Below are 57,671 nucleotides of genomic sequence, written 5' to 3' on the forward strand. Positions count from 1 at the left end.
AAGGCAACAAATATCGTTATATTCTTGTTACTTCGAGAGCGAGCGCAAGCTACGGTGATTTCGCGAGTGTGAACATTAACCTCAATGTTATGGCGAATGACACCATTAATGACAGCAACAACAATTATGAAGCATTGCAGGGGCGTGTTAATGCAGCGAAAGCACTCGATGAGGGATATAAACACGATGGAAGCTATAAGTATTCCTATTATTCGAGACTGAATCTTACGCAGCAGATTTCCAAAGCGAATTATATCATTAGCCAGAAAGTTGTGAATAACACAATTTACAATCAGGCAGATATTGATAAAGCTGCGAAAAACTTGGAAGACGCAATGAGCATGATGGTCGAAACACAGGGTCTGCATGGGCTGATCCAAGATGCTTGGGAAAAGATACACAGTGCTGGGTATGTGTACGGCGGGGGCGTTTACGCGAATTACGGAATAAACGGAACCGCGCTTACCGGCGGAGCGACAAATGTTTATTTGGCTAATTTGAAGAATGGTCCATTCAACAGAACTAAGTTTGTTAAGCTATACCGCGATTTACAGTACATTATGTGGTCGTATCGTGCACCCACTAGCGTGTGGTCGACTATCGTGCCTGGCAATCTAAGTTCGAACTTAAGATTGGATAATTCGGGCGATCTGAATTTCGGCAAAAACGAAAGCTGGACGACGGCAAGCGTAACTGCTAAGCGGTTAGAAATAGACCAGATGAGCCAGCTTTTGCAGGCGGACATCAACAATTTGCTTATGGTAGACACGCTGAGCTCCATCACGGCGCCTGGCGCTATTACGGGACGGCCCCTTGGCTCAGCCAAAACGGCGGCGGCACTAGGATTACCTGCCCAAGTCGTCATGGTAACGAATACGGGGAATGTGAATGCCGATGTAACATGGAAGGTAGATGCTTCAAACTATGATCCCACTGTTAATACAGCACAGACCTTCACTGTTAATGGAACTGTAGCTTTGCCAGCTGGGGTGGCAAATCCTAATAGTGTGCCTTTGACAACAAGTATTAGCGTAATTGTTAATAAGATCCCTTCATCCCAAATGACGGCAACGGCGACAAGTGAAGAAGCTGGTAAAGATATTGCCTCCAATGCGATTGACGGAAACCAAGGAACGATCTGGCATACAAAATGGAATAAATCCGATGTTCTCCCCCAGTCCATTACCCTAAACTTGGGAGGAACTTATAACATCAATTCTATATTGTACTTGCCAAGGCAATCAGGAGGCAGCAACGGAATTATTACAGGCTATAACGTATATGTAAGTATGGATGGGGTATCCTTCACTAAGGTTTCAAGTGGAAATTGGGCAACCAACAGTGCGGAGAAATATGCAACATTTACTTCGACAAATGCATCCTATGTCAAGTTCGAGGCAACAGCGGGCGTCGAGGGGTGGGCAAGCGCCGCTGAGATCGGTGTAACCGTGGAACCAGCGCCAGCGCCGAAACTTGTAAGCATCACAGCACCAGCAGCAATCACAGGAGTGGTGAGCGGTACGGCGAAGACAGCAATTGCCCTTGGATTACCTGCAACCGTTGAGTTGGTAACCGATAAAGGAAGCGTGAATGCCAATGTGGAATGGAATGTTGACGGTTCAAGCTATGATCCAGCTGTACGGACGCAGCAGACTTTCACTGTAGATGGAACCGTAACCCTGCCCGCAGGAGTGGCAAATCCGAGCAGCGTAGCATTGACATCAAGCGTCAGCGTAACCGTATTGCCAGCGTCAGCACCAAAGTCTACATTGACAGGTGTACAGCAGGTGGACTCTGGCCTGGCGTTTGATGTAAAGGTAGGATTAAGCAACGTTACACAAAGCGTGTACCAGTCGGTGTATGGTCAAGATTTGACGGTTCATTATGATCCGCAGAAATTGCAGTTTGAATCGGCGACATCGCTGGTAGATGGGTTCCAAGTCATTGATAAAGACGTTTCGGTGCCAGGAACTGTTCGGATTGTGGCTGCCAGCGTGGGCGCGAACATACCTGCCCAAGGCGATTTGCTCGCAATCCAATTTAAGGCCAAATCTGTAACCCAGGCAACCAATACGACTATTTCTGTTGATGATGTTGTGATTGCCAATGCACCGGGGAATGAGCTGCAGGTCGGCGGAGCTTCCCGTGAGATCCAGATCACTATACCTGCTATACCTGTAGATAAGTCGCAATTGAACACAGCGATCGCAAACGCTCAAACGAAGAACGATGCAGCAGTGGAAGGCGGCGGAGATGGACAGTATGTAAGTGGCTCCAAAGCGGCATTGCAGTCGGCTATCAATGCGGCTAGTGCAATAGCGAATAATTCGAGTGCTACTCAGCAGCAGGTGGATAGCGCGAAAACCACATTGGAAGATGCAATTCAAGCGTTCACAAGCAAGAAAATAATCGCAGATATCAATGGAGGCGGTGTCTCGATTGGAGACTTGGCTTCCGTAGCGGTTGCTTTCGGCAAACAACTAGGCCAAGTGGGCTGGAATGAGAAAGCAGATGTCAACCATGACGGCATAGTAGACATTACAGACCTTGCCATTGTTGCCAGAGCGATCTTGAAATAAATCAGCTTTGAATGATTATGGATTAGATGGATCGATAAAGAAATGCGGGGGAGATATAATATCTCCCCCTTTCATTTAAAGCGATTTGCAATAAAGCAACCCACACCATGTTATACGAAAAGGAGAACTTCTTCGATGATAAAAAAAATACACGCATTCAGTCTGATGTTTTTTTTAACATTGCTTTTGCTTCCATCACTCGGTATACATGCAACCTCCGGTCCGGTCTTTTTGCTTTCCATCTCGGATGACAGCATATCGGAAGGTGATAATTTCCAAGTGACGGTAAGTGGAAAGCAAGTAAGCGATTTGTACGCATATGAAGTCAATTTATCTTTTGATACCAGCCATTTGAAGTATATCAATGGTTCTAGTGATAGTAGCGGATTTGCTGTGGGGCCTCTTGTAAAAGGAAACAAAATTCAAATTGCGAATACGCAAACAGGCAATGCTCCAGGCAAGAACGGGGATGTGACACTGGCAAAGCTGACATTTCAAGCGGTTAGTCAAGGATCGGCTGAAATTGCTCTGGACAGCTTGAAACTGGTGAATTCGCAGTTAGCGACTACTGTTGTTTCTGGCAATAGTAAGGTTTCGTTTAATATAACCAAAGGGAATGGTTCTATTCCGAAGAATGATGATTTAAAAGGCGATGTATTTAATAACGACATTGTTAATGTAAAAGATTTGGTTCAAGCTATCCAGTCTAAGGTCGCGGAAGCCAAAACATCTAATACGAAAATTGAACTGGCTGATATTAAAGGGCACTGGGCCGAAAAGACAATCGGTACGTTCGTGAAACTGGGCGTTATCGATGGGTATGAGGATGGATCGTTCCAACCAGATGGCAAAATTACACGCGCTGAGTTTGCAGCAATCATCGCGCGCGTATTTGATATCAGCAGCAGCGCTAATCATTCCGCCCAACTAAACGATATCGACAGTCACTGGGCTAAAGGTGTTATTGGGAAACTCGCTAGCGTAGGAGTGATTGCTGGTTACGAAGACGGAACCTTTAAGCCTGACCAAACGATCAGCCGTGAGGAAATGGTCGTCATTCTATCCCGTGTTGTCAACTTGAGTAAACTGGATAAAGATCCTTCCAAGGGCAACTTGACAGATTTAGCAAGCGCAAGCTCTTTTGCTGCGAATCAAATCAAAGATGCAGCAGAGGCTGGTCTCGTTAGCGGCAAGAACAATGGAATTTTCGATCCGCATGGCAACTCCACGCGCTCGGAGGCACTTACGGTCATTCTGAATGCATTGAACCTTAACCCTCAGTTGAAAACACTATTGGACAGCTTGGAGTAATCGTTAACATACCGTACCCCCGGCAAAAAAACAAACATGATGCCGGGGGTACGGTATGTTTTGTTGAAAGTAAAACATTGAAATTTGTGCCGTCACTTTGCTAATCCTCATAAGATTGGCTTCTGTTTACAGGAGTTTGCTAACAATCATCTGCATTATCAGAGGTTAAGTTGTAATCCCATTTAATGATGAACGCCACTTCAGAAAAAATTAGGGGGCATATGTTTAAAAGAATCCTTTATTTGTGGTATCACATGTTAAGTCGTCTCTATAAGAAATAGGGACCAATACAAATGATATTTTTAATCCTTTGCCAATTATGCATGGTTTTCAGCCGCATTTTTAACTGATTCGTGATCGATTTAGTCACGCGTCATCACACACCGCTTTAGGAGCAAGTTGCAGAAAGTCAGGATGCTGCTGAGTATAAGTCCACAAATCTTCCAGTTTTCGCTTCGCCACGCCAAATCAGAAAAAGCTCGGAGGCTGGGTGCTGGATCCTTCTATTCAGAAGGCGACTTCACTTCCTGGAGAGCAAGTGATGCTATGGGCTAAGGCGCGTAATTACTTCTATGCGGCATCCACAGTTGGTGTTATTTTATTCATCTTCATGATTTCCAAACCAAGCTAAGCTTATGCCCTTTCTTGCTAGCAGGCAGGAGGGGGCTATTCATTTTCGTCGTTATAGGAAAAAACTATTAAAGCGATAGCTTTTATATCTAAAGTAGGGGGGAATACTGGGGCGGTTATGTCCGGCATAATGAAATTCATCGAAAAGTGTTGAATCCAGAAGGGCAGCTCGTGAGGGATGAATGGGTGACGGATAATCACGCGATTATGATGTATGAACCTTTGCTGACAGCTGGAGATGCACATAAAAATTGATGAAATCTTAATCAAAATACTGGTAGAATAATCCACTACTGGTGATGACCAGCATTGATAGTTTCGTCTTTTGATTGTATCTTATAAACTGTGTTGTTTATATATTACGAACAAGAGGTGAATTGTCGTGAAGTTTCTTGTACTCATTCATGTTTTGTCTGCAATCATCGGGGTTGGTCCAACTTTTTTTGCTCACGTGTTGCTTAGAAAAAACCAAACGCTAGAAGAACTGCGGATGTCCTTGCGTGTAGGAAGCCGGTTGGAGGTGTTCCCGAAAATCGGAGGTAGCCTTGCCGTGCTTACTGGATTGTTGTTGATTTGGTTAGGCGATTACGGCTCAATCATGCAATTTTGGCTGATCGGCTCGCTTGTGGCCTATGTGATTATTCAAATTATTGCCATCGGCTTCGCAACGCCTAATCAGAAAAAGCTAGGCGGCTGGGTGCTGGATCCTAAGAATCAGAAGGAGACTACACTTCCAGGCGAGCAGCTGTTACAATGGGCAAAAGCGCGCAATTATTTCTATGCGGCATCAACTGTTGGTGTCATTTTGTTAATCTTCATGATCATCAAACCAAGCTAAACTGACGCCCTTTCATGCTGTTAGGCAGGAGAGGGCTTTTAAAATGCACAGTTATAGGAATAAACTATTAAAGCGATAGCTTTTATATCTAAAGTAGGGTGTTATCTTATGGTACAATGAGATCAGGATATAACGATAGGAATGCTAACGAACTAGGTTTGCTAAAATAAGGAGTGAATGATTGTCATGGCTGATGTTAAAAAAATTGCGGTAATCGCTGGGGACGGTATTGGTCCAGAAGTCGTTGCAGAAGCAGAAAAAGTATTGAAACGTACGGAAGAATTGTTCGGATATCAATTTGAAACAGAACACGCTCTTTTCGGCGGTATCGCAATCGATGAGAAAGGTACACCGCTTCCGGAAGAAACTTTGAAAGTTTGTCAATCCGCAGACGCTGTACTTCTAGGAGCAGTTGGTGGTCCTAAATGGGACAACAATTCCAAAGAGCTTCGCCCTGAAACAGGTCTTCTAGGTATTCGTAAAGCGCTTGGCTTGTTCTCCAACATCCGTCCTGCGTTCATCTTCGACTGCTTGAAAGAAGCTTCCACATTGAAACCGGAAGTTCTTGAAGGTACAGATTTGATCGTTGTTCGTGAGCTAACTGGTGGGAGCTACTTCGGAGAGAAATTCCGTCGTGAAACAGAGAACGGTCAAGAAGCGGTTGATACTTGTGTTTACAATGTAAAAGAAATCGAGCGTATCGCGCGCCAAGCATTTGAAATTGCAGGAACGCGTCGCAAGAAACTTGCTTCCGTTGACAAAGCAAACGTCATGGAAACGTCCCGCCTATGGCGCGAAACGGTTATCCGTGTTGCGGCTGACTATCCGGATATTGAGCTAGAGCACGTATTGGTTGATAACTGTGCGATGCAATTGCTGCGCCGTCCGTCTAGCTTCGATGTTATCGTAACTGAGAACATGTTTGGGGACATCTTGAGCGACGAAGCAGCGATGCTTACAGGCTCTATCGGGATGCTGGCATCCGCTTCCCTTGGCGAAGGCAGCTTCGGTTTGTACGAGCCGGTACACGGCTCTGCACCTGATATCGCAGGTCAAGGTATCTCCAACCCAATCGCAACAATCCTTTCCGTTGCTTTGATGTTCCGTTTGACTTTCGGCTACCACGAAGCAGCGGATTCCATCGAGCGTGCAGTGAAAGAAGTCTTAGACGCTGGTCACCGTACAGGCGATATCGCAGTGGATAAGAGCACAGCGATCGGTACACTTGCAATGGGTCAATTGATTGTTGACGCTATGCGCAAATAATTAATAGAAATAAGCTCGCACCTTCGAGGCAGGAATGCTTCGGTGGTGCGAGCTTTCTTTGTTGTAGCAGGCAGTTGGATCGAGATCAATTAACCATTCTTAAGGATCTTACCCGCTTTTGGACTTCCGTGAGCGGGAGCAATCTATCCCAAAATGTATGTAGGGGGAGTGAAGGAGTTCAAGCGCGGCTAACCTCCATGGATTAAAATAATTATTATCTAGTATATGATCTAATTATTGACTTTCAAGTAGGGGGATGATACCATTTTAAACGGATAATATTAGATTAAAGATAGATATGAGGAGGAATTATACCCATGGCAGAACGTTTAGTTGGTAAACAAGCTCCTGATTTTACAATGGAGACAGCTACAGGTGACGGTACAGCATTTGGTAAAGCATCTTTGTCCGATTACAAAGGAAAATGGTTAGTTCTTTTCTTCTACCCATTGGACTTCACATTCGTATGTCCGACAGAAATCACTGCAATTAGCTATGCAGCTGATCAATTCAAAGCTTTGGACACTGAAATTCTTGGTGTTTCCATCGATAGCATCCACACGCACAAAGCATGGATCAACACACCGATTAACGATAACGGTCTTGGCAAATTGGCGTTCCCACTTGCTGCTGACATTACGAAATCCGTTGCTCGTGACTACGGCGTTCTAATCGAAGAAGAAGGTATCGCGCTTCGCGGTCTTTTCATCATCGATCCAGAAGGCGAATTGAAATACGAAGTTGTTAATCACAACGACGTAGGTCGCAGCGTAGAAGAAACACTTCGTGTGCTTCAAGCGCTACAATCCGGCGGATTGTGCCCAATGAACTGGAAACCAGGCGACAAAAACTTGGTTGTTAAATAAGCTTTAATTACATAAGAAGGCCCCTCAGGTTAGCATGCGAATGCGGGCAGAGGGGTCTTTCTTCATAAGGAGAAACATTTATGGATGTCATAACGACTGAAGAACTATATTGGGTACGTAAAGAAGGCGATGAAGCGGTAATTGGACTTACAGAGCATGCGTTAGAAAAATGGGGAATGATCCTATTCATCGAATTGCCAGAGAAAGGTTCTGAGCTAACAAAAGGGGCGTTTATGAGCTCGCTCGAAACCGCTGTCGATGAATATGATTTATTTTCGCCTGTTACAGGGCGAGTAATTGCCGTGAACATTTTGGTAGAACGGGCTACTTTGCTGATGTATGAGTCGCCGTATGATAAAGGTTGGTTGTTTCGGGTAGCGATGACTTAGTCGCCGCCTCCGCCTCCGCCTCCACCATCGCCTCCACCGCCGCCAGAATCTCCACCACCACTACTCCCACCACCATCGTTAGAATCTCCGTGATGGCCATGACCACCATGACTGCCATGATGATGATTACCATGATGTTGACGGTGATCATCATTGAGAGAGGAATCACTCGCGAAGCCGCTATAGCTGGCATCATGGTTGTCATCACGGCGTCTGCGCTGATTCGTGTTTTGACTTCCATTGGATATGATTGCGAAAAGGAATATAACAGCTATTGCGATAATAAAAAAGATGATGAAAGTACCCATGTACACGCCTCCTAGGCAAATTACTGGATTATCTTTGGTCGGTGCCAACCCACAAGTGGGAAAAAAGCCGTCCCCCTTAGAGAACGGCTGACATCAAATGTTACTATTTGGAAAGCTGCTTAAATTTGTTCAGATATTTGACGACGGTAAGTACATAGGTAGCATGAGACCACGTAAGTGGAGCTACGGACACCGGCTCGCCGGAGAATGGATCCAATTGCTCGGACAATACACCGCTTTCCATCGCGTGTTGGACTACCCACTCCAATGTTTTGCGCGGAGCTTCCAGGTCAGCAATCGTTTTGGCATACTCAATTTCCCATTCAGCAATCCAGAGTGTACAGATAATCCAAGGATTACCAGGCACTTTCTCAATATCGGTGGAGCGTTGGAAGTAATAATCATGATGATATCGGGCGGAACCGCCGATTTCAGTTTTGATCATTAGACCTGCTTTGTTAGCTAGCATCGTGCTTACCACGCGTGGATCGTCAGCAGGGAGTACGCCAAATTCAAAAATGCCATACACAGAGCTTTCCAACGTCATATCCTTAACCCATTCGCCATCTTCCATATATAAGCCGCGAACGAATCGTTGTTCTCCTTCATCCCACAGATGCTTCAGGATACCGGATTTTATTTTCTCCGCAGTATGCTTGTAGCGATTGCTTCGCTCCTCATCCCCAAACAAATTACTGAAGTTCGAAGCAGCGATTAATCCGCCATATACAGCAGAGGCTGTAAAGGTATAGATCCCGTAGCGTTCTTCCCATAAATCATAGCTCGGCTTCGGTAAATTCAGTTCTTGATCAATGTAGGTGGACATGAATCTGGCCGCTCTACGAATGAGGTTGCGATATAACGATTGAGCAAATTCGAGGCTTCCATTTTTCTGGAAATCCTGCCAAAGTGCAAATAAGACAAGTGCCGTTTCATCTTCCTGAATCGGAAGCTGTACGCGACCGGAATGAATGTAGGGATGCCAGCTGGAACCTACGGTGCCGTCTGGATTGTATTTGTGATGTAAGTAACCTTCAGGCGACAACACGTTCGCACAGAAGTTAAAGAAAGGAATAATCATCCCTTGGTAGCCAGCCATGGACATGGAGTAAGCGATTAATGCGCCATCGCGCGGCCACATGTAGCTGTAATGATCGCGATTGCTTTGCATAATATCGGAATCGTTTGCTGCAATAATAGCGCCGTTGACATCGGTTTGCGTGCGGACGAGCAGCAGGCTTTGTTTGAAGAGACGTTGCACTTCAGGTGTGAGATCGAAGTAGTCGCGATCGATTTTGTTGGCCCAACGCTGCCAATACACGGTCACACGGTCAAGCAGCTTGCCTGGGTGGCTGTCTTTGACATAGGCGTCGAGCTTTTTAACTTCCTCCAGGTTCTTGCCTGCGCCCATCCAATAGTAGAGCGTTTGGTTGCCGTTAGGCGGGACGAAGAGCCGGAAGGAGATCGTACTATCGACAGAACCTTGTGCGATGGCATTCCCCATAAGATGACCATCTTCGGCGTCGCGCCATGTGCCTTCGGCGTTATAAAATCTTTTGACACCAGTTGAATATTGATAAATACCCTCGGTACCTGTACTGCCGTTAAACATGAAGTAACGATCCTTTTTATAATGAAAGACGGTATTTGTTGCAGGGTAGTAAGCGGCTGTATCGCCAACTTCCGTCTCATTGATAAGCAAATCCTGATTGAAGAACATACGTACTTCACGAACCGTATTGGTGTGATTCGTAATGTGAATTCGCTTCAAATAAATATCCTCACGCTGGTGAACGCCGTCATTCATAAGCAGAGTAACACCGAGGCCGGGATGTGTAGCTGTCACTTCTGTGACAAGGGAATCTTCCACATAAGCTAGCTTGAATTGCCACTCAGGGGCATTCAGCCATGCGAAGTCGCCATCTACCCATACTCCAACACGGCACTGATAACCGCCAATATGGTTAAGCTGGCCTACGAAAGGATAGTACAGATCTCGCATGTAGGAATGCTGATCGAGGTTAATAAGGAATTTTCCATTTCCGATGACCAGATGTCTTGGCAATACAATCACTTCCCCACTCTTTTGTTTGATCGCGCATTCAGATCAGGCCAGGAGGTCTGAACGATGGAGCACAAGTCTTGCCAATAGGTTACCTAATTCTGACAAAGGAATCAATGTTTCTTTGAAAAAATTCTGAAAATTCTTACTGGTCACGCTTACATTTGGTATGGATATCCAATTTACTTGGTAATTTCCTTCTGCTGCGAGGTCAGTCTGGTTGGTGCAGCAAGTGTGGAAATCACAGCTTCGTAAACGCGAGTTGTCAAAGATCCGATTTTCGCCCAGTCATAATTGGTATGAACGCTACGCAAGGCGGTGGAAGCAAGGTTAGTTGCGTAGTTCGGTTGTTCTAAAAGCTGAATGATTTGCGCTGCTAAAGCATCGCTGTCCCCTGGAGGAAATGTACATGCGTTGATCCCGTGGCTAACAATCTCCACAAGGCCCCCGGTATCAGAGACGATGAGAGGTGTCCCGCTGGCCATTGCTTCCAAAGCGACTAATCCGAAGGGTTCGTAGAGGCTTGGAAATATACAGAGTTCTGCAGATTGTAAAAGCAAGCTTTTGTCCGCCTCATCAAGGAAGCCTGTAAAACGAACCCGATCTCCTAAGCCTAGTGCAAGCTCCTCCAACGCATCACGCTCAGGCCCTGTGCCGGCGATGACTAATTTGGAGTCCGGGAACCTTGCGAGCACAATGGGCATAGCGGCTAGCAGCGTGTGAACGCCTTTTTCATACACAAGACGACCTAGAAAAGCAAGAATGCGTTGCGGCTTACCAAGAGCGGAAATGGCGTCAGCCAGCATCGGATTCATCGTGGATAATGATGGATCGGGTTTGCGATAGGAAGCAACACCGTTGGGAATAGGTGTAATTTTGTGAATAGGGATATGAAAGAGCGCCTTAACCTCCTGCTGCATAGACAGACTGCAAACGATGAGATGATCGGCCGCTTCTGTTAATTTACCTTCTAGGGTATGAATCCGTTTCTGTAAAGGTGATTCCAGCTTTCCTAGATTTCGCCCCGTTTCCGTTGCGTGTATCGTTGCTAGAAGCGGGAGACGCAGTTCTTGCTGGGCTACGTGTGCGGTGTAGTAAACAAGCCAATCATGTGCATGCACCAGATCGAAAACGTGGCCTTGCCGTGATAACCCCAACATGATATCTGTGAACGCCATATTCATTTGGAATACGCGATCGAGGAAATGAAGGGAGTCAGTCGTAGGGAGCACCTCCGCACGATGAATATGGACACCTTCTGACACTTCATAGGAAGGACAGCTAGGAGACTGACAGGTGATGACATGAACGGTATGACTGTCGGAAGCAAGTTGCCTGGATAGGTCGCAGACTGCTCTTGCGAGCCCCCCAATCACATGTGGCGGGTATTCCCAAGCGAGCATGAGAATGCGCAATTTGGTTGCATCGCGGTGAGGGGCTGCCTCAGCTAATGAGGTAACCGCAACTTCGTTTAATGGTATAGCTGTATATACGCTCGACGGTGAGCGATGCATTGCGTTTGTAAAAGAAGATGACTGAAAAATGCGATAATGAAGTTCTGGTAAAAAAGGGGACTTCCGTTCCAAGGATTGGACCAGTGTGGAAAGCTCTTTGTCAGAGCTGCCTTTGTCAAACGTGTTCAGCAGGTTATGGAAGTGGGACAGATGCGTTTCGATGCGTTTCGTCGCATACGAAGTGACTGTGTCCGCATCTAGAATAAACGTCCAGTCGCTGCTCTGCGCGAGCATGAGCTCCCGCGAGGCTTGATTCAGCGCCCGCAGCTGCAGGCTGCTAAGCGCTGCCGGGTCATGGTGCTTCTGCGCAGCCTGCACCATGCGATCCTCCGCCGCGTGCAGCCGCGGCGTGACCCATTGGCTGCGCGGCTGCAGCCAGACCTCGGCATAGCCGCCGCGGCCCCAGCTCGATACCGGAAGCGCAGCGATGGTGGTCGGCGCATGGGCGGCGGCGTAGTTGCCAAGCGTAGTCGTCTGCACGACTACGCTTTCATCGCTGCGAGCGGCAAGGCCGCGCAGCACGGCTTCGAGCCACTGGTGGCCTTCGTACCACCAGTGCCCGAACAACTCGGCATCGTATGGACATACGATAACCGAGGGCTCTTCAGGCGCAGAAGCTGCTGCGCCTGTGTCTGAACCAGCGCGCCGCTCCGCGAGGCGGCGCACCTGCGCCACCCGGCTAGCGATGAAATGCTCAGCATGCTGCTGAGCTTTCTGAGCGGCGCGCGCCGGGTTGTAGGGCACTTTGGCGTCACCAACGCCGGTGACGCTGTAGTACTTGAAGCCCGTGTTGATGCGTGCGCCGTCGGGCAGCACATAGGGCTTCAAGTAGGCCCACTCGGCACCGCCGTCGTGGCCGAGGTCATAACCGATATCGCGATAATATTCGCGATAGTCGGGGTCGCCGGGGTATCCAGCCTCGGCGCTCCATACATGGGCGCCGGCCTCGGGATCCCGGGCGAACGCACAGGCGCCGCCTGGCGTGCGCAGCGGCAGACCTGCGATGTCTCCATCGTCAGAAGTGCCATCGCGACGCGCAAGGGCATGTGCATGTGTATCTACGACGAAGTACCGTAGATCCAGCGCTTGCAGGTGAGGCTCAAGCGCAGGCGAATAGCCGCACTCTGGCAGCCAGATGCCAGCAGGAGCCACGCCGAAGTGCCGGCGGAATTCCTGCACCGCCGCTTCGAGCTGCGCGCGCAGGGTGGCATCGTTCTTTACCAAAGGTAAGAATGCATGCGTCGCGGCGCAGGTAATTAATTCTAAGCAGCCTGTGCTGTTGAGGCTGCGGAATTTCGCAATGAGATCGCCGTGAAGGCGATCGTATAGAAGGCTGAGCCGATGATAACGATCAGCATACAGCTTGGCTAGCGGGCCGAAGGCCTCATCGCCCCACAGGCGAATGACTTCACGCTGCCCCAGCTCGCAAAGCGAGGAGAGGTGCTTGCGAAGGCGCAGATGTAACCGTGAATCCTCCAGCATGGCAAGCAGGGGAGGAGATAAGGACAACGTAAGGCGGAACGGGACATGATCTTCAATGAGCCTCTCCATCATGTCGATGAGAGGTAGATATGTATCGACAACTGCTTCGAAAAACCAGCGTTCTTCCAACGTAATTTCAGATGCATTGTGACGAACATAAGGGATATGGGCATGCAAGAGCAAAGCAACATAGCCTTGTACGTTAGTGCTCAATCAGTATCGCCTCCGGATTCCATATCTACAAGGTAAGTGTTCTTCGGGACATACACCGAATAGGCCGAGAAATATGCATGTGCATCGGGCGTTACTTGCGGTAGAAGAAGGGGCGTCAGCTGGTAGATAAAAGGCTGATCAGATTCGGCTGGATATCGTGCGCTAGGCAAGTCTATCGCTGGAATTTGAATCGTATTGGATTGGAGGAGCGGCAGGAAATGTCCTTGCTCATTCCGGATACCCAGTCTCGCGAAGTACGTTTGGCTGGAGATTAACCCGCTTAGAAAGCAGGATTCTCCTGGGGGAAGAAGAAGTTCTGAGACCCGCTGGGCGGATTGCTGCGGCATATTGAAAGATTCGTCGCTCACTTCATGGAATCGTATCGTGGGTGTTAATGAGCGCCAGTCCTTCTGGAAATGCTCCTGAATGAGCATTTCTTTATAGGTGGAGAGCTGCCAATAAATAAACTGAACGGAAGGTGACTGTGCCAGTAAATAAAGCGTATCGCGATCGATGGCATAGGGACGTGCTTGGATAGAGATCAGACTCACCTTTTCTCAAAATATCAGTATGGATAATGAACTCGATAAGACGGAGTGTTTGTGCTAATACTAAGTTTTATTGTAGCATATGCGCCATATAAACCAAAAATCTCCACCCATATAGAAGGGGGGAGATTACTTGCCTATGCGTTACTTGGTTGGAATGTTTCCTTCCATGTACCTACTTTCCGTAAGTCTCATTAGAGAATCATACCGATTGGCCGATGTAAAAACCAAGAGATACTCATCTTGTTTTACATTGGTGTAGGAGGCTCTGAATCCGGTATGATACTGAACTGTCATGCTGGAGGATTGATCGTCATACTGCACAAAGGCAATCTGTCTGGAAACACTCGGAATCATGTTCACGCCGCTCTCCCCTTCATGTAAAGAATTCGGAATACACGTTTTGTTCGCTCTCTACAATAATTATGCGTATTCAAACACTTTTAGAATGATTTGACATAAGCTAGCTCTCATATGAAAAAGGAATTTCACACATTTGTAACGAATATATTAAATTAATCCGGGTTCAACGATTAGGAGGGATTTCCATGAGTTTTTGCTGTGGAGCCAGTATGATTGGAACTAAAGGTACCTTGAAGCACATACGTACACAAATTCACAATGTGCCCATTCTCTTCTGCCCGGTATGTCACCATATTGAGGTTCATTATTTGGTGGAGAACGAATATGAGATCCTCGCCGAATACGCCCATGGAGATGGAGCTGCTGAAGTCGATTTTGTTGAATACGTAGATGGCAAAGATCATCTGTTGCACGACAATTGTGTAAATCACGAAGGCGAAGAACCGATGGATATCGTGCGTTGTCAAATTGACATGGCGTTAGATTTGCTGGGCTTTGCGAAAACCATTGCCGATCAGGAATGGGAAGAGCAGCTCATGAAAAGGTTAAAAATGCTAAGCGCGCGTCGTGACAAGCTGAAAAATAAAAAAACCTCTAAGAACTCTTAGAGGTGCGAATAGATTACAAGGTGATAATTCCGATTAAATGAAAAACCTCCGGTTCATTTTCTGGTGTTTGCTGTTTTCGAAGCAAATACCTGAGAATGGCGGGAGGTTTTTCTGTTAGTTGGCTGCCTAAGTTGGACATCAACACTCACTTTATTTCTTGAAGCAGTTTAGCAAAATCCTTTTGTAAGTCTCGGCTCAAAGGAATCTTGTCGGAGGTATGCCTCAAATGAATCAAAAATCTCCGAGAAGTAGGAAAACCGCTTTCCTTCACGAAGGATACGACATGCCGCAAATTAACTAGGAAGCCTTTGAAAGGGCTGAACATATGAGGCGTGCTCTGAGCCAGAATCTCGGATAAATTAGAACTGGACTCCATTTGAGCGCCGTTCACTAGATGAATTCTGGAGAGTCGCTTGTCTTCCTTCTCGACATAGAGAATGGCGTCTTCGGAGATGGGCAGTGTTGATTTCTGATTTTTAACTGTGATCCAAGTTGCTGTGGTTGGCTGTGGCTCTTGGACTACGCGGCTGCGATCTAATTGTATTTCGGCAATGGCTTTCCGGATGGCGGCTTGAAATTTAGGAAGCGCGACGGGCTTGGAAAGAAAGTAAACGGAGTCTAGCTCGTGAAAGGCCGTCAAAATATGATCCATATCCGTGGTTCCGCTAACCATAATCACCTTTTGCTGATAGCCAGACTTACGTAAGGATTGAACGACACTAATACCGTCCAATTTGCCTTCAAGTCCGATATCCATAAGTAGAATATCTGGCTGCAGCTTGTCATAATCCAGTAGAAATTGTTCGCCTTCTGACATGATAGCAATAACCTGCAATCCGCATTGCTGACAATAGCTTTCAAGTAATTGACCTATCCAATAGTTATCTTCTACAATGGCGACTGTAAAGCCGATCTCCATTTATTGATCTCACTCCAATCCTTACTATAAACAGTAGGAACTATGTCATCTTGTACTCGTTTACAGCCAACTTAGTCCATATCGAAGGCAAGGGTACGATTATCTTGTATACTTCTAATAGTAATTAGAAAGTATCAAGCTGCTTACAGAATGATGTCGTCGGTTAGAAATGAGGGGAAATGCAATTGTTTACATGGGTAAAATTGATACTAGGTATTATTCATTTTGTTCCCATGCTCTTATTCTCCTTGTTGCTATTTCGGATTCGAATAAAGCCATATTGGAAACAAATATCACTAGCTGTGCTGGTAGGATCCCTGTTCAACTTGATCACGGACTCGCCTTTAATATTAGTTTGCGTTATATGTATTTTACTCATGTGCGTTTGGAAATATCGTTTCATACCCGCGTTACTTACTGCACTTTCAGGTTACATGATGTCTGCTCTTGTGTCTACGGCTGTGATCGTTTGCATAAATTTAACACAAGTAGAAGCCTATATGGATATCAAAGATGACCTAACCATATCCATTGTGACTCGTATTTTTATTGTGTTGGCCAAATGTGGGCTGCTTCTCTTTCTCTACAAACAACGATTAGGATTTACTTTTCTCTGTCATTATACGAGAATTCCGTTCGTAGGAGAGAATGCGGGGGTATATCTATACATAATCGTATTATTCATAGGTATGATTTACCGACATGCATTTCGCGATCATGCTTTCAGTGCCATTATGCCAATTCAACTACTGAGTATGGCAATCATCCTCTTTATTTATGTCACGCTAAGTAAGGAATTTGGCTTTCAAAGAAGAGGGGCAAAGGGCACCCAATGATTCCACAGCGTGTCCATTATTCAGAGCAACGTAATCAAGAATGGTTTGATGATACTTCTTCTGTGGAATTGCTGCGGCAATGATGAAGGGTGCATTTTCATATGTATCAAAATAAAGTTTGCCTTCTGCGGAGGCATACTTTTTTATTTTGTTCAGATTTACGAAAAGGTGCATATCTAATTTCACGAAATGATGCTCCGTTAATGTTTCAATGAAGTGGGTAAAAGCCACGAGGGATTCGACTTGTTCTTCTTTCATTCCGTCTTCAGAAACGTATAGGATCGTTTGAATTCCGAACTCAACGTACCAGATGTTATCCAGATTCACTAGAGTTGGTTTAGACCAAGGGGAAGCTTCTTCTAAATATCCTGCCTTTTTAAGTAAGTCGGTATACGGGTATTGATAAGCTTGAGCCAATTTTCTTAAGGTCTCGGGAGATGGTTTAATGACATCATTGGTCGTTCGATTACGACCTAGCTCTAGATCCCTGATATAAGCGTGGGATAAGCCGCTTTTGTTAGCTGCTTTACGCAGTGATGCTTTGCCTCGTAACGATTCAAGAAACTTACCGAAGTTATTGCTTGCTTCCATATGAAACACCCCCCTATTTAAAAAACTTGCCTCTCATGGCGGTCTCTCATCCGAGAGGCCATAAATTGAGGTTTTCTTAATATTATAAAGGATTCATAAAGTAATTGAAACCGTGACCAAGGGTTTATTTGCCAGTAGGTGCTCATTTAGTGATCTATGTTATAATGAATCAGCAATTTATTTATAATTTTCATCGTGTGTACCCCCCGAATTGTTATACATAGGGACGAAACTACTATACTGTGAGGTGGAAAGGTGCTACTGGTACTATTCAAAAAGTTTCTGGGAAAGAATGAGTCCCACGGAAAAAATGAACCGCAAGCCTCTTCACTCGAGGTCACTATACATCAAATTCAAGCAGGAGACCTACGACTACGGAATCAATTTATTGCGGACTATCAGCCTTATGTAGCAAAAGTAACGAGTAGGTTTTGCAAACGATTTATTGATCCCGCCAGGGATGATGAATTTAGTATTGCATTAGCCGCTTTTAACGAAGCTATTAACCAATACTCTTCAGTCATGGGAAGGTCTTTCCTAGGTTTCGCAGAGACGGTTATCAGGCGAAGGCTAATTGATTTTATTCGTAAAGAGCAACGCTTTAAAGGGCAGATCCCTTACAGCTCGTTTGATCAGGAAGATGATGAAGATAATCTAATGAATCCAATTGAGGTTCATCAAGCGATTGAAGCCTATGAGAAGCAGAAGGGTTTAGAAGAAAGACGAAGCGAAATTATTGATTTCAATCGCTGTTTAAGTGATTTTGAAATTAATTTCTCAGAGTTGACGGAAGCCTCCCCCAAGCACGACGACTCAAGGCAGATGCTGTTTGGTATTGGCCGCACACTTGCACAGGATTCAGAGCTTATGCGCACTCTGTTGACGAAACGACAGCTGCCGATTAAAGAGCTGCTCGAGCAAGTTCAAGTATCGAGGAAAACCTTGGAACGAAATCGTAAGTATATCATTGCAATTGCACTTATTTTTAACGGTCCATATCCGTATTTACGGGATTACTTACAAATTCGTGATGAAGAAAGTTGAATGAAAGGAAGAACAGCGCATGAACAAGGGGATCGTAATGGAATTAAGCGAAAGCTCCATTATTGTTATGAATTCAGAGGGGCGATTTGATAAGCTGCCAAGAGGGACACGTAGCTGTGAATTGGGAGAAGAGATTCTCTATGCACCAGTGAAACGTCGATTACGGGTACCGCAAATGGCTATCGTTTCAGGTTTAGCTGCAGCGATTGTGGTATGTTTCGTTCTGGTCTCAACATTGTCAGGAGTCGTGCCAGGCAATAGCGTTGTTGCGTACGTAACGATTGACATTAATCCAAGTGTTGAAATTGGGATCGATAATAATGAGATTGTTCGTGACCTGCACGGACTAAATACAGACGGCGATGATTTGATTCAAGCTTTAGTGTTTGAAGGTAAATCACTAGAGGATGTCACGTCTGCTATTCTGGATAAGGCTGAACAAGGGGCGTTGGCCAAGGGTGAAGGAGATATTATTATTTCCTCAACGGTTGTTGGAGCTAAAACAACGGTTAGCGACGAAGCCATTGCGACAAAGCTGAAAGCTCAGGTCAATAAACATATAGAAGACAGTCACCCAGACCGAGTGAAAAATTATGAGGTGCAAGCCTTCGCTTCCCCGCAAGAGGTTAGGAAGGAAGCACAAGCGAGTGGGGTTTCCGCAGGGAAATATGCCATCTATCTAAATGCCATCGATAATGGTGTGAAAGTATCGCTGGATGACATCAAAACGACTTCCATTCATGATCTTGCGAAGGATAACGGCGGTATGAAATCATTCGTCCCACCAGATAAACCGATTGATAAGTCTTCTTTACAAAGATTACTTGCAGACGAAAAATCCGGTAAGCTGAGTGAACGCGTACAACAGTCTCAAAATGAAAAATCCGGTGGAAGCAACTCATCTAACAAAGATGATGATAAAAACAATAAAAATAACTCTGGCAAAGCGAGTAACTCAGGAAGTAATACCCCGGGCAAAGTGACAGTTAAACCAACGCCGACGCCAACATCGAAGAATGATCGGGATAATAATAACAACAAGAATGGCAGTAACGATAGAAACAGCAATAATGATAGAAATAATAGTAATGATAGAAATAATAGTAATGATAGAAATAATAACAATAACGGTAATGATAAGAATAATAACAATAATAAGGATGATCAAAAATCGACCCCAAAGCCGGATCGTAAAGATGACGACGACGATGGGAAGAAACCATCCGTAACGAAGAAGCCTACGGCAACACCAAAGGCAACCGCAAAGCCTACGGCGAAACCGACAAGCACAAGTAAACCTACGTCGAAGCCATTTCAGCAATCCAGAGATGAGAATGTGAGATTCCCAGGCGTGACATGGGGCTGGGGAAACAATCTTCAGAACGACAATGGTAATAACAATGAGGGAAGATGGTAGCGATCACCTGTCAGTGAGCTGAAGTGATTACGGGGAGTAAACAGAGCACCTGGGGCGAATATGCCTTAGGTGCTTTTGCGTGTAGTCCTCCTGTTTAGCAGCATGGCAAGTAGAACCGAGTTGTATTACAATAGTTGAAGTGAAGGATTAAGTTCATGCGGGAGAGCATGAATGAGTAAGTTGAAGAGTAATTTGATCTGGTAGCGAATCAGCAAACTAAGGGGGAATAGGCTTGAGATATTCGACGTTCGGGAAGTCAGGCTATAAGGTGTCGTCGCTAGGATTCGGCGCAATGAATCTACCGAGTGTACCGTTAGAACAAGCCAGAGAAGCGCTCAATTATGCCTTGGATCATGGGATAAATTATATAGATACGGCCGCTGCTTATAGGAATAGCGAAGAAATCATCGGGGAGTGTATCTCACATCGGAGACAGGAATATTTCTTGGCAACGAAAACAGGTGCACGCGATTATGCAACCGCGAAAGCGGAAATTGAGCGAAGCTTAGTACGCATGAAGACCGATCATGTGGATTTGCTGCAAATTCACTATGTGAATGATGTGAAGGAATACAAGAAAGCGATGGAAGTCGGCGGCGCGTATGAGGCTGCATTGGAGGCTCAGCGAGAAGGCAAGGTACGCTTTATCGGTATTTCTGGACACCGTCCTGACTTACTTGTCAAATGGATTGCCAAGGGTCAATTCTCGCAAATCTTATTCCATTTGAATTTGGCTCAGCCCTTCGCACTGGATGAACTGATTCCCCAAGCGTCGGAGATGGATTTGATGAGAGTAGCGATGAAGCCCTTGTCAGGCGGATTCATTCAACCGGTGGATCGGGCGATTCGTTATCCATATAGCCAAGATGTGCATGTAACGATTTCGGGGATGGTCAGCGTCAAGGAAGTACAAGAGAATTTGGCTGCCCAAGAGAATGAAGTAGGGCCAGAAGAGCGCCATGAGTTGGAGCTGCTTGCTCGTGAATTAGGTGAACATGATTGCAGACGCTGTAACTATTGCTCGTGTCCGCTGGAAATTTCGATCCCTGATGTGATGATCGCAAGTAAATTCAGGGAGAAGTTTGGCTTGCTGCCGAAGGGTGACGGATTTTTTCAGCGGCAAAAGGAAAAAATAACTAGTTGTGCAGACCATGACCCATGTAAGGTGGTTCCGCTTTGCGAAGCGAAATGTCCGTACCAATTGCCGATGCAGTCGGTTGTGCAGAAGGCAGCGTCGTTTTACTAGGTATGAAGAGATTCTTAATAGGTGATTAGTTAGAAATATTCGAACTAAATTAGATAAGGGCAGGGAGAATTTCCTATGTTTACAAAAATAACAGACATTACAACGGGTGTTTACACTTCGTTGTTGGATAACACGGCAGGGGCAGACGCGATTCTCGTCTGCCTTACGGAAGCGGAGCTGCGGCAGGACGGCGTCCTCGGCCAGCCGCAGCTCGACCAGGCCCTTGAGCGCATGCGCGCAAAGGGCCTATTCACGGGCGCCTCAGGCGAGCTCGAGGTGCTGCCGACCCACGGGCTGCTGCCGTACGCGTACGTGCTCGTTGCGGGGCTCGGCCCCGCAACGACGCGCGATACGCTGCGCGCAGCCGCGGTCTTTGCAGCGCGCAAGATGCTCGCGCTGCAGTTCGAACGCTTGGCGCTGAAGCTGCCAAGCAGGTTTGAGACCCGGTCAGCCGCGGCGGCGCTGACCGAAGGGCTGCTCCTCGGTACGTACCGCATCGCGGCGTACCGCAAGAACGAGCCTGCGCGCGCGGAGCTGCGCCAGGCGGTGTTGCTCACAGAAGCGGCTGCGGATGCAGCGCTTCTGCAACAGATCGCAGCCGCAGAAGCGGTTGCGGAGGGCACGAACTATGCCCGGGATCTCACGAACCTCCCGGGCAACAAGCTTGTTCCGGCTTCCCTCGCAGAGGAAGCCGTCCGAATAGCCCAGCACTATGGCTTCGCCTGCGAAGTGCTGGATGAGCACGAGATCGCCGCCCGCGGGATGGGCGGCCTTACCGCGGTGGGCGCGGGCAGCGTCCACCCGCCACGTATGATCACCCTGCGGTACATGGGTGATCCAGATAATGCAGACGTGCTAGGCCTCGTCGGCAAGGGCGTGACCTTCGATACCGGTGGCATCTCGATGAAAAAGCCCGACGGTATGGAAGAAATGATCAGTGATATGGGCGGAGCCGCCACCCTGCTTGGAGCTCTGCACGTCGTCGGCCAATTGAAGCCGAAGGTGAACCTCGTTGTGGTCATTCCGGCTGCGGAGAATATGACGTCTGGCACGGCGTATCGTCCAGGTGATATCGTCACGATGCTCAGCGGGCATTCCGTGGAGGTACTCAATACCGACGCAGAGGGTCGCATTATTTTGGCAGAGGGAATTACCTACGCGAAAGCGCAAGGAGCGAACCGTCTGATCGACGTAGCTACGTTAACAGGGGCCATTTTAATATCCTTTGCGGATATCGCGACAGGGGCTGTAACGAATGACGATGAATTCATAAAGCCATTTCTACAAGCGGCTGGGGCTGCTGGTGAAAAAGTATGGCAGCTTCCTAATTATCCTGAATATCGGGCTATGCTGAAGAGTGATGTAGCTGATATCAAAAACGCGACGTCCTCCGACCGCTGGGCAGGCGCGATTACTGCCGGTCTGTTCATCGGTTACTTTGCCGAGGAAACACCGTGGATCCATTTGGATACCGGCGGTACAGCTTGGCTGTGGTCGGCCAAAGGCATTGAACCCAAAGGTGCAACTGGTGTGATGGTCCGAACGTTAGCCGCGTATTTGTGCGGTGGGCAGCTTACTTAGTCTTTTAATAAACAATTACTCTCCACCAATTCGATGATCCATAATCGTTTTCAATAAAAAATCACCCACGATTGAGCACCCTCTTACCTACCGGCTTGCATGTAGGCTGAGAACTCAAATGTTGGGTGATTCTATGCTTTCTGGCGATCTGTTAAGCGCCAACCTGTTGCCCCATGGAAGCAGGCTGTTTGATGTTGGTTTGCTGCAGCTCTTGAATATCCGAAATACGAATAATGAGACGGTTTACTTCATTAGTTGTATAAGAGAGCTGTTCTGTGCGTTGCTCGAGCTGTGATAAGGAAATGCCGACCCAATTCTTTTTGCGGGAATGCGTGAGCAGATCGTATTTCAGAACGGTAAGCGTTGCCGCAAAAGGATCTGGCTTTACATACACATCTTTCATTTTATCAGCCAGATTGAAGAAAAGCTTGCCGCCATTCCATTTGATATACCCTGGTTCAAAAAGGATCACGATAAAATCGGAATCTCCGCTGTCCTTGTTTTCCATCGAGATGAGACGTACGGCGCCGTTAGCCTTTGGCTTAATATATTGATTAGAACGGATATCTGGAATAAAAGGAACAACCAGAAGCGGGCAAACACTAGCGATATACAAATAAGTAGTTGACTCAAACTTGATAGAGAGTACAATGAAAGTCAAAAAGAGCAACAAGGTTGCGAGTAGACCCAAAAATTTAGGTTTCATAAGTTTACTTTTGATCCCGCCTGACATGATAGATTAGGTTATCCCTACTATTTTACCATAAGCGACCCATAGGTTGTAAACTATTAGATCATGCTAATCTTGCTAGACAGACAAAAGGAGGTTTATGCCTATGAAATTATTCGATCCGAACGCGCGTAAGCCGAAGAAAAAAATGTCCACCTACCGTAAAAGCTTATTGGTCGCGACATTTGAGGGCTTCCCAGCTGTGATTATTTTTCAGTTATTGGGTGGACCGTTCTTAACAGGTTATTTGATTTATTTGGGAGCAAGCTCCACTGAGATTGGTTTCATTCTAGCAATCACCACTGTCGTTAACATCGTTCAAATTGCGATGGCCGTCATCATGCAAAAATTCCGAGATCGAAAACGCATGCTGATCATTTTCGGTTCCTCGCATCGGATATTATGGGCTTGTGTAGGTTTAATCCCTTTTGTTTTACCGCAAGAGTACTGGGTGATCACTTATATGATATTGTACACGGCTGCTCATCTCGGGAATGCTGCTGGAGGGATTGTGTGGACCTCATTAATCAGTGATGCGGTACCTGGCCCGATTCGGGGACGGTATTTCGGACTGCGCAACACCATATTGGGGGGAGTAAGCTCGTTAGCTCTTTTTGTAGGCGGTCAGATTCTAGATAAATACCCCGGTGAGCAGGGCTTTACTTACCTCTTTATGATCGTCAGTGTTTGCGTGGTTCTCAATGTCATTGCTTACTTTATGTATCCGAATCCACCTTTCGAGCCATCGACAGCTGAGAATCCTGTGGGTATGATCCGGAAACCATTAATGGACCGTGCTTTTCTGAACGCAATCATTTTCCTGGCCGCCTTCCTCTTCGTTCAAGGGTTGACCGTGCCACTGTTCTCCTATGTCATGCTAAAGCTGATGAACATTTCCTACGGGACTGTTTCCTATATAACGGTTGTACATACCTTAGTGATGATGGCTAGCTATTATGTATGGGGTAATTTGAATGCGCGATTCTCAGCTCAAACACTGCTATTATGGTCCTTGCCGATTATTGCCTTGGCCTGTCTATTATGGGGAGCGATCGCCTTCATTCCAGCAGTCATTGTACTGTATGTCGTTCATATTGTGCTGGGCATTGGCTTAGGAGGCTTCAATCAAATGGTATTCGCTTTTACAATTGGGGATACACCGAAGAGTGAGCGCCCGATGTATATTGCGACGTACTCGGCGATTACTGGCTTTGCAGCCTTCTTGGGACCTGTTGCAGGCGGGAAGGTATATGCCCTAATTGCTAATCAACCTATGTGGGTGCAGGTGTATGGCATCTCCACGGTGGTCGGTGCTATTTTGCTCATACTCGGGTTAGGGGTAGGACGTTTCGTATTACGAACACAGATAAGGAGTGGCATCGAAGCATGACTAGAAAAAGAATAGGCCTCATTGGCTTAGGTGATATAGCGCAAAAAGTATACTTACCGCTGCTGTCCGTTTATGAACAAGTGGAGCTTGTGGGTATTATGAGTTCTACGCAAGCGACGGTTGAACGTATCCAGATGAAATACCGTATTCCGTTTGGGACGACGCAGCTTGATGAGCTATTGGCGTTAGGATTAGATGCCGTTTTTGTACATAGTCCGACATCGACGCATTTTGAAATTGCAATGAAATGTATGGCGCATGGCGTAGCTGTTTATGTAGATAAGCCACTCTCTTATGAGTGGGCGGAGTCGGTGGAAATGGCTTCCTATGCCGAGCGAAAAGGTGTGCTGCTTGCTGCAGGCTTTAACCGTCGCTACGCGCCTCTATATATCGAAGCGAAGCAATGGCTGCAGGAGGCAGGCGGTTTTGATCTGGCTTCAGCCGTTAAGCATCGTACCAAGCTGCAGGGGCATAGCGCCAAAGAAACGCTGTATGACGATTTGATCCACATGATGGACACGTTGCTTTGGTTAGGTGAAGGTCCTTATGAGGTGAAAGCCTTCCACCAACAGGTCGATGAGAGCGGCAAGCTGCTTCATGCGTCAGGTTTGCTAGGGTTCGGTTCTGCTGTTGGCTCCTACAGCATGGTGAGATTAGCTGGCGTTGATTTGGAAAAGGTGGAGCTGCACGGCAGCGGTAGATCCGTCGAGGTGACGAATTTGGAGTCAGCGGTCTTTTATGATAAAAATGCCGCTCCACGCCTGCGCACATTCGGCAGCTGGGATACCGTGCTGGAGCGCAGAGGCTTCGCTGGCGTTGTTCAGCATTTCTTGAGCTCGTTGGATGATCCGAATGCTTGCAGCATCCGGGGCGATCTGGTGCTGGCGTCGCATGAGCTGGTGGAGAAGCTGTCGGTGTGAGTGTAGGCAGCGGCGGGACAAACCAGAAAAGGCTGATCCTAAAAGTAGCAGAACTACTTCAGGATCAGCCTTTTCGCCATGCGTTGCGCTGCTGCACGACACGGGTCAGGAAGCAACGTAAGGTCAGTCCACGCTTACCCGCAAGTACAGTTCAGAACCGGTTTCCGAGCAGCCAACGCCTCATCCATCCGACTGACAACGGTCGTGTATGGTGCGTTTTTCACAAGTTCAGGATTCTCTTCCGCTTCTTTGGCGATGGCAATCATCGTGTCGATGAAGCTGTCGAGCGTTTGCTTGCTCTCCGTCTCGGTCGGCTCGATCATGATGCATTCTTCCACGCTGAGCGGGAAATAGATGGTCGGCGGGTGATAGCCGAAGTCGAGTAATCTTTTGGCAATATCGAGTGTACGAACGCCCAACTTCTTCTGCCTGTTACCGGATAGCACGAACTCATGCTTACAGAAGCGAGGATGCGGTACATCGAAGTAAGGTGTTAACCGAGCCAGCATATAGTTCGCGTTCAACACGGCGTATTCGGATACTTTGCGCAAGCCTTCCGGTCCAAGCGTACGAATGTACGTATAGGCACGGACGAGGATGCCGAAGTTGCCGTAGAAGCCTTTGACACGACCGATGGACTGCGGATAGTTGTAGTCGAAATAGAAGCTGTTATCCTCACGTTTGGCCACGAGCGGTGTCGGTAAGAAAGGAATCAGCCGTTCTTTGACGCCAACAGGACCTGCGCCTGGGCCGCCGCCGCCGTGCGGGGTGCTCATCGTTTTGTGCAAATTGAGATGGACCACATCGAAGCCCATGTCCCCTGGCCGCGTGATGCCCATAATGGCATTCGCGTTGGCTCCATCATAGTAGAGCAGTCCGCCTGCGGCATGCACGATTTCGGCAATCTCGACGATTTGTTCTTCGAACAAGCCGAGGGTGTTTGGGTTCGTGAGCATGAGAGCGGCTGTGTCTGAGCCGACGGCTTTCCGTAATTCATCTAGATTCACGAGGCCGCGCTCATCGGATTTGATCGTTACGGTTTGGAAACCGGCAACGGTGGCACTGGCTGGATTCGTGCCATGCGCCGAATCTGGACAAATGACCTTGGTGCGGTGCTCGCCGCGGCTTTCGTGATAGGCGCGGATCATCATGAGCCCGGTCCACTCGCCATGTGCACCAGCCGCAGGCTGTAAGGTTACGCGGTCCATACCCGTGATCGCTTCGAGATCATGCTGGAGATTGTAGAGCAGCTCCATCGCTCCCTGTATCGATTCCTCCGGCTGATACGGGTGAATATGGGCGAAGCCAGGGAAGCGGGCGACGTCTTCGTTGATTTTGGGATTATATTTCATCGTACAAGAACCGAGCGGATAGAAGCCATTGTCCACGCCGAAGTTGTGGCGAGAGAGTGCGGTGTAATGGCGGATAACATCCACTTCATACACTTCAGGTAGATCAGGCTCGACTTGACGGCGGAATTTAGCAGGCAGAAGCTCTTGGATATTCACGTCGGGAACGTCCGACTCCGGTAAGGAATAGGCGACGCGACCTGGATGGCTCATTTCAAAAATGAGTGCTTTTTCGTTGTTCATACGAGTTCCTCCAATGCGGCTGCGAAGCTATCGATATCTTCGCGTGTTCGTTGCTCGGTGACGGCGATTAGCATATGGCCGGCCAGTTCTGGGTAGTCGCGGCCGAGATCGTAGCCGCCGATGATATTGCGCTGAAGGAGCTGACGATTCAGCTCCTCGATATTCGTGCCGTCCGGCAGCTTGACGGCAAATTCATTGAAGTAGCTGCCCGTGAACGGCAGCTCAAGCTTAGAAGACGCGGTGAGGCGATTGGCCGCGTAGTGGGCTTTCTGGACGCCCAGCGTACCAACGTCTTGAATGCCCTTTTTGCCCATCGTGGACAAGTACACGGATGCGCAAAGCGCGAGAAGCGCCTGGTTGGAGCAGATGTTCGACGTGGCTTTCTCACGTCGTATATGCTGCTCCCGCGCTTGCAGCGTAAGCACGAAACCGCGCTTGCCATCGCGGTCTACGGTTTGACCCACGATGCGCCCCGGCATGCGGCGCATCCAGCTCTCCGCGACGGCGAAGTAGCCGCAGCTCGGTCCACCCAGCGCAGCTGGGATGCCGAGCGGCTGGCAATCGCCGACGACGATGTCAGCGCCGAGCTTGCCCGGCGCTTCGAGCAGCCCGAGCGTGAGCGGATTCGCGCTCACGACGAGCAGTGCGCCCGCGCCGTGCGCGAGCGGCTCCACGGCCGCGATATCCTCCAAGCAGCCGAAGAAATTCGGCGATTGGAGGATGACAGCGGCCGCCTCGCTCTCGAGCTTGGACGCGAGATCGTCTAGATCTGTGACACCTTCAGGTGTAACTGCGATCTCGACGACGTCCAAGTTCAGCCCGCGGGCGGACGTGCGCAAGACAGCGCGCGCCTCTGGGTGCACCGCGCGGGACACGAGCAGACGGCTGCGCTTTGTCGCGCCGCTGGCTAGGGCGCCGGCTTCGGCCAGCGCCGTTGCCCCATCGTACATCGAGGCATTCGCAACGGCCATGCCGGTGAGCTCACAGATGTACGACTGAAATTCAAAAATCGCCTGCAGCTCCCCCTGGCTGATTTCCGGTTGATAAGGCGTGTACGCGGTGTAGAATTCGGACCGCGAGATTACGTGATTGATCACCACCGGAAGGTGATGATCATAGATGCCAGCGCCGAGGAAGCTGGCGTAGCGCTGAAAATCCGCGTTGCGCCCTGCCAACTCGCGCATATAGCGGAGCAAACCTTGCTCGCTGAGCGCCTGACCGACTTGCAGTTCACCCTGGAAGCGTACTTGCTGCGGGATGTCACTAAACATTTCTTCCAAGGAAGAGATGCCGATCGTTTCCAGCATTTCCTTTTGATCCTGCTCCGTAATAGGTAAATAACGATGTTTCATAACAAAGGGTGCTCCTTCCGACCCGGATTGGGGATAATTTCTAGCTTTGTTTTTTGTGAAAAGGGGTAGAGACGACGGTAGCTTTCACTTGTGCGCCTCTGATTTCAACATACACTTCCGTGCCCAAGTCACTATACGAGGCATCGATCAAAGCTAAGCCTACATTTGTTTTGTACGTAGGTGATTGTGTGCCGGTTGTTACTTCACCAATCTGTTTACCCTCTGCGTATACAGCGTAATGCGGACGAGGTATGCCACGTTCTTGCATTTCAATGCCGACGAGCTTGCGTGGCACGCCATTTGTCTTTTGCTCTTGCAGGGCATCCCGCCCAATGAAATCACCTTTATCTAGCTTCACAAAAAAACGTAATCCCGCCTCCAGCGGCGTTATGTCGGCGGATAGCTCCTGACCGTACAGAGGGAGTCTCGCTTCAAAGCGAAGCGTATCCCGGGCACCTAAGCCTGTGGGGATGAGCCCATGCTCCTCACCAGCTTCTAGCAGCTTTTTCCAAAGTGAGATCGCATCTTTGTGATCCACATAAAGCTCGAAGCCATCTTCACCCGTGTAGCCAGTGCGGGAAAGCAACGTAGTCACGCCAGCGACGTTCACCTCGGGTAGAAAATGGAATGTTTTCAGTGTTTGAATCGGTGCGTCTGTTAGTTTAGCTAAAATATCAACGGCCCGAGGCCCTTGCAGCGCAAGCATGGCGGTTTCTTCGGAAATGTTGGTCAACTGAACATCACCTGAGAGGTGCTGCTGCAGCCAAGCCATGTCTTTGTCGATGTTGGACGCATTGATGACCAGCATGTAGTCGAGATCACTCACCTTGTAAACGAGCAGATCATCGACCACACCGCCACTCGGATAGCACAAGAGGCTGTATTGGCATTGACCATCTACCAGTTTAGCTACATCGTTCGTCGTGAGTCGTTGCAAAAATGCAAAGGCATCCCGGCCTTGGACACGTACCTCGCCCATATGCGATACATCAAAAAGCCCCGCCTGCCCCCTGACAGCGTCATGCTCCTTTTGAATGCCAGTGAACTGCACAGGCAGTTCCCAACCGCCAAAATCAATGATTCTCGCGCCATGCTCCGCGTAAATAGGGAAGAGCGGTGTTCGTTTCAGCATGCTTATAACCTCACCTTCAATTGTCTTATTATCCGTCGGACTTATTTCGGAAATGCAAAAAGGAGCAAAAGGTATGCAACACAAACATACCTTTTGCCCCTGTCCTTTGTACCTGAGAGTTGCCTAAAACGGTAGAAAATATGCATTCAACCGTTAAGTTTCCCCTTGGGTGTCCGATTTCCCGTGTTAACGGTTTTCGAAGCTCTCCAGAGTCGCGTCCGATACAGGTCCTTTTGCCTGAGAGATTCACCGCTTTGGGCTTACTCCTTCGGCGCTGCCAACGTGCTCCGCAGTCTCTCCCTGTATCCTCATTCGCCAATATTTAATTAGCCTTATTATATTCATTATGCGCCTAAATCGGTGTGAATTGTCAACAGTAACTTTTAGGTTTGATGCCCATCTTGACTTGATGTTCCCAGTAGATTAAGCTAAAAGCAAAATTTGTAAATAAGTGAGGCGTGGACTGATGAGTAATGTACAAGCCAATTTGTTATACACCAAAGAGCACGAGTGGGTAGAGAAGCTATCGGATACGGTGGTTCGCATAGGGATTACGGATTTTGCACAAGATCAATTGGGTGATATTGTATTTGTGGAGCTTCCGAAACTGGGCACTTCAGTTACAGCGAATGAGAGTATTGGCAGTGTGGAATCGGTCAAAACGGTTTCCGATATTTTCTGCCCAGTATCAGGCAAAGTAACAGCTGTGAACAGCACCTTGGAAGGCTCGCCAGAGCTTGTGAACAGTGCGTCTTTCGGTGAAGGTTGGATGGTTGAGGTAGAAATTTCAGGACCAGAAGCATTGGAAGGCTTGTTAAGCGCTGCGGAATACGGCTCCTATATCGGTAACGACTAGGGTTTGCTTCGATTTAGGTACATGGAAGAGGGAGGCATCTTATGCAATTTGGGCAAAAGCAGCCGCAGGATCCGAGTGATCGTGTTCCTCCTGGGCAAACACTGACACAAGGCTGGCCTGTGCTGCATTATGGGTCCGTGCCCTACTATAACGACATGAGCAAATGGGATTTGCGGTTGTTCGGTTTGGTGGAGGAAGAGTTCACCATTTCGTACAAGGATTTTATGGCGCTGCCACGCAAGGAATTTGCGAATGACATTCACTGCGTGACGACTTGGTCAAAGCTGGACAATATGTGGGAAGGCATTGCTGTGTCTGAGCTTATGAGCAAAGTAAAGCTGAAGCCAGAAGCCACTCATGTCATGTTACATGCCGAGCATGGATGGACGACGAATCTTCCGCTGAAAGACTTCCTGTTAGAGACATCTTTTCTGGGCATCCGACATAATGGCGTGCTGTTAACACCTGATCATGGTGCGCCTGTCCGAATGGTTGTGCCGCATCTGTATTTCTGGAAAAGCGCCAAATGGCTGCGAGGCATCGAGTTCATGGCGAAGGATAAGCCAGGCTTCTGGGAGCGTAACGGCTATCACATGTACGGAGATCCCTGGAAAGAAGAACGCTACGATTTCGATTAAGCAATTCTTAGATAAGCATTATGTAAGCTCACTCAAAGTCATTTGAGTGGGCTTTTTTGTGGTTGAATACCCCTTTCCCTCTCCCACCCAAAGGTATCCCGACTGTAGCGGTGAAAAACACGCTTACAGCCCCCGATCCGCGCCGAAATGGCCGAAAACCTGGCTGTAGCGGTGAAAAACACGCTTACAGCTCCCAATCCACGCCGAAACGGCCGAAAATCTGGCTGTAACGGTGAAAAACACGCTTACAGCTCCCAATCCGCGCCGAAACGGCCGAAAACCTGGCTGTAACGGTGAAATTCCTCATTTCTAGGCGCCAGAGCCGCTTTTCCACACTCTTCACCTACTCCCATCTCCTCGACAAGTGACCAATAGGCACTTGAACACATACAATGGTTAGGAGTTTGGAAGGGAGTGGCCGGAGCATGCCTGCAATTATTAACGGTGGTATCAAAATCCTAAATGTCGCACAGGGCTCCAATGTCCAGATTGGCGACACCTTTGCTATTAATCTTACTAGCAGCTCTAAAATCTTTGCGGGGGCCAACTCATTTTCGCCGGGAGACAGCTTTGGAAGTGTCCAAAATGTGCTCAATGGGAGCACGAATACCGTTGATCCTGATCTCGTGGATACGCCGAATAACACGATTTAATTGCTTTAAGTCTATTTCCATAAATTGGACGATATCCAAGCTGAAGTTGACGGTCCTAAAGTGACATGGTGATGCGAAAGATATACGGAACGTGAAACCATATCAGAGATAAATAGGGGATAGAGCAGCTTGTTAAAACGAAAAGTGATTCGGATATATATTGGAAATATGATTTGGTTTACTCCAATCCTGATTTTGATCATCGGGGCCAACCCTTCTGTCGCAGGCAGTGTTTGGTGGAAGATACTAGGTTGTCTACTCTTTGCGGGAATTGTTGCTGTATGTGTGAGTTCATGGATTCAAGTAAACCGTGAACAACGTGAAATAGACGAAAAAAAACACTTTGATTCCGTTGTGCTGCGCCAGTTTTACTAAAAAAAATGAATCGAAATACCCTGACATAACGGTGTCAGGGTATTTGTTATACAATCAGGGTATAACTGGAAATAACCATTTTTTCTAATAAAAGGAGATTACAAAAATGACGCAAACCGCGAATCGGATGTATGACTTTCACGTATGGGCCAATCAAACCCTGATAAATCGCTTAAAGGAGCTTCCTTCAGAGGTATTCAGGCAAGAGGTTCAGAGTGTGTTTCCCACAGTTGCGAAAGTAATCGCGCATATTTACCTTACTGATCGCGTTTGGTTAGACATTCTTGGAGGGATGAGTATGAAGGCGGCTATGGCAGCCTCTTGGCAGATAACCGCAGCAACAGAGAGTAAAAGCTTAGATGAGCTAGAAGCGATGTATCAAGAGCTATCGCAGCGGTTCAAAGCTTGGCTGATTGCGCAGGACGATCTGGAAGTGAAGATCACACTCGATAATCCGTATGCAGGAATCAGGGAAACAAGTCTCGCTGAGATGGTTTTGCAGGTCGTCAATCACGCGACCTATCACCGCGGGAATGTAACAGCTATGCTGCGCCAGATGGGTTACTCTTCTGTAATGACAGAATTTGCGTTGTTCTGGTATGCAGGCGAAGCTTTGCTTACGTAAACTAACGGCCCTGTCGCATCCTGCGAACAGAGCCGTTTTTCACATCTAATTCATCGTTTCGCCTTCAGTAAACAAATGGAAGGTCACGCCAAACTTATCCTTCACTTGTCCGTATGCGGGGCTGAAAAACGCTTCATGCAGGTCCATAATCACCGTGCCGCCTTCTTTCAGGGCTTCGAAAAATTGTTTCGATTTGCTAGCATCCTTCGTTGTAATACAAATCGTCACATGATCTCCCTGTTGAATGGGTTGACCCGGGTCGGTGTCCGAAAACATTAATTGACTTTCGCCGACCTGCAGCATGGCATGCCCAACAAGCCCTTTTTGTTCATCAGCAAGTGGGAAATCAGGGTTCTCAGGCATCTCACCGAAGGTTTGCTTGAATAGCACTTGCGCATCCAGCGCCTTTTCATAAAATGCAATAGCTTCACCCGCAGTGCCAGGCAATACTAAATATGGCGTTAAACGTACGGACATAAATAAACAGCTCCTTAGATTAAATTATTTGAAGTGTAAAATGTCTACCTCTTATTATTACCACATTTGCTCAAAAAAATAAAGAACGTATGTTCTTATTTAATGATGGAATCATGAAATAGCTACCCTCCATCTTGAATTTCCCCCCTTGAAGCGCGGGTTTTGGAGCAAAGGTCATGTTGATCCGTTCTTTACGGGGAAACAGCGAGTGATCTCGCTTGTCGCAGAGGGGGTTAGTGAAGATTCGTATCTAAATAAAGAGCCAACGAATGTCTATGTCGTCATCAATCTGAAGGAAGACGATCTGCGTGATCTCTTTATGGAGAATTTATCGAGCCCTGATAAGCACTATTATTTCATTGATTCGCAAGGTGAAGATATCAATTACGCGGACCGTACACAAGATAAGGCGTTCATTCAACGTCCTGATTTCGTCCAGCAACTGACAGATGACCGGAAGGGTCCTTTTTCTATAGCGATTCTGATCGTAAAGACTACCTCGTGAATTATGCGCGGCTGGACGTCAAGGACGATTGGATGATTGTCGGCGTACAAGCGAAGGATAAGTTGCTGGCCAAATTAAATGGCATCAAGCAGGCAACGACATATGCCACCATTGCATTCATACTTGTATCCCTATTCATCACGAACAATTTAACACTCATCCTGCTGAAACCGCTGTTCAGACTGCAGAAGCTGATGAAGCGCGTAGAGGAAAATGACTTGGATGTGCGTTTTGAAAGCGTTTGTAAGGATTGGTGCTGGGGACCGAATTGGTCGATGCCTCTTCCGCAAATTCGCAATGAAGGCACGTATGAGTTAGAGGTTCTCCTATTCCCGAGTACATTCAATGTGTACGGCCCTCATCGTCATGTGGATGGAGACCGATATTTAACGAGTCCTGATCAGTATAAAGGTGTTAAGAATTTTGCAGACCGTCCAGACGCTCCTGAACAAACGAAGGTGGACTACGCCCATTTCGTCAAATGGGGGATTTCAGGTGACGTTCGGTTACGTCAACCTAAATAAGGTGTGGATTTGTATCCACGAAATGACGTAGGCAATATCGGTCAGAATTTTCCGATCGACTTGACGATTAAGACATCGACAAAAAATGTGAATGGGTCGACGATTGTTTTTCGGACTGGTTACGCGCAGCGGGGGTTGAGGTGTACTGATTTGTAAGGGAATAACCACGTTAGCCTAGGGCTAATGTGGTTATTTTTTGTGGCTAAGGTGACCCGCCCTCTCGCTTCCCTACCAGCTAACGGACAGAGGAGACGCTATTTGGTGAAAATAAGTGGCTTTAAAAAGCTAACGGACATAGAAGCCTCTATTCACCCGAATTTAGGCAGTAATGGGTTACTATTTCCATAATAACGCCTGTGGTGTCCGTTAGATTCCCAAAAGAGCCATTCAGGCAGGTTTAACGTCCATGGTGTCCGTTAGAGTAGTAGTCCTCCGACTAGCACCAAAAAAATGCCGCAAAGTGTCGATCCATTTTCCTAAATTCGGCGACTTAACGAAAGGCCCAAGTTAGTACATGAAATATCTCGTTATCGTCCATTTAAAGACTTGTCTTTTATATGTCCCCTTTCATACAATAGGATAAGATAGTAAGTAACACCTTAGGATTGGAGCGCTGTGTATGCGTTTTAAAGATGTATTTTCCATCATTGGTCCCTCGATGATCGGTCCTTCCTCCTCGCATACCGCGGGTGCGATTCGTTTGGGCCGCGTCGCAAGGCAGCTGCTGGGTGAATTGCCGCTCAAGGCAGAGATCACGCTATACGGGTCATTCGCGGATACCTATCGCGGGCATGGCACGGATCTTGCACTGATCGGTGGGATTTTGGATTTTGAAACGGATGATCCACGTATTCCTCAAGCAGTCGAAGAAGCGGAAGCGCATGGAGTAACCATAGCTTTTCACTTGAGTAAAGATAAAGCAGACCATCCCAACACTGTGGGAATTGTACTTACCTCAGAAACGCGGAAAATTAGCATGAAGGGTGCTTCGATCGGTGGCGGCAATGTTGAAATTATCAATGTCGATCAATTTGATGTGAAATTCACTGCGAATTATCCGACATTAGTCATTTCACATCATGATCGTCCAGGAATGATCGCGGATATTACCACACTTTTAGGCAGCAACCAGATCAATATCGGATTCATGGATTTGGACCGGAAGGGGCGCCATCAAGAAGCGATGACCGTCATTGAGACGGATGCAGCCATCTCACACTCACTGGTCGAACAACTACTAAAGTTAAGTATGATCACCGACGTTCGAAAAGTGGATCTTGCGGAAAGAGGCGACGAATGAGATTCCGGACATTAAAACAGCTAGCTGATCTTTGCACATCGGAAGGCTTAACCATTGCGGAAGTCATGCTGGCCGATCAGAGCCATGAGTCAGGGAAGCCGCCCGAGTATGTGTTTGATAAAATGCGCGCCTATTATCAGATTATGAAAGAGGCCGTGACCAAAGGCCTGACCGAGGACACGACTTCCCGTAGCGGGTTAACGGGGAAGGACGCGCAGCGTGTGGCCAGCTATTTAACAACGACCGAAGCCTCGCTCGGTGAAGAGGCTTGCAAAGCGATGGCCTATGCGCTAGCGGTTTCTGAAGTCAACGCTTCGATGGGGCGCATTATTGCTACCCCAACAGCAGGCTCATGCGGGATTATTCCTGGTGTTTTCATTAGCTCTCAGCAGCGTTTTGGCTGGGAGGATGATCACTTGGTTAACGGCCTACTCTGTGCAGGTGCGATCGGATATGTGATCGCCAACAACTCGTTCGTCTCTGGCGCGGAAGGCGGATGCCAAGCAGAAGTCGGTTCTGCCATCGGAATGGCGGCAGGAGCACTCGTCGAGCTGCGCGGCGGCACACCAGAGCAAGCGATGCATGCAGTAGGTCTCGCACTGAAGAACACACTTGGACTCATCTGCGATCCAGTCGGCGGGTTGGTCGAAATCCCGTGCATCGTACGCAACGGATTCGGTGCGGTGAACGCCATGGCAGCAGCCGATATGGCATTGGCCGGAGTTCGATCGGTCATCCCTTCGGACGAGGTCGTCCAAGTGATGTACGAAGTGGGGACAGCGATGCCGGAGAAGCATAGGGAAACGGCCAAGGGCGGCTTAGCTCAGACGCCGACAGGGCGAAAAATTATGAAGGAACTGAACTTAGGGAGAAAAAAGTAACTGTGAAGTCTGTGGGAATATCCGCAGGCTTTTTGTTTTAACTTCCCTTCATTTCGGTATATAGTAGATGTATTGAAGGTGAAAGGAAGAGCTCATCATGCGTACATCGTTGACCACAACAATGACCGAAAAACAACAAGGTATCTTTCCAGCTGTCTGTCCTCTGGACTGTCCAGATCAGTGTGGCTTGCTGCTTCATAAAGAAGACGGGAAGATTGTTAAAATAGAAGGAGACCCTGATCACCCCGTGACGCAGGGGGCTATTTGTAACAAAGTACGTAACATGACAGCACGTATTTACGATGATAAAAGACTGAAGTACCCGATGAAACGCATCGGCCCCAAGGGGGAAGAGAGCTCTTTCCAGCGGATTACCTGGGAAGAGGCACTAGACACCATCACTAATCGCTGGAAGGGACTGATTGCCACGGAAGGGCCAGAATCCATCTTGCCTTATAGCTTTTACGGCAATATGGGGAGGATTGGAACGGAAGGGATGGATCGCCGCTTCTTCCATCGCATGGGCGCGAGCCGTCTGATGTATTCGATCTGTGAATCAGCGGGCACTGTGGGCTACAAATATACAATGGGCGGCAGCTATGGGACCGATCCTGAGGATACGGTACATGCGAAGCTGATCATCATGTGGGGCATTAACGCGGTCAGCACGAATATGCATCAGGTGATGCTGGCCGAGAAAGCCCGCAAAAACGGTGCGCAAATCATCGTCATTGATGTGCATAAGAACCAAACAGGCCGCTGGGCGGACTGGTTTATTCCTATTTTGCCAGGAACAGACGCAGCTCTAGCGCTTGGTATTATGCATATTCTATTTGCGGAGAATCTGACGGATGAGGCTTTCCTGCAGCAATATGCCATTGGGCACGAGGAACTTAGGGAGCATGTCAAGCAGTATGACCCTGCTCGAGTATCCGAGATTACAGGCGTACCTGTGGAGGACATTTATCGCCTCGCTCGTCTATATGGGCAGACTTCACCATCCTTTATTCGCATAGGGAATGGCATTCAGCATCATGATAACGGCGGCATGTGTGTGCGGACAATCGCTTGCTTGCCTGCGCTGACGGGTCAATGGCTGCATCAAGGCGGCGGCGCGATCAAGGGGAATGGCGCCCACTTGGAGCATAACATAACGGCGTTACAGCGGCCTGATCTGCGTTCGAAGGAAGCACGTCAAATCAATATGAATCTGCTTGGCAGCGCCTTGTTAGAACTAGATCCGCCGATCCATGCGCTATACGTATACAATTCCAATCCGGCGTTAGTCGCGCCCCATGCGAATAAAGTGGAAGAGGGGCTCCTGCGTGAAGACCTATTCACCGTCGTGCATGATCTGTTCCTGACAGAGACCGCTAAGTATGCAGATATTGTGCTGCCAGCGACGAGCTCTTTTGAAAATACAGACTTCTATCGCTCCTATTGGCATCACTATGTTCATCTGCAGCTCCCTGTAATAGAGCCTTATGGCGAGAGTAAAGCGAATGTGGACGTATTCCGGCTGCTGGCTTCGATGATGGGCTACGAGGATGAAGCGCTGCATGACAGTGATGAGGACATGATTCGTCAGTCTTTGAACCATCCTGGCAATCCTGCTTTAGCTGACATATCATTCGACGCCTTGTTGGATTCCGGATTCATGAAGGCAGAGATCTTGCCCTTATTTCCTGGAAAGCTGCGGACGCCAAGCGGCAAAATCGAACTGTATTCGGCCGAAATGGCGAGTAATGGCTTTCCAGCGCTTCCGACGTATGTACCACTTGCCGAGGACAGCGATCTACCTTTTATGTTCATTCCCGCGCCGAATCATAACTTCTTGAATTCAACCTTTGCGCATAATGAGAAGCATGTTCGCATGGAAAAAATGCCAAAGCTGCATATGCATGAAGACGATGCATTGGCTTTAGGCTTGGCGAGTGGCGATCTCGCACGCGTGTGGAACGAGCGCGGTGAGTGCGAGCTGGTCGTTACAACAGGTCGCGATGTGCAAAGCGGCGTTGTCGTTAGCCAAGGGCTTTGGGCCGATGCGCCTGGGACCAAAACCCGCGTGAATGTATTAACGCCAGACCGTGTAGCGGATATGGGCGGAGGGGCTACCTTTTTCTCAGGACGGGTAGGGGTAGAAAAGTTGAAGTGAGCTTGAACCTTTGGGCGTTTGGTGGCATACGGTACATCAGGAGTTGATGTCTTATGCCCATTCAGCTAAAAGCTTACGCCTTAATCGGAAAGCCCGTCGGTATATCCCTGATGGATGGTACTGGTGTATCTGGGATTCTGTGTAGTGTACAAGGCGATTCTATCTACGTAATTGAATATTTATACCATACGCAATTCGCTACCAAACATTATACGTTCAATCAAGTGAGAGATATTTTGCCGTACCCGCAATGCCCGCAGCCGTCTCCGCCAGTGTATACACCGCAGCCTTTGTACTAAGTATTTGTGGAAGAAAACCGTATAGCCGACCCTTTGGGGTCGGTTTTTTGTGTTAAATCCTAATTTAGTCACTCTCTGACCTAAATAAATGACAATTCAATCGTGCGGAAAGCATGTATCATCATTTTTGTATACGCTTACAACAAAGAAACTATTATGATAAGGAGTTTTGCTGCAATGAAATTTCATTTAATTAAAAGTAAGATAGCCATAATGTTGATTTTTTCAATGATATTTTCGCTTATACTGCTTCCTATAAGTGGTATGGCGGCTGATGTTGAGGTGGAAGTTACGAAACTTGCTCCTTCAGCTGATGCAGCGATCCAGTGGAAGAATGGGGATACGGCTACGCCACTAATGGCAGATACGGTCTTTGACAAGAAAAATGGTTCAACGGATGGGTTATTCAGTATCTCTTCCAGTACTAGTCAAAAGAAGCAAATGTATTTTAAGTTTGATGTGGCAAGTGCTTCAGATCCAAGTTATACATATATTTTGCAGGTATCTGCTAAGTTAGGAACCAGTTTGACCACAGCGGACTTGCAAGTATTCGGATCCGGCGACAATTCGTGGCAAGAAAGTACGTTTACATGGAACAGTGCCAATGCCGCACAAAGAGATTTCTTGCAAATGGAGTCGGTGGGCCAATTTACGATAACCACATTAAATGGTGTTAAACCGACTTATCATGATATTGATGTCTCTGATTATGTGAGAAGGCATTTAGCAGATGGGGTTGTGACCTTCGTAGTCGCTGATTCGGTGGAATCAGGAAAATCTGTTAATGTGTATTCCAAAGATAATACATCCGTCACTAATCCGGAAACACAGCTTCTTGTGAAACGCATTGTACAAAGCGACACCACACCACCTGTTTGGCCATCCAACGCAGCATTAAAGTCTTTAAATTTAGGGACAGACTTTGTCCAATTAGCTTGGCCAGCAGCAACCGATGACAGCGCTGTATCCAACTATAAGATTTATCAAAATGATAGCTTAATTCAAACCGTTTCTGGAAGTACCTATTACACGGCGCTAGGCTTAACCCCTCAAACAACTGTTACCTATGTCGTTTACGCGGGTGACGTTGCTGGAAACTATTCCACGCAGCCGTTAACTTACAGCACAACAACATTAGCGGCACCTGTGATCCCCCTCCCAGTCGTTGAAGTTAATGCGAGCAGCAGCGATGGGAATGTGGAAAGCAACACCTTAGATAATAACTTATTTAGTCGCTGGTCAGCCTCGGGCGATGGTCAGTATGTGATGTTTGATTTAGGCGAAACCAAGCGAATTGGGTATGTAGGCATTGCCTTTTATAAAGGTGATCTACGCTCTACGCGACTAGATATCGAGACATCCAATGATGCTATTGTATGGACAAACGGGTTTAGTGGAAGCAGTCGCGCGACCACAGCGAATATGCAAGCTTTTGATATACCAGATACGGACGCTCGTTTCGTACGCATCATTGGACATGGAAATTCAGATGGCAGCACGTTTACCAGCTTAACGGATGTCATGATCTATGCACCCTATGCAACGGGCGATACGCCAGTTGCCATTGTTCCGAATATTACACCTGCACCACCTGGGGGGACGGTTCCATTCACCAAAGCAGGATTAACGAATCCAGATGGCACTATACATGCGCTACATACACCGAACCCTGTCACAGGTGCAACCATCGATGTAACCGGTTATGGTGTGGACCTTGCAGATAATGCGAATGATGACCGTATTGCTATTCAAAATGCGATTAATGCCGCTTCACCTGGAGATGAAGTCTACCTGCCGAACGGCGTTTATAACTTAATCACTTCGCCTGATGGATTTGTGAATTTGAAGCTGAAGTCCGGCGTAAATCTTCGCGGTGAAAGTGAAGCTGGCACTATATTGAAGTCAAGCATCGATGATATTAAAAATAGCTCCGCCCTGAAGTCATCGAGTCAACATGATATTAAGGTGTCTAACTTGACGATCACCTCCACTTGGAATCGCAACTTTTCGTTAGAGCATGCGACGAACAATCCCGACGCTGGCGGTCCCGACAGCAGTATTGCGGTAGCCAACTATGGTGAGATCCCATCCTATAATGTGACGATTGATCATGTTACCGTGGAACGTTTTAGACGTATGGCTATTCGCATCGAGAACAGTCATGATGTAATCGTTCGCCATAGTACCTTCCGTAATGCCACAGATCTAGGTGGAGGCGGAGCAGGTTACGGAACCTCCATTCAAGGGATGCCGAAGGTAGACCGACTTGGTTTTGATAATGATACGTATTGGAATATTGTTGAAGACTCTACGTTTGAAGGTCCATACCTACGACATGGATCACTCATCCAAAATGTTGCGCACAACAATGTGTTACGAAACAATCATTATATCAATACCAAATTAGACTCTATTGATCTTCACGGTGAGTTGGAATACTTAAATGAAGTGTATGGAAATACCATTGAGAATATTTTAACTGGCGGTGGCGTAGGACTAGGGAATACGGGGGGGACAGCTCCTTCTAATCATAGTAAATCGGGTCCGAATAACCACATTCATGACAATGTGATCCGCAATTCGCGTGAAGGCATAGTTGTAACGATGGGTACACCAGATACCTTGATTGAGAACAACATTATTGAAAATACCACCTCCGTAAATAATGCGGCAGGGATTAATATTCAAAATGGACCGGGTACTCGCATTTTGAATAACACAATTCGAAATAATACGGCGACGAATTACTGGGGAATTTTGCTCGAGCATGATAGAGGTGATCAAAATGCTAACTTTATCGGAGCGGGTGACCCACAAAACGTACAAATTGTTGGAAATATACTGACAGGAAATACAAATGGGATTCAACTGCAGGCCGGAACTAACATTCATGTAAGTAAAAATATCTTAAACAATGTTGAAACTGATTATGATAAGGCTGTTGGCGTGACCGCAACGGAGGTATGGCCTTCGACGGACAACACGTTAAGCAGCTTGACGATCAGCGCTGGAATGTTAAGTCCCTCATTTGACGCGGCTGAAACGGCGTATGCATCAAATGTGACTAACGGGGTTGCTGAAATCAAAGTAACAGCGACTGTAGCAGACAGTGCAGCTACGGTGACCGTGAACGGAATAGCGGTCGTAAGTGGGTCGGCTTCCGATGCGATTCAACTACAAGTAGGTGACAATGTCATTGAAATTGTAGTTACCGCAGAAGATCTTTCTACGCAGACTTATCAGGTAACGCTAACTCGGGCAGCTAGCACGCCATCTATGGGCAGCACACTTCCAAACAACAATTCAGAAACTCTGAAATCCAAAGTAACGGAAGAAAACGGCAACTCCGTAGCTGCGGCAACATTGGATGAACAGACGCTGGATGCTATTATGAAAGCGCAAGGGAAGGGACCTATTACGCTTGTCGTGGATTCTCCAGATAACGTAGGACAGGTACAACTGTTGCTCACGAGTCAAGCTATACAAAAGCTTAATGAGACTCCTTCTGCGCAAATTGAGACGAAAATTGGTGGCGTAAAATTGCCTCTAAATCAGTTGAATATGTCTCAATTAGCAATACAACTTGGAGATAAGCAAGAGAATGTTCAAATTGAAGTGAATATTGGTAAGAACGACAATGCTTTAGAGAAAGCAAATGCTGCTGGATTTAAAGGAGTGGAAGCGATCGATTTCACGATGAAAGCGATTGGTGGGAACGGGAAATCCGTAGATATTTCCACCTTCCATTCCTATGTACCTTATACCGTAGAGGTTGATCGTACACTCAATGAACGGAATCTTGCTGCGGTTAGAGTAGTCACGGATTCACAAGGGAATACGACGTATGAACCCGTTCCACTTTCCATAAAATCAGGAGAAGTCGTTCTGTATAGTCATTCAAACGACACATTTCTATTAATTGAAAATAATATTTCATTTGCCGATACGAATAAGCATTGGGCAAAAGATAGTATTGAGCGAATGGCGAATAAGTGGCTCGTTCAAGGTGTTTCCAAAGAGGAATTCCGTCCAGATCAACCGATCACGCGTGCTGAGTTAGCGACACTTCTCACACGGACGCTTGGCATCAAGTCATCGAATGAGAATATAGCATTTCATGATTTGAACAAGAACGATTGGTACAACGATTCCGTAAATGCCGCTGTAGAAGGTGGAATTATCACGGGCTATGAAGATGGTACTTTCCGACCTAATCAGACGATTACTCGTGAGGAAATGGCTGTCATGATCGACAGAGCGCTGCAGGCGGCTGGTTACGATGATCAGCAAGCAACAGGTGATGTACCTGCTTTCAAGGATCAGAAGCAAATTAAGCCATGGTCGGGAGACGCCGTTAAACGGTTAGTACAATTACAGCTGATGGAGGGCATGAGCCCATCTTCCTTTGATCCAGAGAAGGAAGCAACGCGTGCTCAAAGTGCAGTACTCCTACAACGCTTGTTGCAAATCCTAACTTTTACGAAGTAGAGAGATATATGTTGGAGCGACCCCTACCATCCATTTCACAGGGCAAAGTACCTTATGTTACAATTAAGCCAAAATGGATGGTAAGCGGGTGGCTGTATGACCTTAATCGAAGTGCTGGCACGTCTGGAAGAGCTAGGCAGTGAACAAACCAAGGACACCTTAATTCGACATGGCGCCCAAGAACCTTTTTTCGGTGTTAAAATTGGGGATATGAAGAAGCTTATTAAAGTTGTGAAAAAAGATCGAGAGCTCGCATTGGCACTGTACAAATCAGGCAATACGGATGCGATGTATCTAGCCGGGCTCTCTATCGACCCGAAATCCATGTCGAAGCAGGAGCTGGAAGATTGGGCGAAGCACGCGTACTGGTACATGTTGGCTGAATGCTCGGTTGCGGGGGTAGTTGCTGAAAGCCGATACGCCTTGGAATTAGCGAGAGCGTGGCTGCGCAACCCTGATGAAATGTTGGCCACTTGTGGATGGAGCACGTACGCTAATTACATTTCTATCACGCCGGACGAGGAGTTGGATCTTGCGGAGATTGCTGAGCTACTTGAACAAGTCCGCAGTACGATTCACCAGGAACGCAACCGTGTTCGTTATGTGATGAATAGCTTCGTCATTACCGTTGGCGCGTATTGCTTCCCGTTATTTGATACCGCGATGGAAGTAGCCGAAGAGATCGGCAAGGTACACGTGGATGTCGGGCAAACGGCTTGTAAGGTACCACTCGCGACCGATTACATTCAGAAAATCGAGAGCATGGGGCGAATAGGTAAGAAAAAGACGACGTGTATCTGCTGATTGTATGAAAAAAAGCTTGGTCAAGCCCCGTTTATTGTTGGGGATTGACCAAGCTTTTCACATTTCAACGATCCTAACGGTTATCAATCTTCTCTGGGTACAGATCATGATTCATCAAGCGATGATCAGCCATCGCCTCGTACTTCGTACCTGGTTGTCCCCAGTTACAATATGGGTCAATGGAGATGCCGCCGCGAGGCGTGAACTTGCCCCAAACTTCGATATAGCGCGGATTCATCAAATCGATGAGATCATTCATAATAATATTGACACAATCCTCGTGGAAATCGCCGTGATTGCGGAAGCTGAATAGGTAAAGCTTCAGGGATTTGCTCTCCACCATTTTGACCGTAGGAATGTACGAAATGTAGAGTGTGGCGAAATCCGGTTGTCCCGTTACAGGACATAAGCTAGTGAACTCAGGAAAGTTAAATTTGACGAAATAAGCCCGGTCCGGGTGTTTATTATCAAATGCTTCTAAGAGTGTAGGGTCATAATTAAACACGTACTTCGTGCCTTGATTACCTAATAGGGTAATTTCCTTCAAATCTTCATTACTTCTGCCTGCCATGGGTAAATCCTCATTTCATAGTTTTTTAGAGAGGGAGTTTGCGAACCTCTTCTTTTTCTGTAAAAAATGTATCATACTCCATAGGAAAAAGCACCTTGCAACAAAGTGGGAATTATTACAGTTCAGTGGATAGATGTTTACAAAGATTTCATAATGTTACTGACAATCGGTGTAGATTCTAATAATATGGAACTATCTTTTTACAAAATCAGGGGGAAATATGAGAAAACCAACTACTTTAGCACTTACTGGTTTGCTTGTTTTCAGTTTTACGACAGCCGTCTATGCTTCAACGAGCATTAAAGAAGTCTCTGTCTATGTGAACAAAGGAATCAAATTTATCCTTAAAGGGGAAGCTTGGATACCCTATGATGCGAATGGGATCAAGCAAGATGCGATTACCTATGATGGCAGCACCTATTTGCCGCTTCGTTCTGTTGCTGAGGCAACAGGGTTGAAGGTCGATTGGAATGATGCTACCAAAACGATTGTCATGTCAAAGAAAGAAACAACAAGAGAATTTGATTTGTTGACCACTCGGACGATTAGCCCATTTCGAGACTCCGATCTTTCGACAGCACTAAATATGGTTAAAACACCTGTCACGATGTTCAATAAAACGTACGCCTCTGGAATTCAAATGTCTCTTGGCCCTTATACAACGTATGCGCCTGATTGGGATAAATTTGTGAAAAATACGGAAATCGATTTAGGCGGACAGTATCGGAAACTAGAAGCGATTGTCGGTGTTGACGACAGCTCGGCTGCGGATACCGGCTATAGCACAGTTGTTATATCAAGTATTTGGGGGACGCTAAATCAGTATAGGATTAAACCAGGAGATAAACCACGCACTGTGTTTATAGATGTTACAAATGTAGATAAACTTGTTGTATCCTTTAGCAATGGTGCTCACTCCCCGCAAAAGATCAATATCCTGGATGCCAAACTTTATCGATAACAGTAGGAGGAACATAACAATGAAAAAAATAATTATTTGTGCGAGCCTCCTATTTGTAGGTGTGAGCACGGCTGTTGCTGCACAGTCAAGTTTGGAAGAAATTAAAGGGTATTTGAACAGTGATATTAAATTTTCGTTAAACGCTGCGCCATGGACTCCAAAAAGCGCGGATGGTCAAGTACTAAACCCGCTGATTGTGGATGGTTCAACCTATTTACCAGTTCGAGCAGTGGCAGAAGCTGTGGGGCTTGAGGTAGGCTGGCTCGAACACGAGCAAACCGTGGAGCTTAAGCGAAAAGCAACTGATGCAATTGATCCATCGTTACCCTATAAAGATGCCAGCCAAAATATTCCTGATATCTTAGCTGACTTTGACTTCACACAGAAATCAAGCGATCCTAACGGGCCGAAAATCAACCTGAACGAATCTTTCGTCGGGGAAATGATTCGTGTAGGCACAAGAATAGCTACTCATGGGATAAGCAGTGGCGTGCATTCGTGGAACGGAGAAGCACCAACAGAAGCATCCGTTGAGTTCATCCTGCAAGGTGAGTATAAGAAACTAACCGGTTTTGTCGGCATGCATAAGCGCAATAGTAAGTATCAAGATAGAGAAGTTGGCATCCTTCAAATTTACGGAGATAATAAGCTGCTAGCCACTTTCCAAGTGAGAGACGAGCAAGATGCGCAAGATATCACGGTTCCGATTGCACAAGTCGAGAAACTTAAGCTTGTGTTTACGATGGAAATAGGAAAAGGCAGTTGGGCTATGATTGACTTCGGTAATGCACTTGTTTCTAAATAAATGTGTATAAGCAGTAAAAGAGACGAGGCTGTCACTTGACAGCCTCGTTTCTTATTTTTGTAGGTTAATTAGGACAATAATTTTAAAAACTCTCGCATAAAGCCTGGTAAATCTGGCCACGCATGACCGCTGACAAGCTTCCCATCGACATGAAGCGTATCTTTGGCGTACGTGGCACCAAGTGCTTCTACATCCAAGCGACATGCGGTATACGCCGTCATCGTGCGACCTTCAAAGAGGGTGCTGTCTTTCAGAGCAGCAAATACTTGCGGGCCATGACAGATGGAACCGATGGGCTTATCCGCTTCAAGGAAATGACGAAGGATGCGCGGAACATCCTCATTCGAACGAATGTACTCTGGGGCTCGGCCGCCCGGAATGATGAGTCCATCAAACTGACTTGGATCTACATCAGCGAAAGCGATGTGTGAGGGTAGAAGATGTCCTGGTTTTTCCGTATACGTTTCCCAGTCTTCAACAAAATCGTGAACGACCGTGCGAAGCACTTTCTTTGTGGGAGAAGCAATTACGCCTTCAAACCCCGCCTCTAGCACACGGTAATAGGGATAGTATACTTCCAATACTTCAACAGCATCACCAGTTAGAAATAAGATCCTTTTGGACATGATATCACTCCTTGGAAATAGATGGTAATCCATGTTTAATTATGACCAATGCTCGTTTTCTTGTAAACGGGTGGAAATTAAGATGAATTGTCGAATTGGATGATGTTATAATAGATAGATAAATAAATAACGAAGCGTACTAACGTATGAGGTGAATAGTTAATTATGAAAGCTTATTTAGAATTACTTAAGGATGTTTTAGATAATGGCGTAGAGAAGGGTGATCGCACCGGTACAGGAACAATTTCTACTTTTGGACGTCAGATGCGAATCAATCTGAAAGAAGGTTTCCCTCTTTTAACAACGAAGAAACTGCATATCAAATCCATTGTTCATGAACTGCTTTGGTTCTTGAGCGGGAGTACGAATGTTCAATATTTACGCGAGAATGGTGTTACGATTTGGGACGAGTGGGCAGATGAAGAGGGAAACCTTGGCCGCGTATACGGCGCACAGTGGCGTACCTGGCTTGCGCCTAACGGGCAGGTTATCGATCAAATCGAGAAGCTAATACACCAGATCAAGACGAATCCTGATTCACGCAGACACTTGGTCAGCGCATGGAACCCTGCAGAAGTGGATCACATGGCGCTGCCGCCGTGTCATTATGCATTTCAATTTTATGTAGCAAATGGCCGATTATCATGTATGTTTCAAATGAGATCTGTCGATACGTTCCTAGGTCTGCCGTTTAATCTCGCGTCGTATGCCCTCTTAACGCATATGATCGCGGAGCAGTGCGATCTGGAAGTTGGGGATCTGATCTGGAACGGCGGTGATGTGCATATTTATCAGAATCACGTTGAACAGGTGAATAAGCAGCTACTGAGAGAGCCGCAAGAGCTTCCGACCCTTCTAATTAAAAGGAAGCCAGCTTCCATCTTCGATTACCAATTCGATGATTTTGAATTTCTTAACTATACGCCGCAGCCAGGCATTAAGGCGCCGATTGCGATTTAAGGAAGTTGTTGTAACGAAAGGAGTGTTCGCCGTATGAGTATCTCATTTATTTTTGCCATGGATCGAAACCGAGCAATTGGCGTTAATAATAAGCTGCCGTGGCACTTGCCAGGGGATCTGAAATTTTTCAAAAACGTGACGATGGGGCACCCCATCCTGATGGGACGCAAAACGTACGAATCCATCGGCAAGCCGCTTCCAGGAAGACGCAATGTCATTCTTACGCAAAATACGGAGTTCCGCGCAGAAGGCTGCGAAGTCCTTCATTCGGTGGATGAAGCGCAAGACGCTTTCCGTGATCAGGAGTTGTTCGTGATCGGCGGTGCAGAGGTCTTCAACCTTTTCGCTGCCAGCGTGACTCGCATGTACATCACGTTCATCGAGCATGAGTTCGAAGCCGATACTTTTATGTCTGACTTGGACTTGACCGCTTGGACGTTGGTGTCGAGTGAGCAAGGCGAGCGCAACGAGAAGAATCCGTACGAGTACTACTTCCGGATTTACGAGAGGAATTAATTAGTTGGGTACGAGTAAAGCCCTGAGCGATCTGCATCATGCAGATTGCTCAGGGCTTTTTGGTTAATTGGCATGAACGACAATTATCTACGTTTTCTTGTCAATGATACGATCAAGGCTAACGCGCCAAGCACCACGCCAGCGATGGACAGATACAGCGAGGTATTCGTTCCCGAATCCGAATGCGCTCCAGCCGACACATTGCCATGGCTATCCGTCGTAGCACCAGCTGCTGCTTTGGCTTTAACGGTAGTCACAGACGCTGGCTTTTCTGATCCAGCTGCGCCAACCCATTCCACGACAGTGCCGTCCTTGTAGGTCTGGTAGGCTTTCCAGGTGATTTGAGTAGCGGTATCAGCCACTTTACCCTGCATGCTGAAATCACCAAACTCAGTTGCTCCTAGTCCCTCACCAGTTGCTGTCCAAATGACGCCTGCAATTTTGCCAGCGGCATCCTTCGTGATTTCATACTTCCAACCTGGCTTAGGTTCAAAACGCGAAACAGCTACCGAATCAATTGGAAATTTGACCTCAACTTTAACAGTTGCGCTTTCCTTCTCAGAAGGTACACGAACGGTAAATACTTCATAGCCGCCTTGTGTGGCTTCTTTCGGATATACAGTGACGTGAGCACTTGCGATTCCCACGAGAAGCATAGATGCGATCATCATCGAGCTTGCGGTTAACATTAGCTTTTTAAACATGGAATCATATTCCCCTCTCAATTTCAACTCTTACCATGTTGTCCATCTTACCTGATTGACAAGCATAAGAGTATGACTCGAGTGGGCTATTTTTTCAACTAGTTATGTCCAAATAGTGGCATTCTGTGTATCGTTTATTTCATTTCCGTGTCAAACCATGCTTGATCGCGAAAGCGGTGAGCTGGACGCGATTCTCCAGAGATAGCTTCACGAGAATATTTTTCATGTGATTTTTCACGGTGTGCTCCGAGATGAGCAGCTTTTCGGCAATCACCCGATTATTGTCTCCTTGCGCGACATAAGCGGTAATTTCTTGTTCACGCGAAGTGAGCATGTGTGGGCTTGGACCCTCTGTATGCGCACCTACCGGTGAGCGGAATCGTCCGAATAGCTTGTCGGCCATTCCTCGGGCCACCTCTGAATTATCGTCAAGCAGGGCACGCAGATAGCTAAGCCATTCCTCGGGATCCATGTTTTTGAGCAAATACCCTTGTGCGCCGAATTGCAAAGCCGTAAAGAGATCGGCGACATCATCAGATACCGTGAGCATAACAATGCGTATGGAGCCATATGCTTGTTTAATGTGTCGTGTCGCCTGTAATCCGTCCATAGGCGACATATGGATATCCATTAAGACGACGTCGGGGGCAAGCTCTCCGCAAAGCCGAATGGCATCTTCGCCCGTGCTGGCTTCTCCAACGATAAAGAAATCAGCGCATGACGCTAACATGCTTCGTATCGCTTTGCGAGCTAATGGGTGATCATCAACAATTAGAACGCGAAATGGCATAAGATCGATCATCAGCTGATCCCCTTTCTTTCGGCTTGTACGATCAGTTCCGTGCCGAAGCCTTTCTCACTCTGAAGCTCAAGCGTAGCCCCAAGCTCGGAAGCCCGTTTCTGCATGAGATCAATGCCGTAGGTCTTGCCCTTGTCCGCTACCAAGCCCAGCTGCATGCCACACCCATTGTCCGTAATGTGTAGCCGCCAGTGATCGTCGTCAGCTTCCAAAAGAAAGGTAGCATCTGTTGCCATTGAATGCTTGCGAATGTTCGTGAAAGCCTCCTGCATAATGCCGAAGAGTTGAACTTCCTCACTCGGTGAGAAGCTGTGTTCTTTGATCCGCACGGTCTTCTGCAGTTCAATGCCTGTTACCAACCGCCAGTTCTCTAAATAGGTATGAATGCGTTGTCCAAACGAAGTGCCTTCTTCTGGCGGTGTGCGCAGATTGAAAATAGCCTGACGAAGCGAATTATCGATCTCGGAAACAGCCGCTTTCGCTTCTTCGATGTCGCCTTGTCGCAGCTTCACATTGAGGAAGAAGAGAGTTTGAGCTAAGTCGTCATGTAATTCTCTAGCCAACCGCTCACGTTCTTCAAAGACCGCTCTGCGGGCTTCACTGAGAAGGATTGTCTCATTACTGCGTTCAATCCTCGTAAACATCCATGATGCGAAGAGGTACGAAAGGAGCAGCGTAATCACCGTGATCGTGAAATTTCCGGCTTCCATGGTTAAATAGCGCAGTAGAAATTCATGACGAATATATTCAAAGCCACCAATAATAAAGACGGGCACCAGCACCGTAAAAAGCTTATATTTACGCATGGACATGCAGCGGTTCAGCTCCTTTTTGAAATAATAAATGGGCTATGATTCACAGGATAAAGTGGTTATATGTTTGGAACGGTTTCTATTATAGCAGATCTGATTTAGAATTCTTCACAAATAATCAGCAGGGTACTTCTCAATTCATGCACACGTGTGCTACATTATTAATAAATCGTAACACGAATGAGGAAGGTGTGGTTGCACGAACATGTGGAAATCTTTGCTACAGGAGAGAAAAAGCTGGGCTGGATACGTTGGCTTTATTATTCTCCTACATGTATTGGGGCTGTTCGGTTTATATTCCATTGCCAAAACATTTCCAGCCTTTTGGGGGATTGGACTTCTGGCGTATACATTAGGCATGCGTCATGCGTTCGACGTTGATCATATTGCTGCTATTGATAACACAGTTCGGAAGCTCGTACAACAAAAGAAAAATCCGCTTGGCGTTGGGTTTTACTTTTCGCTGGGTCACTCGTCAGTCGTGTTCATTATGGCAATTGTGACTGCTTTCTCAGTGACTTGGGCTGAGCGCGAACTCCCATGGATGCAGCGTTTTGGCGGTGTGATTGGCGCTTCTGTTTCAGGACTTTTCCTCGTCATCATCGGAGTCATAAATTTGTTGATTCTCATTAGCTTGTATAAAATGTTTATGAAGTTTCGCGGCGGCAAATACGATAACAACGAGTTTGAGGAGCTTTTAGAATCGCGCGGCTTCATTGCCCGACTCATTAAACCGTTATTCTCGTTCATCACCAAAAGCTGGCATGTGTATCCGTTAGGCTTTCTGTTCGGTTTAGGCTTTGACACCGCAAGTGAAATCGCGTTGCTGGCGATATCCGCGCACGCGGCGAAGGATGCGATTCCTTTTATCGGCGTGATCTCACTTCCCCTCTTGTTCGCAGCTGGGATGAGCCTATTCGATACGGCTGACGGTATGTTCATGACGAAAGCGTACAAATGGGCCTTCCATACGCCAGTACGTAAGCTTTACTACAATTTGACCGTTACAGCACTTGCGGTGGTTGCGGCATTAATCATTGGTGTGATCGAGCTCGGACAGGTGCTTTCCGAAGAATTCAGTATGGAAGGTACGTTCTGGACATGGCTGCAAGAGATTGATTTTGGTACGTTAGGCTTTATTCTGGTTGGGATGTTCGTCATCGCGTGGATCGTTTCGATTGCCGTCTGGAGAGGCATGAGAATCGAGGAGCGCTGGGGAGCAAAATACAATCCATAGAAGTATATGGCCTCAGCGAGCGCGCTTGGGGCTATTTTATTGTGCATGGTGAACAATGGAATAGGTATTTTTTCTAAAGGTAATGCTAGAAAAAAGGATTTTTCATCTGCTCGTTGAAAATAGTTTGTCGAGTACTACGAAATTGTGTAAAAGAAAGTAGGACGAATATGATTGAGTTTAAACATCTTTCTAAAGTATATCCAAATGGTACTGTTGGTTTGAATGACATTAACCTTACCATACATCCAGGGGAGTTCGTTGTTATTGTCGGTTTATCCGGGGCAGGGAAGTCTACGCTGCTGCGTTCAATTAATCGTCTGCATGAGACAACAAGCGGTGAAATCCTAATCGATGGGAAATCCATTACAAGGGCGAACGGTGCACAGTTGCGTCGAATGCGTAGAGATATCGGGATGATTTTCCAAACCTTTAATCTTGTCAAAAGATCCACGGTTATTCGTAACGTCCTTTCCGGTCGCGTTGGCTACCATTCCACACTTCGCACGATGTTCGGTTTGTTCCCTAAAGCGGATATTGAGCTGTCGCTCAAAGCACTGGAGCGGGTGAACATCCGGGAAAAAGCGTATTCGCGCGCCGATGAATTGTCCGGTGGTCAACAACAGCGCGTTTCCATTGCAAGAGCACTCGCACAGGAAGCCAAAATCATCCTGGCGGATGAGCCTGTTGCTTCACTGGATCCGCTTACTACTCGTCAGGTTATGGATGACCTGAAACGGATTAACAAGGATCTCGGCATTACAACGGTCGTCAACCTTCACTTTATCGACTTGGCTCGCGAGTACGCAACGCGTATTATCGGACTTCGTGCTGGTAAGGTCGTGTATGATGGACCTGTTGCCGATGCGACGGACGATGTGTTCTCCGAGATTTACGGCCGCGCGATCAAGAGAGATGAACTGCTGGGGGGGCAGGAGGAATGAGTGTAGCAACCGTCAAAAAGCCTCCACGCACAAAGTTTTATATGATTATCGCGATCATGGTGCTATTCTTGATCGGCAGTATTTATCAAACGGATGCCACGCTGACAAGATTAGCAACGGGTACGCCGGAGATTTTGAAATTCGTCGCAGAAATGTTTCCGCCTGACTGGTTATTCTTCACAGACATTTGGAAGCCGATGGCACAAACGATACAAATGTCCATTCTGGGTACGATTATTGGAGCGCTATTTGCGTTCCCAATGGCGCTGTTGGCTGCTCGTAACGTAACAACATCACCATGGTTGTCCTATCCAGCTCGATTTATTATGAATTTTGTGCGTACCATTCCTGATCTGCTCTATGCAGCCTTATTTGCCGTATTAGTAGGCTTTGGTCCAACAGCAGGTACGTTAGCGCTAATTTTCTTTACGTTTGGGATTATTTCAAAGCTTTCTTATGAATCAACGGAAGCCATCGACCCAGGTCCACTCGAAGCGATGACTGCAGTTGGAGCTAATAAGCTCAAGCTGATCCGTTTCGGTGTTTTGCCACAAGTTGCGCCTACCTATCTAGCGCATTTTCTGTACACGTTTGAAGTGAGTATTCGTGCTTCCGCAATCCTCGGTTTGGTAGGCGCGGGTGGTATCGGCTTATTGCTCAAAAACACACTGGATCTGTTCCGTTACGATCAGTCCTGTGCCATTGTTATATATACGTTGCTGATCGTCGTCATCATTGATTTGGTGAGCACACGATTCCGTACGTATTTGTTAAAAGGCAGTGCGAAGCCGATGTCTGAAACGCAAGCTAACACGTTTAAAATTATTGGCGTAGTGGCTGTGATCGGTCTACTTGTATGGGCGTTAACTGGCTTGGAATTAACAGGGTTCCAACCAACTACATGGATTCTGACCAAAGCAATGATCAATGGACTATTCCATCCTGACTGGGCATATGTTTACATCCCTGAAGGTGAGGATTTACTGCGTTCTCTACTTGAAACCTTGTCGATTTCCTATTTAGGGAACTTCGTATCTGCCATTGTCTGCTTGCCCTTTGCTTTCTGGGCCGCGGCGAATATGAGCAAGTACCGTGCTGTTTCTGCTACGGGGAAACTATTCCTCAGCGTTGTTCGGACAATTCCGGAAATCATTATGGCGTTGATCTTTATAAAAGCAGTTGGACCGAACGCTTACGCGGGCGTAATGGCGCTTGGATTGCATTCGGTGGGGATGTTGGGCAAACTGTATGCCGAGGCCATTGAAAACATGGATATGGGGCCTACAGAGGCTATGACGGCCGTTGGAGCGAACTTCTGGCAGCGGATGTCGTTCGCCGTCATTCCGCAGGTCATTCCAGATTTCATTTCGTATACGCTGTACCGCTTCGAAATCAATGTCCGTTCTGCGACCTTGCTTGGGGTCATTGGTGCTGGAGGGATCGGGACACCGTTAATCTTCGCACTGAATGCAAGGCAGTGGCCGCGTGTAGGTATTATCTTGATTGGGATTATCGTTACAGTCTCTGTCATTGATTATATCTCAGGTACTTTACGGAAACGGATCGTATAGCGAGCAAACATTCAACAAAGAAAAAGGCATCTCCTGAAGGTCGTAGACCGTAGGAGATGCCTTTTATTCGTTCAAGAGCCAGCTACTTACTGATGACCCCGCCTTGAGCAACCAAGTAGAGGATACGTGGCTCACGAAGTCGATGGGAAGCTTGAGAGATAGGTTCGTCTGGCCCTAAGATTTCGATTTGATCAATCAACGTGATCAGAATCATAATGTTGTTTATTTTTAAAAGCTGAAATTCTGGATAATACTGCGAAATGACTCCCTGTACTTCATCGGTGCCGCACCGAATAATAACTTCTGTTTTACGCATAATCAGCATTTCATACATTCCGTTTTTCACCCCACTATGAATTATGACACCACCAACTTAGTTAACGTTCCATAGACAAAAGTAAACGATGAGCTTGGACGGGCGTGCCACATTCATAATATGCAAGGAAAGTCAGGTATAGTATGTAAAATTTAGAAGGGAAAAACCACCGCGTCATGGATGTAATGCATCATGCTGCGGTGGTTTTGTATGCTAGTTCATAGTACTAAAGACGAAGTCTTATTTCAAGCCCATTGCTTTGTTAGCTTCACGAACGATATTGAATTTATCATCCGTCGTAGCTACATAACCTTGGTGCGTGTATACATCGATGATGACTTGCTTACCAGCTGGATCACTTCCAATGGCGATGAAAGCATCTTGAATTTTCTTTTTCCAAGCGGCATCCATATCGGAACGAACAGCGATCGTATCATTTGGAATTTTATCGGAGAAAGCAAGTACTTTCGTTTGCTTGAAGATATCAGGATAATCTTTCAACATGTTTGTACGGATATCTTGGAATACGCCTACGGCATCAACTTGACCGTTAAGCAATGCGATAACCGCTTTGTCATGTCCTTGGAATTGAATGCCTGTTACATCCTTCACAGGATCTACACCAGCATTTTTCAAAACAAGACCTGGGTAAACGTAACCAGCTGCGGAAGTAACACCTTGCCAGCCCATTTTCTTACCTTTCAAGTCAGCAACGGATTTGATAGGGGAATCTGCTTTAACAACAATCATCGATTTGTAGAAATCGACAAGCTCAGTCGTTGGCTTTCCTGTTGCATCATCCACGCCAAAACGTTGTGCTTGTACAAGAAGATCAGCTGCTTTACGATTATCGTGAGCAACAACATAGTTACTTGGTGGCAAGAAACCAACATCAACTTGTTTGGAAGACATCGCTTCGATAACGACGTTGTAATCCGTTGAAACGGAAACCTTAACCGGGATTCCTAGTTTATCTCCAAGCAATTTTTCAAGCGGTTTAGCTTTTGCTTCAAGCGTTTCTGCATTTTGGGAAGGAACGAATTGTACTCTAAGTTCTTTTGGAACGAATCCTGCAGCTGCTGCTGGAGTAGCCGTTGCCGCTGTTGTTGCTGCTGATGAAGCAGCTGGAGTCTCTTCTTTTTTCGCGCAGCCTACAAGTGCACCTGCGGCTACGACCATGGATAAACTAAGCAAAGTTAATTTTTTCATTTTTATTGACCTCCGTTTAAATAATTTGTCTATGTTGTACTATAACATTATCATGAGAGATATGGAAGATAGGATGAAGTATTTGTTAAACTGACAAATGCTATGTAAAACTTTACAAAAAAACAGAATGGAGTGAATTGCTTGAAACATGCTGCGCAACGACAAACAAGTCACATTACGATATTAGAATCAAGCGACCTCCATGGGAATATGCTTCCCATTCATTATGCAAATAATAACCCCAATGATGTGGGATTATCGAAAATTTCTGCATTACTTGCACAGGAACGTGCGAAGGATGCTCATGTGATTGTGATCGATAACGGAGACCTCATCCAAGGAACGCCTTTAGCTTATCACCATGCACGTTTGGATAATGAACCTATGAATCCTATGGTACTCGGTCTTAACTATTTGAACTATGATGGGGCTGTACTGGGAAATCATGAATTCAATTACGGCATGGATGTGCTGCAAAAAGCAGTCAGAGAATCTGAATTTCCTTGGTTATGTGCCAATATCATGAGTGTGGAGACAGGAGAGCCCTTCTTTGGGAAGCCGTATCTAATCAAACAATCTCCAGAAGGAGTACGTGTAGGAGTTCTTGGATTAACAACGCCTTACATTCCGAATTGGGAAGATCCGAAACATATTCTAGGCTTGCGATTCGAAGATCCGATTGCGACAGCTCGTACATGGGTACAGTTTCTCAAGGAGCAAGAGCGTGTTGACGTCGTTGTCGTTTCCTATCACGGCGGTTTTGAAAGAGATATCGCAACGGGTGAGCCTACAGAGCCGCTAACGGGCGAGAATCAAGGCTATCAGCTGTGTATGGAAGTAGCGGGGATCGATGTTCTACTCACAGGACATCAGCATAGAAGCATTGCAGGGGTCAGCATTAACGGCGTAACCATTGTTCAGCCAGGAACAGCAGGCGTTACACTCGGGAAAGTGGACATCGTACTTGAGCACGTGGAAGGGGGCTGGCGTATTGTTTCCAAGCAATCGGAGCTCTTAACTGTTGCCAATGTGGAGGCTGACAAGGTGCTATTGGAGCAAATCCATGCCTACGAGGCGAAGACACAATTGTGGCTGGACCAGCCCATCGGTAAGCTATCGGGGGACATGCTCGTGAAAGATCCGATGCAAATTCGAACCCAGGACAATGCGCTGATTGAGTTTATTAACAAGGTTCAAATGGAGCTCTCTGGTGCTCAGATTTCTAACACCGCGTTATTCGATAACGTGTCACCAGGATTTCCGACGGACATCACCATGCGGGATATCGTCTCCAACTATATTTATCCGAACACGCTAAAGGTCATTCGAATATCAG

General features: G+C 46.9%; 54 protein-coding genes, 1 pseudogene and 3 riboswitches (1 of these 58 running past the window's edge). Of the genes and pseudogenes, 36 read left to right on the plus strand and 19 right to left on the minus strand.

Features of this window, described 5'->3' with window-relative positions:
* From AC58PQ_RS03755 to AC58PQ_RS03790, 8 genes and pseudogenes are all read left to right on the plus strand, one after another.
* Positions 1–2,579: discoidin domain-containing protein (locus tag AC58PQ_RS03755; protein WP_497240641.1), on the plus strand; the 2,579-nt coding region annotated here is incomplete at its 5' end.
* 135 nt (positions 2,580–2,714) lie between these two features.
* Positions 2,715–3,890, plus strand: coding sequence for an S-layer homology domain-containing protein (locus AC58PQ_RS03760; protein WP_497240642.1), 1,176 nt, complete (start codon positions 2,715–2,717; stop codon positions 3,888–3,890).
* Between the two features lie 490 nt (positions 3,891–4,380).
* Entirely contained in the window at positions 4,381–4,521 is a 141-nt protein-coding gene (locus tag AC58PQ_RS03765; RefSeq protein WP_497240643.1) for a hypothetical protein, read from the plus strand.
* A 104-nt stretch (positions 4,522–4,625) separates the two neighbouring features.
* A pseudogene (locus AC58PQ_RS03770) lies at positions 4,626–4,775 on the plus strand (VanW family protein); the annotation flags it as partial.
* Between the two features lie 127 nt (positions 4,776–4,902).
* Complete coding sequence (locus AC58PQ_RS03775; protein WP_497240644.1) at positions 4,903–5,358, plus strand: DUF2269 family protein; 456 nt, start codon at positions 4,903–4,905, stop codon at positions 5,356–5,358.
* 186 nt (positions 5,359–5,544) lie between these two features.
* Entirely contained in the window at positions 5,545–6,624 is a 1,080-nt protein-coding gene (gene leuB / locus AC58PQ_RS03780; protein WP_497240645.1) for a 3-isopropylmalate dehydrogenase, read from the plus strand.
* 317 nt (positions 6,625–6,941) lie between these two features.
* Positions 6,942–7,490, plus strand: a complete 549-nt coding sequence (locus tag AC58PQ_RS03785; RefSeq protein ID WP_497240646.1) for a peroxiredoxin — start codon at positions 6,942–6,944, stop codon at positions 7,488–7,490.
* An 80-nt stretch (positions 7,491–7,570) separates the two neighbouring features.
* Positions 7,571–7,879: a glycine cleavage system protein H gene (locus AC58PQ_RS03790; RefSeq protein WP_497240647.1), complete on the plus strand. Its 309-nt coding sequence runs from the start codon at positions 7,571–7,573 to the stop codon at positions 7,877–7,879.
* Here AC58PQ_RS03790 and AC58PQ_RS03795 read toward each other — a convergent pair.
* From AC58PQ_RS03795 to AC58PQ_RS03815, 5 genes are all read right to left on the minus strand, one after another.
* The gene (locus AC58PQ_RS03795) at positions 7,876–8,187 is read right to left on the minus strand and encodes a hypothetical protein (RefSeq protein ID WP_497240648.1); all 312 of its coding nucleotides are present in this window, start codon (positions 8,185–8,187) and stop codon (positions 7,876–7,878) included. The genes AC58PQ_RS03790 and AC58PQ_RS03795 overlap by 4 nt on opposite strands.
* A gap of 103 nt (positions 8,188–8,290) precedes the next feature.
* A complete protein-coding gene (locus AC58PQ_RS03800) occupies positions 8,291–10,252 on the minus strand; it encodes a glycoside hydrolase family 15 protein (RefSeq protein ID WP_497240649.1) in 1,962 nt (653 codons plus the stop codon).
* A 179-nt stretch (positions 10,253–10,431) separates the two neighbouring features.
* Positions 10,432–13,458, minus strand: coding sequence for a 1,4-alpha-glucan branching protein domain-containing protein (locus AC58PQ_RS03805; RefSeq protein WP_497240650.1), 3,027 nt, complete (start codon positions 13,456–13,458; stop codon positions 10,432–10,434).
* Positions 13,455–14,009 carry a DUF4912 domain-containing protein gene (locus AC58PQ_RS03810; protein WP_497240651.1) on the minus strand — a complete coding sequence of 185 codons (555 nt, stop codon included), beginning with the start codon at positions 14,007–14,009 and terminating at the stop codon, positions 13,455–13,457. The genes AC58PQ_RS03805 and AC58PQ_RS03810 overlap by 4 nt, the downstream gene beginning before the upstream one ends.
* A 141-nt stretch (positions 14,010–14,150) precedes the next feature.
* Positions 14,151–14,363, minus strand: a complete 213-nt coding sequence (locus AC58PQ_RS03815; protein ID WP_477588042.1) for a hypothetical protein — start codon at positions 14,361–14,363, stop codon at positions 14,151–14,153.
* A 191-nt stretch (positions 14,364–14,554) separates the two neighbouring features.
* On the opposite strand from AC58PQ_RS03815, the gene AC58PQ_RS03820 reads away from it, so the two are divergent.
* Positions 14,555–14,977: a hypothetical protein gene (locus tag AC58PQ_RS03820; protein ID WP_497240652.1), complete on the plus strand. Its 423-nt coding sequence runs from the start codon at positions 14,555–14,557 to the stop codon at positions 14,975–14,977.
* A gap of 145 nt (positions 14,978–15,122) precedes the next feature.
* On the opposite strand, the gene AC58PQ_RS03825 is transcribed toward AC58PQ_RS03820, so the two are convergent.
* Together AC58PQ_RS03825 and AC58PQ_RS03830 are read right to left on the minus strand one after the other, a co-directional pair.
* Complete coding sequence (locus AC58PQ_RS03825) at positions 15,123–15,896, minus strand: LytR/AlgR family response regulator transcription factor (protein WP_497240653.1); 774 nt, start codon at positions 15,894–15,896, stop codon at positions 15,123–15,125.
* A gap of 785 nt (positions 15,897–16,681) precedes the next feature.
* The gene (locus AC58PQ_RS03830; protein WP_497240654.1) at positions 16,682–17,323 is read right to left on the minus strand and encodes a helix-turn-helix domain-containing protein; all 642 of its coding nucleotides are present in this window, start codon (positions 17,321–17,323) and stop codon (positions 16,682–16,684) included.
* A 255-nt stretch (positions 17,324–17,578) separates the two neighbouring features.
* Between AC58PQ_RS03830 and sigI the strand changes: the two genes are divergently transcribed.
* The 4 genes from sigI (at position 17,579) to AC58PQ_RS03850 (ending at position 22,611) form a co-directional block, all read left to right on the plus strand.
* A complete protein-coding gene (gene sigI / locus AC58PQ_RS03835) occupies positions 17,579–18,367 on the plus strand; it encodes an RNA polymerase sigma factor SigI (RefSeq protein ID WP_497240655.1) in 789 nt (262 codons plus the stop codon).
* 19 nt (positions 18,368–18,386) lie between these two features.
* Entirely contained in the window at positions 18,387–19,784 is a 1,398-nt protein-coding gene (locus AC58PQ_RS03840; protein ID WP_497240656.1) for an anti-sigma factor domain-containing protein, read from the plus strand.
* 232 nt (positions 19,785–20,016) lie between these two features.
* Positions 20,017–21,030: an aldo/keto reductase gene (locus AC58PQ_RS03845; protein ID WP_497240657.1), complete on the plus strand. Its 1,014-nt coding sequence runs from the start codon at positions 20,017–20,019 to the stop codon at positions 21,028–21,030.
* A gap of 75 nt (positions 21,031–21,105) precedes the next feature.
* Positions 21,106–22,611, plus strand: coding sequence for a leucyl aminopeptidase (locus AC58PQ_RS03850; RefSeq protein WP_497240658.1), 1,506 nt, complete (start codon positions 21,106–21,108; stop codon positions 22,609–22,611).
* Between the two features lie 151 nt (positions 22,612–22,762).
* On the opposite strand, the gene AC58PQ_RS03855 is transcribed toward AC58PQ_RS03850, so the two are convergent.
* Positions 22,763–23,317 carry a hypothetical protein gene (locus AC58PQ_RS03855; protein WP_497240659.1) on the minus strand — a complete coding sequence of 185 codons (555 nt, stop codon included), beginning with the start codon at positions 23,315–23,317 and terminating at the stop codon, positions 22,763–22,765.
* A 130-nt stretch (positions 23,318–23,447) separates the two neighbouring features.
* Between AC58PQ_RS03855 and AC58PQ_RS03860 the strand changes: the two genes are divergently transcribed.
* Positions 23,448–24,731 carry an MFS transporter gene (locus AC58PQ_RS03860; protein ID WP_497240660.1) on the plus strand — a complete coding sequence of 428 codons (1,284 nt, stop codon included), beginning with the start codon at positions 23,448–23,450 and terminating at the stop codon, positions 24,729–24,731.
* The gene (locus AC58PQ_RS03865) at positions 24,728–25,651 is read left to right on the plus strand and encodes a Gfo/Idh/MocA family protein (RefSeq protein ID WP_497240661.1); all 924 of its coding nucleotides are present in this window, start codon (positions 24,728–24,730) and stop codon (positions 25,649–25,651) included. Before AC58PQ_RS03860 ends, AC58PQ_RS03865 begins: the two co-directional genes overlap by 4 nt.
* Positions 25,652–25,785: 134 nt before the next feature.
* Here AC58PQ_RS03865 and gcvPB read toward each other — a convergent pair whose 3' ends face one another.
* From gcvPB to gcvT, 3 genes are read right to left on the minus strand one after another with little or no spacing between them, the layout of a single operon-like run.
* On the minus strand, positions 25,786–27,243 hold the full coding sequence (gene gcvPB / locus AC58PQ_RS03870; protein ID WP_497240662.1) for an aminomethyl-transferring glycine dehydrogenase subunit GcvPB: 1,458 nt from the start codon (positions 27,241–27,243) through the stop codon (positions 25,786–25,788).
* Positions 27,240–28,595, minus strand: a complete 1,356-nt coding sequence (gene gcvPA, locus AC58PQ_RS03875) for an aminomethyl-transferring glycine dehydrogenase subunit GcvPA (RefSeq protein WP_497240663.1) — start codon at positions 28,593–28,595, stop codon at positions 27,240–27,242. Before gcvPA ends, gcvPB begins: the two co-directional genes overlap by 4 nt.
* A 40-nt stretch (positions 28,596–28,635) precedes the next feature.
* Positions 28,636–29,733, minus strand: coding sequence for a glycine cleavage system aminomethyltransferase GcvT (gene gcvT, locus AC58PQ_RS03880; RefSeq protein WP_497241284.1), 1,098 nt, complete (start codon positions 29,731–29,733; stop codon positions 28,636–28,638).
* An 89-nt stretch (positions 29,734–29,822) separates the two neighbouring features.
* Positions 29,823–29,941: riboswitch (glycine riboswitch) on the minus strand.
* Position 29,942: 1 nt separating this feature from the next.
* Positions 29,943–30,039, minus strand: a riboswitch (glycine riboswitch).
* Between the two features lie 154 nt (positions 30,040–30,193).
* Between gcvT and gcvH the strand changes: the two genes are divergently transcribed.
* The 5 genes from gcvH (at position 30,194) to AC58PQ_RS03905 (ending at position 32,874) form a co-directional block, all read left to right on the plus strand.
* Complete coding sequence (gcvH, locus tag AC58PQ_RS03885; protein WP_497240664.1) at positions 30,194–30,583, plus strand: glycine cleavage system protein GcvH; 390 nt, start codon at positions 30,194–30,196, stop codon at positions 30,581–30,583.
* A 41-nt stretch (positions 30,584–30,624) separates the two neighbouring features.
* On the plus strand, positions 30,625–31,221 hold the full coding sequence (locus AC58PQ_RS03890) for a sulfite oxidase-like oxidoreductase (RefSeq protein WP_497240665.1): 597 nt from the start codon (positions 30,625–30,627) through the stop codon (positions 31,219–31,221).
* 425 nt (positions 31,222–31,646) lie between these two features.
* Positions 31,647–31,874 (plus strand): spore germination protein, encoded by a 228-nt coding sequence (locus AC58PQ_RS03895; RefSeq protein ID WP_477587593.1) that lies wholly within the window; start codon positions 31,647–31,649, stop codon positions 31,872–31,874.
* A 129-nt stretch (positions 31,875–32,003) separates the two neighbouring features.
* Entirely contained in the window at positions 32,004–32,249 is a 246-nt protein-coding gene (locus AC58PQ_RS03900; RefSeq protein WP_497240666.1) for a hypothetical protein, read from the plus strand.
* A 106-nt stretch (positions 32,250–32,355) separates the two neighbouring features.
* Positions 32,356–32,874: a DinB family protein gene (locus AC58PQ_RS03905; RefSeq protein WP_497240667.1), complete on the plus strand. Its 519-nt coding sequence runs from the start codon at positions 32,356–32,358 to the stop codon at positions 32,872–32,874.
* Between the two features lie 45 nt (positions 32,875–32,919).
* Here the strand turns inward: AC58PQ_RS03905 and AC58PQ_RS03910 are convergent, their stop codons facing one another.
* Positions 32,920–33,351: a VOC family protein gene (locus AC58PQ_RS03910; protein WP_497240668.1), complete on the minus strand. Its 432-nt coding sequence runs from the start codon at positions 33,349–33,351 to the stop codon at positions 32,920–32,922.
* A gap of 148 nt (positions 33,352–33,499) precedes the next feature.
* Between AC58PQ_RS03910 and AC58PQ_RS03915 the strand changes: the two genes are divergently transcribed.
* The 8 genes from AC58PQ_RS03915 to AC58PQ_RS03950 all read left to right on the plus strand — a co-directional run bounded on the left by AC58PQ_RS03915 (position 33,500) and on the right by AC58PQ_RS03950 (position 44,307).
* Positions 33,500–33,856, plus strand: coding sequence for a hypothetical protein (locus AC58PQ_RS03915; RefSeq protein ID WP_497240669.1), 357 nt, complete (start codon positions 33,500–33,502; stop codon positions 33,854–33,856).
* A complete protein-coding gene (locus tag AC58PQ_RS03920; protein ID WP_497240670.1) occupies positions 33,853–34,380 on the plus strand; it encodes a hypothetical protein in 528 nt (175 codons plus the stop codon). The genes AC58PQ_RS03915 and AC58PQ_RS03920 overlap by 4 nt, the downstream gene beginning before the upstream one ends.
* Before the next feature lie 619 nt (positions 34,381–34,999).
* Positions 35,000–35,680, plus strand: coding sequence for an L-serine ammonia-lyase, iron-sulfur-dependent subunit beta (gene sdaAB, locus AC58PQ_RS03925; RefSeq protein ID WP_497240671.1), 681 nt, complete (start codon positions 35,000–35,002; stop codon positions 35,678–35,680).
* Positions 35,677–36,561: an L-serine ammonia-lyase, iron-sulfur-dependent, subunit alpha gene (sdaAA, locus tag AC58PQ_RS03930; RefSeq protein ID WP_497240672.1), complete on the plus strand. Its 885-nt coding sequence runs from the start codon at positions 35,677–35,679 to the stop codon at positions 36,559–36,561. The genes sdaAB and sdaAA overlap by 4 nt, the downstream gene beginning before the upstream one ends.
* Before the next feature lie 97 nt (positions 36,562–36,658).
* Entirely contained in the window at positions 36,659–38,716 is a 2,058-nt protein-coding gene (locus tag AC58PQ_RS03935; protein WP_497240673.1) for a molybdopterin-dependent oxidoreductase, read from the plus strand.
* Positions 38,717–38,769: 53 nt separating this feature from the next.
* Complete coding sequence (locus tag AC58PQ_RS03940; RefSeq protein ID WP_497240674.1) at positions 38,770–39,015, plus strand: hypothetical protein; 246 nt, start codon at positions 38,770–38,772, stop codon at positions 39,013–39,015.
* 177 nt (positions 39,016–39,192) lie between these two features.
* Positions 39,193–43,503, plus strand: a complete 4,311-nt coding sequence (locus AC58PQ_RS03945; protein WP_497240675.1) for an S-layer homology domain-containing protein — start codon at positions 39,193–39,195, stop codon at positions 43,501–43,503.
* 96 nt (positions 43,504–43,599) lie between these two features.
* Positions 43,600–44,307, plus strand: coding sequence for a DNA alkylation repair protein (locus AC58PQ_RS03950; RefSeq protein WP_497240676.1), 708 nt, complete (start codon positions 43,600–43,602; stop codon positions 44,305–44,307).
* A gap of 73 nt (positions 44,308–44,380) precedes the next feature.
* Here the strand turns inward: AC58PQ_RS03950 and queF are convergent, their stop codons facing one another.
* The gene (queF, locus tag AC58PQ_RS03955; protein WP_497240677.1) at positions 44,381–44,878 is read right to left on the minus strand and encodes a preQ(1) synthase; all 498 of its coding nucleotides are present in this window, start codon (positions 44,876–44,878) and stop codon (positions 44,381–44,383) included.
* Positions 44,879–44,889: 11 nt separating this feature from the next.
* Positions 44,890–44,933, minus strand: a riboswitch (PreQ1 riboswitch).
* A 165-nt stretch (positions 44,934–45,098) separates the two neighbouring features.
* Here queF and AC58PQ_RS03960 point away from each other — a divergent pair.
* On the plus strand, positions 45,099–45,839 hold the full coding sequence (locus AC58PQ_RS03960; protein WP_497240678.1) for a stalk domain-containing protein: 741 nt from the start codon (positions 45,099–45,101) through the stop codon (positions 45,837–45,839).
* A gap of 19 nt (positions 45,840–45,858) precedes the next feature.
* Positions 45,859–46,644: an NPCBM/NEW2 domain-containing protein gene (locus AC58PQ_RS03965; RefSeq protein ID WP_497240679.1), complete on the plus strand. Its 786-nt coding sequence runs from the start codon at positions 45,859–45,861 to the stop codon at positions 46,642–46,644.
* Between the two features lie 68 nt (positions 46,645–46,712).
* On the opposite strand, the gene AC58PQ_RS03970 is transcribed toward AC58PQ_RS03965, so the two are convergent.
* Entirely contained in the window at positions 46,713–47,270 is a 558-nt protein-coding gene (locus AC58PQ_RS03970) for a DJ-1/PfpI family protein (RefSeq protein ID WP_497240680.1), read from the minus strand.
* A gap of 165 nt (positions 47,271–47,435) precedes the next feature.
* Here AC58PQ_RS03970 and thyA point away from each other — a divergent pair, with 165 nt between their 5' ends.
* Together thyA and AC58PQ_RS03980 are read left to right on the plus strand one after the other, a co-directional pair.
* Complete coding sequence (thyA, locus tag AC58PQ_RS03975) at positions 47,436–48,230, plus strand: thymidylate synthase (protein WP_497240681.1); 795 nt, start codon at positions 47,436–47,438, stop codon at positions 48,228–48,230.
* Between the two features lie 33 nt (positions 48,231–48,263).
* Positions 48,264–48,746, plus strand: a complete 483-nt coding sequence (locus AC58PQ_RS03980; RefSeq protein WP_497240682.1) for a dihydrofolate reductase — start codon at positions 48,264–48,266, stop codon at positions 48,744–48,746.
* 83 nt (positions 48,747–48,829) lie between these two features.
* Here AC58PQ_RS03980 and AC58PQ_RS03985 read toward each other — a convergent pair whose 3' ends face one another.
* From AC58PQ_RS03985 to AC58PQ_RS03995, 3 genes are all read right to left on the minus strand, one after another.
* The gene (locus AC58PQ_RS03985; RefSeq protein ID WP_497240683.1) at positions 48,830–49,450 is read right to left on the minus strand and encodes a YcnI family copper-binding membrane protein; all 621 of its coding nucleotides are present in this window, start codon (positions 49,448–49,450) and stop codon (positions 48,830–48,832) included.
* Positions 49,451–49,589: 139 nt separating this feature from the next.
* Complete coding sequence (locus tag AC58PQ_RS03990; RefSeq protein WP_497240684.1) at positions 49,590–50,252, minus strand: response regulator; 663 nt, start codon at positions 50,250–50,252, stop codon at positions 49,590–49,592.
* Complete coding sequence (locus tag AC58PQ_RS03995; protein ID WP_497240685.1) at positions 50,252–51,061, minus strand: sensor histidine kinase; 810 nt, start codon at positions 51,059–51,061, stop codon at positions 50,252–50,254. Before AC58PQ_RS03995 ends, AC58PQ_RS03990 begins: the two co-directional genes overlap by 1 nt.
* A gap of 205 nt (positions 51,062–51,266) precedes the next feature.
* Here AC58PQ_RS03995 and AC58PQ_RS04000 point away from each other — a divergent pair, with 205 nt between their 5' ends.
* From AC58PQ_RS04000 to phnE, 3 genes are all read left to right on the plus strand, one after another.
* Positions 51,267–52,298, plus strand: coding sequence for a HoxN/HupN/NixA family nickel/cobalt transporter (locus AC58PQ_RS04000; protein ID WP_497240686.1), 1,032 nt, complete (start codon positions 51,267–51,269; stop codon positions 52,296–52,298).
* A 167-nt stretch (positions 52,299–52,465) separates the two neighbouring features.
* Positions 52,466–53,239 carry a phosphonate ABC transporter ATP-binding protein gene (gene phnC, locus AC58PQ_RS04005; protein ID WP_497240687.1) on the plus strand — a complete coding sequence of 258 codons (774 nt, stop codon included), beginning with the start codon at positions 52,466–52,468 and terminating at the stop codon, positions 53,237–53,239.
* Positions 53,236–54,810, plus strand: coding sequence for a phosphonate ABC transporter, permease protein PhnE (gene phnE, locus AC58PQ_RS04010; protein ID WP_497240688.1), 1,575 nt, complete (start codon positions 53,236–53,238; stop codon positions 54,808–54,810). The genes phnC and phnE overlap by 4 nt, the downstream gene beginning before the upstream one ends.
* An 82-nt stretch (positions 54,811–54,892) precedes the next feature.
* Here the strand turns inward: phnE and AC58PQ_RS04015 are convergent, their stop codons facing one another.
* Positions 54,893–55,144, minus strand: coding sequence for a hypothetical protein (locus tag AC58PQ_RS04015; RefSeq protein ID WP_497240689.1), 252 nt, complete (start codon positions 55,142–55,144; stop codon positions 54,893–54,895).
* Positions 55,145–55,366: 222 nt separating this feature from the next.
* Positions 55,367–56,335 (minus strand): phosphate/phosphite/phosphonate ABC transporter substrate-binding protein, encoded by a 969-nt coding sequence (locus AC58PQ_RS04020; RefSeq protein ID WP_497240690.1) that lies wholly within the window; start codon positions 56,333–56,335, stop codon positions 55,367–55,369.
* Between the two features lie 141 nt (positions 56,336–56,476).
* Here AC58PQ_RS04020 and AC58PQ_RS04025 point away from each other — a divergent pair, with 141 nt between their 5' ends.
* Positions 56,477–57,671, plus strand: partial view of a bifunctional metallophosphatase/5'-nucleotidase gene (locus AC58PQ_RS04025; RefSeq protein ID WP_497240691.1) — the 5' portion only. 401 nt of this gene lie beyond the right edge of the window; only the first 1,195 of its 1,596 coding nucleotides appear in the window; the start codon lies at positions 56,477–56,479; the stop codon falls past the right edge of the window.

It is taken from the genome of Paenibacillus sp. J22P143, assembly GCF_059692035.1.

Bases quoted from the DNA above. Each gene is read 5' to 3' on its own strand.
- AC58PQ_RS03905 (WP_497240667.1), top strand. From the start codon at position 32,356: ATGACGCAAACCGCGAATCGGATGTATGACTTTCACGTATGGGCCAAT.
- phnE (WP_497240688.1), top strand. From the start codon at position 53,236: ATGAGTGTAGCAACCGTCAAAAAGCCTCCACGCACAAAGTTTTATATG.
- AC58PQ_RS03785 (WP_497240646.1), top strand. From the start codon at position 6,942: ATGGCAGAACGTTTAGTTGGTAAACAAGCTCCTGATTTTACAATGGAG.
- AC58PQ_RS03890 (WP_497240665.1), top strand. From the start codon at position 30,625: ATGCAATTTGGGCAAAAGCAGCCGCAGGATCCGAGTGATCGTGTTCCT.
- AC58PQ_RS03985 (WP_497240683.1), bottom strand. From the start codon at position 49,450: ATGTTTAAAAAGCTAATGTTAACCGCAAGCTCGATGATGATCGCATCT.
- thyA (WP_497240681.1), top strand. From the start codon at position 47,436: ATGAAAGCTTATTTAGAATTACTTAAGGATGTTTTAGATAATGGCGTA.
- phnC (WP_497240687.1), top strand. From the start codon at position 52,466: ATGATTGAGTTTAAACATCTTTCTAAAGTATATCCAAATGGTACTGTT.
- sdaAB (WP_497240671.1), top strand. From the start codon at position 35,000: ATGCGTTTTAAAGATGTATTTTCCATCATTGGTCCCTCGATGATCGGT.
- AC58PQ_RS03840 (WP_497240656.1), top strand. From the start codon at position 18,387: ATGAACAAGGGGATCGTAATGGAATTAAGCGAAAGCTCCATTATTGTT.
- leuB (WP_497240645.1), top strand. From the start codon at position 5,545: ATGGCTGATGTTAAAAAAATTGCGGTAATCGCTGGGGACGGTATTGGT.
- gcvH (WP_497240664.1), top strand. From the start codon at position 30,194: ATGAGTAATGTACAAGCCAATTTGTTATACACCAAAGAGCACGAGTGG.
- AC58PQ_RS03820 (WP_497240652.1), top strand. From the start codon at position 14,555: ATGAGTTTTTGCTGTGGAGCCAGTATGATTGGAACTAAAGGTACCTTG.
- AC58PQ_RS03965 (WP_497240679.1), top strand. From the start codon at position 45,859: ATGAAAAAAATAATTATTTGTGCGAGCCTCCTATTTGTAGGTGTGAGC.
- AC58PQ_RS03990 (WP_497240684.1), bottom strand. From the start codon at position 50,252: ATGATCGATCTTATGCCATTTCGCGTTCTAATTGTTGATGATCACCCA.
- AC58PQ_RS03760 (WP_497240642.1), top strand. From the start codon at position 2,715: ATGATAAAAAAAATACACGCATTCAGTCTGATGTTTTTTTTAACATTG.
- AC58PQ_RS03980 (WP_497240682.1), top strand. From the start codon at position 48,264: ATGAGTATCTCATTTATTTTTGCCATGGATCGAAACCGAGCAATTGGC.
- AC58PQ_RS04020 (WP_497240690.1), bottom strand. From the start codon at position 56,335: ATGAAAAAATTAACTTTGCTTAGTTTATCCATGGTCGTAGCCGCAGGT.
- AC58PQ_RS03795 (WP_497240648.1), bottom strand. From the start codon at position 8,187: ATGGGTACTTTCATCATCTTTTTTATTATCGCAATAGCTGTTATATTC.
- AC58PQ_RS03950 (WP_497240676.1), top strand. From the start codon at position 43,600: ATGACCTTAATCGAAGTGCTGGCACGTCTGGAAGAGCTAGGCAGTGAA.
- AC58PQ_RS03830 (WP_497240654.1), bottom strand. From the start codon at position 17,323: ATGGAAGCAAGCAATAACTTCGGTAAGTTTCTTGAATCGTTACGAGGC.
- AC58PQ_RS04015 (WP_497240689.1), bottom strand. From the start codon at position 55,144: ATGTATGAAATGCTGATTATGCGTAAAACAGAAGTTATTATTCGGTGC.
- AC58PQ_RS03970 (WP_497240680.1), bottom strand. From the start codon at position 47,270: ATGTCCAAAAGGATCTTATTTCTAACTGGTGATGCTGTTGAAGTATTG.
- AC58PQ_RS03790 (WP_497240647.1), top strand. From the start codon at position 7,571: ATGGATGTCATAACGACTGAAGAACTATATTGGGTACGTAAAGAAGGC.
- AC58PQ_RS03850 (WP_497240658.1), top strand. From the start codon at position 21,106: ATGTTTACAAAAATAACAGACATTACAACGGGTGTTTACACTTCGTTG.
- AC58PQ_RS03825 (WP_497240653.1), bottom strand. From the start codon at position 15,896: ATGGAGATCGGCTTTACAGTCGCCATTGTAGAAGATAACTATTGGATA.
- AC58PQ_RS03860 (WP_497240660.1), top strand. From the start codon at position 23,448: ATGAAATTATTCGATCCGAACGCGCGTAAGCCGAAGAAAAAAATGTCC.
- AC58PQ_RS03895 (WP_477587593.1), top strand. From the start codon at position 31,647: ATGCCTGCAATTATTAACGGTGGTATCAAAATCCTAAATGTCGCACAG.
- AC58PQ_RS03855 (WP_497240659.1), bottom strand. From the start codon at position 23,317: ATGAAACCTAAATTTTTGGGTCTACTCGCAACCTTGTTGCTCTTTTTG.
- sdaAA (WP_497240672.1), top strand. From the start codon at position 35,677: ATGAGATTCCGGACATTAAAACAGCTAGCTGATCTTTGCACATCGGAA.
- AC58PQ_RS03945 (WP_497240675.1), top strand. From the start codon at position 39,193: ATGAAATTTCATTTAATTAAAAGTAAGATAGCCATAATGTTGATTTTT.
- gcvPA (WP_497240663.1), bottom strand. From the start codon at position 28,595: ATGAAACATCGTTATTTACCTATTACGGAGCAGGATCAAAAGGAAATG.
- AC58PQ_RS03935 (WP_497240673.1), top strand. From the start codon at position 36,659: ATGCGTACATCGTTGACCACAACAATGACCGAAAAACAACAAGGTATC.
- AC58PQ_RS03995 (WP_497240685.1), bottom strand. From the start codon at position 51,061: ATGTCCATGCGTAAATATAAGCTTTTTACGGTGCTGGTGCCCGTCTTT.
- AC58PQ_RS03960 (WP_497240678.1), top strand. From the start codon at position 45,099: ATGAGAAAACCAACTACTTTAGCACTTACTGGTTTGCTTGTTTTCAGT.
- queF (WP_497240677.1), bottom strand. From the start codon at position 44,878: ATGGCAGGCAGAAGTAATGAAGATTTGAAGGAAATTACCCTATTAGGT.
- AC58PQ_RS03940 (WP_497240674.1), top strand. From the start codon at position 38,770: ATGCCCATTCAGCTAAAAGCTTACGCCTTAATCGGAAAGCCCGTCGGT.
- AC58PQ_RS04000 (WP_497240686.1), top strand. From the start codon at position 51,267: ATGTGGAAATCTTTGCTACAGGAGAGAAAAAGCTGGGCTGGATACGTT.
- AC58PQ_RS03910 (WP_497240668.1), bottom strand. From the start codon at position 33,351: ATGTCCGTACGTTTAACGCCATATTTAGTATTGCCTGGCACTGCGGGT.
- AC58PQ_RS03865 (WP_497240661.1), top strand. From the start codon at position 24,728: ATGACTAGAAAAAGAATAGGCCTCATTGGCTTAGGTGATATAGCGCAA.
- gcvPB (WP_497240662.1), bottom strand. From the start codon at position 27,243: ATGAACAACGAAAAAGCACTCATTTTTGAAATGAGCCATCCAGGTCGC.
- AC58PQ_RS03815 (WP_477588042.1), bottom strand. From the start codon at position 14,363: ATGATTCCGAGTGTTTCCAGACAGATTGCCTTTGTGCAGTATGACGAT.